This is a genomic window from Candidatus Bathyarchaeota archaeon, assembly GCA_025059045.1.
Classification (GTDB): Archaea; Thermoproteota; Bathyarchaeia; order Bathyarchaeales; family DTEX01; genus JANXEA01.
The window spans coordinates 1-57,671 of record JANXEA010000014.1 but is presented as its reverse complement, the minus strand read 5'-3'; the positions used below and the strand labels follow the sequence as shown (position 1 = coordinate 57,671).

Here is a 57,671-nt window from a genome sequence, read left to right as displayed (position 1 = left end):
CTTCCCCAAACATGAGCCGCATCCACTATCTCGAGTTCTTGATCTGTGACTAGGAGGTAAACTGGCTTTTCGGAACCGCCTTTGACGATTATGCCGTCGAACCCAGCGCATTTCAATTCTATGGGGAATTCACCGCCTAACGTTGAGCCGACGATGCCATTGCTCTGCGGAGACTTTCCGGATATGCATATCCTCGCCCCAAGAAAGAAGCCACTAAGGGGGCCTGTGAGTGCGAGGAGGATGTTTTCTGGACCCAGTGGGTCAATCTCCTCCCATCTCTCTCCGAGCTGATCCCAAAGGATCTTTGCGGCTAATCCTCTCCCGCCAATATATTGTCTTAGGATATCATCGCCAAAACTGGTCTCCTTGATGCTGTTGCTTGAAAGGTCAACTTCGAGAATTTTTCCAGCATAACCACGCATTTCGCTTGCACCTACATACCAAAAAAGCACTTAAGCGCCTATTAAGGTTTAGTAAGTGAGGTGCACATACGAAATGGAGATTAAGAGTGTAAGGAGCATCCTCCTCTCATGCCCTATCCCTGAAAACCTCAGATGGAAGCATCCGCTTGGTGGAACAGTCTCGAAAAGAACATGTGCCATTATATCTGTGGAGACAGATGAGGGTGTGGAGGGAATCGGAGAGGCCTCAGGCCCACCAAGCGTCATATCCGCCGTTGTCGATAAAGTGTTTAAGCCAATAATTGTAGGCGAAGATCCATGTCGAGTAGAGAGTTTATGGGAGAAAATGTATAGATTCTCTCAGTATTGCGGTAGGAGAGGTGTGGTTATCGGTGCTATAAGCGGGATCGAGATAGCGCTTTTAGACATTCTCGGCAAGTCAAAGCGTACCCCCGCTTATCAATTTTTAGGAGGTCTGGTTCGAGATAAAGTGAGGGTTTATGCAAGCGCCGGGATGTGGAAAAGTCCAGGAGAAGTTGCGAAAGAAGCTGCTGAGTATGTGAATCAGGGTTTTACAGCCATTAAGATTAGGGCTGGATTATCTCCTGAAGAAGATGTGGAATTAGTTAGGGCTGTAAGGGATGCTGTTGGATATGGGGTTGACTTGATGGTTGATGAGGGAAAGAGCTATAGCGAGCCATGGACCCTCAAGAAGGTGATAAGGCTAGCAAAAGAGATGGAAAGGTATGAAGTCTACTTCTTAGAGGAGCCCCTGCCCCCGGACGATCTGGATGGATATAGGAAATTATGCTCATCTGTTGATTTGCCAATAGCGACTGGAGAGAACGAGTTCACTAGATATGGATTTAAAGAGTTATTGGTTAATAACGCTGCGGATATCATTCAGCCAGATGTCACACATGCTGGTGGGCTTCTGGAATGCAAGAAGATCGCGGCTATGGCTTCGGTCTGGAATGTGCCGGTTATACCGCATTGCTTCAGCAGCTCAGTGTCATTAGCTGCAACCATCCATTTCTCGGCATCCACATCCAATTGCCCGATTGTTGAGTATGATTGCACATTTAACCCGCTGATGAGTAACCTTACATCGAGACCAATAACTGTTGAGGATGGATACATCAAGGTTCCTGATAAGCCGGGTCTAGGGATAGAGCTGGAAGACGCTTTCATAAAAACCTATGAGTATAAGGGTCAGGATTTATGGATGATTTAGGTGAATACATTGGGAAGGGAGAAGAAGATTTGAAAATCTTCATAGACACGGCTGAGATAGAGGAAATCAGGAAGGCTGTGGCTTGGGGGGTGATTGATGGGGCGACAACCAACCCCACACTCATCAAGAAAGCTGTTGAGAATAGGAAAGGAAAAATCGCGGTGGAAGAATATATCAAGGAAATCTTGAGAACTGTTCCAGGTCCAGTAAGTCTCGAGGTGACGGCGACAAGGGCTGAGGAAATGATCAACCAGGCAAGAATATTATATGAGAAATTCAGTCCATACGGACATGTAGTCATAAAGATACCCATTAATCCAGGTCTTCAAGATGAGGATCTTGATTTCGACGGGTTAATTGCTATAAGAGAGCTCAGCAAAATGAGTATACCTACAAATTGCACTTTGATCATGACTCCTGAACAGGCGATACTTGCAGCAAAGGCAGGCGCAACCTACGCAAGCCCATTTGCGGGGAGAATCGACGACTATATCCGCAAAAAAATGGGTCTGGATTTCAAGAAAGAAGATTATTTCGACCATGAGACAGTAAAAGCTTTTAGGATGAAAAAGGTGGGCGAGCGTCTCAAAATTTTTGGGTCCCCAGCAGAGGCCCTAGGAGACAAAGAGGTTAGAAGACTTATTGATGAGACCCAGGATAACGGTGTTCTAGGCAGCGTTGATCTAGTAGCAAAGATCGTCAAGATATATAGAAATTATGGCTACAAGACGCAAGTGATAGCGGCGAGCATGAGAAATGCGAGGCAAGTGAGAGAGATGGCTGAAATAGGAGTCGACGTTGTAACACTTCCATTCTATGTGATAAGAGATATGGTTAGGCATTACAAGACGTTTGAGGGAATGAGAGCCTTCATGGCTGATGTTGTCCCCCAGTACTTAGAAATTTTTAAGGACGATACTTGAGGAGATTACCGTCTCAAACGTGAAGGCTTTCCACCGTTCTTTTACTAACCAATTCTAGCCGCGATCTCCAGACCCTTCTCCTCTTTGAATTGCATCCGGTAGAAAGCACTGTATATCCCGCCCTTCTCCATAAGTTCCTTATGCGTCCCCCTTTCTACTACTCTGCCTTGATCTAAAACAATGATCTCATTGCAGAGCCTTATGGTTGAGAGTCTATGTGCTATTATTATGGCAAGCCTATTCTCAAGAAGCTTCTTTAGGGCGTTCTGAACCACAAGCTCAGTGTAGGGGTCTATACTTGATGTTGCTTCGTCGAGGATCAGCAGCTGAGGGTTCATTAGAAGCGTCCTTGCAAAGCTTATGAGTTGTCTCTGTCCGATCGAGATATTCGAGGAGCCTTCCTGTATGATATAGTCGTATCCGCCGGGAAGTTTCATTATAAACTCATGCGCTCCGACAGCTTTCGCTGCTTCAACGACCTCTTCATCCGAAGCCTCTGGATTTCCAAACCTTATATTGTCCTTTACGCTCATTGGAAATAGGAATGAGTCCTGAAGAACTATCTTCATCTTATCGCGGAGAGATGAAATCTTAATCTTCCTTAGGTCATAGCCATTGATTAATATTCTGCCTTCGAGCGGATCATAGAATCTCGCTAAGAGGTTAATTATTGTGCTCTTACCTGCGCCTGTGGGGCCGACTATCGCCAGCTTATAAGGTTTTTTAAGGCTGAAACTTACATTCTTGACGACTGGTATCCTCGGGTCATATCCAAATGTGACATTTTCGAATGTGACTTCTTCAATGCTGCTTATTTCTATGGCTTCCTCGGGCGGGGCTTCCCCAACTTCAACATTCGTGTCTATAAGATCGAACATCCTTTCTATAGCGGCCATCGCGGACTGGTATTGGTCGTATACGGAAACCAAATCGACTAGAGGCATGAAGTATGAGAACTGGTATTCAATGAATGCTACCAGTGTTCCTACGGTGATCTCTCCTCCTAAAACCATTAGCGATCCATACCAGAGGATCAAGGCTGTCCCAGCTATCCTCAGGTAGAGTATGATCGGCTGGTAAGCGGCTGAGATTCTTATGGTCCTTAAACTCGCCTTTACAGTCTTGTCTTGGACGGTAGAAAACTCTTCAAGGGCATTCTCCTCCTGAACGAACGATTTAATCACCTTCATGCCTGATAGGTTTTCTTGAATCCTTGATGTTAGGCCTCCTAGGGTTGAGAGCATGTCTCTATAGGCTGCCCTGGAGACTTTTCCGAGAAGCCAAGCCAACGTCACGGCAAACGGTAGAACGGCGACCGCAAGCAGGGCGAGCTTCACATTCAAAGAGAATATTATGATCAAAGCGCCTAATATGGAAGCCGTATCCTGGATTATGCTTGTCAGGCCCATTCTCAGGAAGATTCTGACAGTGTTGGCGTCATTCACAGGCCTCGAGAGAATTCTCCCAATCTCGCCCTCTGAGAAGTATCTTAGAGAGATTATCTGCAGCTTGTGGATCATTTCGTCTCTCATCCTAGCGACAACCTTTTCGCCTACTATTCTCATCTGAAAGAGCTGAATATATTGGAAGAAGAAGTTAGCTAGGGTAACAAGGATGAATAGGGGGACCCACCAGAGGAAACCAATAAGGTTTCCAGGCTGAATAATCTGGTCTATCGCAACCTTGTGCAGGTAAGGTGAAAGTAGCCCTGTGAGTGCTGTTAGAACTATGGTTATCGCGCCAACCGCTAAGTTTCTCCTGTAAGGTTTAGCGTAATCATACATTCGCAGGATCAGTACCCTGTCCGGAACAGTCCTTTTTCTTGTCTCCTCAGCTTTCGAGAAGACGCCGAACGGGCTAGACATGTACAGTTATCTCCCTCTCTAAGATTTCAGGAGGCGCCTTTTCAAGGAACTGAGTCTCATAAATCTTTTTGTAGATACCTCCCTTCGCCAATAGTTCTTCGTGAGTTCCAAACTCGACGATCTCACCGTCATCGAGAACCATTATCCTGTCGGCATTCTTTATCGTGGAAAGTCTCTGCGCAATTATGAAGCATGTCCTTCCCTTCATAGCCTCCTCTATGGCTTCCTGAATCTCCTGCTCGGTTTTAGCATCCACGAATGATAATGAATCGTCAAGTATGAGGATTTTAGGATCAGTTAATAACGCTCTGGCAATTGTTATTCTCTGTCTCTGACCGCCAGACAGGGTTACCCCTCTCTCTCCAACTATGGTATTGTATCCCTCTGGCAGCGACTCGATAAAGTCGTGGATCCTGGCCAGTTTTGCAGCTCTGATGATAGAGTCCATTGAGGCGTTTGGGTTCCCAAATGCGATGTTATCTCTAATGGTTCCAGTGAATATGAAGACGTCCTGTAGAACTAAGCCTATCTGCCTTCTCAGCGAGGACAATTTAAACTTCTTCACGTTGACCCCGTCAATAATTATACTTCCAGAGTCAACGTCATAAAATCTTGGAATTAGGTAGACTAGCGTAGTTTTTCCAGATCCAGTTGCACCTAGAATGGCTATTTTCTCTCCGGGCTTAACCTTGAAACTTATTTTCTTAAGTACAGGTCTATTCTTGTCATATCCGAAGGTTACATTCTCAAATACGACTTCGCCATACTTGATGGAGATATCTTGCGCGTTGAATTCGTCTTTAACATCCACCGGTAGATCCATAATTTCATAGATTCTTTCAAGGCCAGCTGAAGCGTTTATCCAGGTCCCGACAAGCTGACCTAGATCGCGAAGAGGAAAACTCAACCTCATCATATACCTTGAAAAAAGGGTAAGCTCGCCTATGGTCAACAGGCGCCCTGGAGAAGCTATCATGTTTCCTCCGTAAAGGTAGATCATGACTATTCCGAGTGTTAGTATCGCCTGCGGGGATGGGGCATAAATAGATTGGATTCTCCCTGCCGTGATGGCAGTGTTGACATAGACCTCCTCAACCTGCTTAAACCCTTCCTCCATCTCTTTTTCTCTTTGGAAAATCCGAACAACCCTCATTCCAATAATATTCTGCTGTATATACGCACCGAGTCTTCCCAAGATGAGCATCATTTTCCTGAAGAGCGGCATCGTCTTCATCCAGAGTTGACTTGTAAAGTAGAATACCAGGATCATGGGAACAATTGACATTATACTCATAATTGGACTTATAGAATACATAGTCCCAAAGACGATGATTACGGTGAATACAGCATTACCTAGGGTTCCAACCCAAGACCTTAGAAAGCCTTCAACTGGCTGGAGATCCATCGTGGCACGGGAAACCAGATCGCCCACAGCGACTGAGTCATAAAACCTGAATGACTTGTCCTGCAACGAATAATAGTAGTCGGATCTAAGGTCTCTGATAACTAGTTGCGCCGAGTAGCCATGGAGATATGTTATCAAGAAGTTTACGATGCCGAATGAGACTACGGCGATCAATATTTTAAGTATGAGGACAGGTAGTACACCTACATTCCCGCCTATAACTACCAAGTCAATAATCTGTGAAGTGTAGAGTGGTTCGAGTGTGAAAAGGTAAGATCTTAGAACGGAAAGGGCGGCTATGAGAATCAGAAAGTGAGTGTAAGGCTTCTGGTATTTGATAAGCCTTTTGAAAGTGTCTAATGATGCGGATAAGCTCTTCTCGGTCTTAATGGCGTTGACATACTCGACCACTGGTTTCGCAACGCTCATTACATGCACCAGTTAGATGGAACGGCGGAACCCTTTTTCGGCGAATTTAACCTCTCTAATGCCAACGTGTCAGATATAATCTTTTCGAAGGTTCTAGAACATACCCATATTCCTATTATTAACACCACCATCCTAAAATGCCTCCGCCTCTATGAGTATACAAAGCTTTTAATCAGTACATATAGAATAAAGATGAGTGTTTTGTGCTTCGTAGGTGCCAGATTTGGGGATTCAACGCATCGAGGTTTACAATGTTTCCCTAGATTACCGTGAACCTTTCAGAATTGCACCTGGAACCGCATACATGAGCAAAAACATAATCGTAAAGATTGTTACTGACTATCGCGTTGTTGGCTGGGGTGAGGCTTCGCCTTCAAGGAGACTTACCGGCGAGACCCCGGAGACCGTAATCCAGACCCTGGATCTCTTAGCTCCGAAGATGATAGGCGCATGCCCACTGAGGATTGAATGGACTCTAGATATGATGGATTCGACGGTTGCCAGGAACCCTGCGGCGAAGGCGGCGGTCGATATGGCATTGCATGATATTTTCGGTAAGACTGTTGGGAAGCCGCTTTTCATGCTCTTGGGAGGTTACAGAACCGAAGTCTTAACGGATATTACTCTGGGGATAAGGCAGCCTCAAGAGATGGCTAAGGACGCCATCAAAGCCGTTAGAAGCGGGTTCAATGTCTTAAAGGTTAAAGTTGGAGTTAACCCTACCGAGGATGTTGAGCGAATTAGACTTATCAGGGAGGCGGTGGGCGAAGATTTGCAGCTTAGAATTGATGCAAATGGGGGCTGGACTCCAAAACAGGCAGTAGAGGTTCTAAACAGAATTGAGAGGTTCAACATCCAGTTCGCAGAGCAGCCAGTTCCGCCTGAGGATCTAGAAGGCATGGTTGAAGTTAGGCGCAAATCCCCTATTCCAATAATGGCCGACGAGAGTGTATGCTCAGCTGAAGATGCATTACGGGTAATAGAACTCGAGGCGGCAGACATGATAAACATAAAACTGATGAAGTGCGGAGGTATAGCTAAAGCTAGGAAGATAGCGGCGATAACAGAGGCTGCTGACATACCATGCATGATTGGATGCACAGGAGAATCTGAGGTTGGGATAGCGGCTGCGACCCACCTGGCAGCCGCATTAAAGAACATTAGGTTTGCAGACCTTGATTCTGATTTACTATTGAGGGATAAGCTCGTTAAAAGAGGCGGAACGAAAATCACGCGTTCCAGACGGATACCATCAAGATATCATGGACCGGGAATAATGGGTGTTGATATAGGAATGCTCGGTGAACCAGTGAGGGTTTATATGTAAGTATTCGCTGGGTTTTAGGCTTGAAAAGTCTTCTTCAACGTCTAGTCGCATTTTTAATGCTATCTCTTATCTATCTGGAGAGTGAAGGAAGGGGACTAAAGATCTATAGCAATGTGTGCTTATTCTGAAAAACTTTTATATCGGCGCCAAGCTATTCGCATCAAATCGCCCATAGACGGGGTCCAAGCGGAGATGGAGAATGGCCAGATCATCTATACTAAGGGTTTTCAGCTACGTTGTTAGTGGCTGGAGGTTTCTCACGCTAGGTCTTGCCCTGATGCTTGCTTCTACATGTCTGGCCATGATGATCCCCTGGTATGTTCGAGATCTTCTTAATTCTGTCGTTGCGTATGATCCCAGTAAGCTTTTGCCCCTTTCATTGCTGGTTATTCTATTAACTTTCCTTGAGGGTGTGGCGGCTTTTTTTGTACGTTACATTTTCGAGCTTATAGCGCAGAGAACAATATATCGCCTAAGATTAGACCTATACAAGCATCTTCATGAGCTTTCGTACGGCTTCTATGATCGAGCTGAGATCGGCGAGATAATTGTGAGGGTAACAAATGATATGGACAACCTGAATCGTTTCATAAGCTTTGCAACTATGCCGCTTTTGGACGCGGTTTTCTCGTCGACAATAGCCGTTTACATACTGCTAAGCATAAATGTGGAGTTGACAATTGTCGCGATGTCTCTTATCCCCCTGCTGGCGTTGGTCGCAATTCTCTTCAATCGTAAGGTCTTCCCGATTCTTGAAGAGAACTGGATAGCCATGAGCCAATTCAACAGCACTGTCCAAGAATATACCTCTACAGTCAAAGTTTTGAAGGCCTTGGCGGTGGAGGACATTTTCGAGAAGACATTCAAAGCTAATCTAGACAAAATTTACGGTTTGAATATGCGTTTTCAAAAGTACGCTTCGGTCTCATGGCCGTCAATCGGTCTAATATCAGCCGCCATCCAGGTCTCAGTATTTCTATATGGCGGTTCAAGGGCTATTGCAGGGATCATGAGTATAGGAGACATCGCAGCATTCCTTCTCTACCTAGCCATGCTTAACAGACCTCTTGTTGGTCTAGGGTTCTTTGTTCTTGATTATCAGAGGGCATCTGTATCAGCTTCAAGGATATTTGACATAATGGATATGGAGCCTGAGGTTAAGGAGGAGCCTGATGCACTCGATCTTAGGGATGTGAGGGGCCATGTAAGATTTGAGGATGTTACATTCGGGTATGATGCAAGCAAACCCGTTTTGGTGGACGTTAATCTTGACGTAAAACCAGGTGAGAAGGTTGCGATAGTCGGACCTACAGGCTCTGGCAAGTCGACGCTGATAAAAATGATACCCAGATTTTATGATCCTCAAAAGGGGCGCATACTGATAGATGGTGTAGACGTCAGGAATGTTAAGGTCAAGTCTCTCAGAAGGAATATTGGCATAGTTCATCAGGATGTGTTGCTCTTCGCTGGCACAGTAAAGGATAATATAACATATGGGAAGCCAGGCGCCTCTATGAGCGAGGTTGTCGAAGCCGCTAAGGCAGCTGGCATACATGAATTCATAGAAAGTTTGCCTAAAGGCTATGAGACAGACGTGGCGGAGAGAGGCGTAACACTCTCCGGAGGGCAGAGACAGAGGCTCTCAATAGCAAGGACGCTTATATTGAATCCAAGGATCCTAATACTTGATGATCCAACTTCTAACCTTGACGCCGAGACCGAAGCTACGGTAGTTGAGGCGCTGAAAAAGCTCATAGAAGGGAGAACAACATTCATTGTGACCCAGAGGCTTTCAACACTCAAGCTAGCCGACAGGATAATTGTCATGGATAATGGCAAGGTAGTCGAAGATGGGACTCATGAAGATCTCATGCGGCTTGGAGGCGTATATGCGAGAATCTACAATGCACAGTTCGCACATCAGGAGAGACGGGAGGTTAAGTAGACATTGGGGTGGATGATAGGCAGGTATGCGCGTGAGGGCGGAGAGGGCAAACCTAAGAGTCCCCCCTCTAAGATAATGGCGAAGCTCCTTAGGCTTATCTGGAGGTATAAGATAAAAGTGATGCTCTTCACTGTTGTCGCCTCAGCCGTCCTGATTCTGAATGTGATAGGACCGTACTTTGGAAAGCGCATCGTCGACGACGGAATAATGGCGAGGAATATTGATGCCTTGATCTTCTATTCGATTCTCGTCGCAGTCATATCTCTCTGCGGCTGGGCCTTAGGTATTCTGAGAAGCTACAGTATCGCGTGGTTAACTCAAAGGCTACTTTACGATTTGCGGTCAATGCTGTTTGCCCATTCTGTGGAGCTAGATTATTCTTTCTTCTCAACGATGCCAGCTGGCCAGGTTATATCCAGATTCACAAGCGACGTGGAATCTGTCGGTCAGACCGCTACGACAGGCTTCATCGACGCCGTTTTTAACACGTTGACGATAATCGGTGCGCTGGTAGCCATGTTAAGCTTGAACATAAATCTTACACTGGTGACATTGTCGCTTATACCGCTTATCGTTGTCTCAGTCATTTTCTTGGCTCGAAGGAGCTATAGAGCATATCGGGAGGTTCGCGCTAAGGTCGGCGAGCTGACATCAAATATTGAACAAACGGTTGCTGGGATGAAGGTCTCTCAATCCTTCTCTGAGAGGGGAGGCGAGAACCTTAGACGTTTTGAGAGGGTCAGCTATGAGACGATGCGTGCAAATCTTAGGGCAACCCTGGTTATGGCTCTAACTCGCCCAGTACTAAGCCTGATAAGGGCTGCTACTATAGCCCTGCTCATATTTTACGGCGGCTACTTAGTCATCAACAACGAGACAACTATTGGGACGCTTATAGCCTTCTACAGCTACGTCGAGATGTTCTTCAACCCGATAATAACCTTGACAATTTACTATAACATGCTCCAATCAGCCCTAGCTGCTGCGGAGAGAATATTTGATTATCTTGAGGCGAAGCCGAAGGTTACAGAGGCTGAGGACGCGGTTGACCTAGAAATTAAGAATGGCGAAATAGGAATTGAGAACGTAACCTTCGGATATAATGGGACCAAGGTATTTGATGGGTTCAACCTCCATATCAAGCCTGGAGAGATACTTGCAGTTGTCGGGCCGACCGGAGCGGGAAAAACAACCCTCGCGAACCTTGTGCTTAGGTTATATGATCCGCAAAAGGGTCGCATACTCATAGATGGAGTTGATGTTAGGAAGATGAGACTGAAGTCGCTTAGACGCCAATTATCATTAGTCCCGCAGGAGCCTGTGCTATTCCGGGATACGGTTCTAGAGAATATTCGCTATGGGAAGCCAGATGCGACTGAGGATGAAATTATAGAGGTTATTCATAGTCTTGGTTTGGAACCACTCCTAAACTCCCTGCCTGAAGGGTTAAAGACAATCGTCACTGAAGGCGGTGCAAACCTTTCTGTGGGACAGAGACAACTTATAAATATAACGAGAACCCTTGTAAGACAGCCTAAGATAGTTATCTTAGACGAAGCGACAAGCAGCGTCGATCCCTATACAGAGAGCATATTACAGGAGGCATTAAAGAAGCTTCTTAAAGGGAGGACATGCATCATAATCGCGCATAGACTATCTACAACCTTTCTAGCCGACAGGGTCATAGTTATCGATAAGGGGAAGATAGTCGAGGAAGGAACTCATGAAGAACTCTTGTCTAAGGGTGGACTATACGCTAAACTCTACGAGATTCAGATAGGCCAACTTATGGGCGCAGAGGTAGTATCTGCAAGTGAGGCTTCGGATCAAAAGCGCCTTTAATGGATGGAGTGTCTCCAATAAGAACCTTGCTGTTCTCCACCAACTCTGCAAAAGTCTTATCTTATGATTCGGCATTCTGTAAATCTTGATCAAAAATGGTTTTGGTTGATCTTCGTGACCAGAAGAAAGTGAAGACTAGAGATGAGATGCTTAAACATCTGAAGAGTTTCAATCTTGAGCCGCGTTTCTCTGCTGGTGTATGGTACTTCTACCCGGGTGGGGGCCGTTTCCATGAGGCCTATATAGAGCGAGGCTCTATTCAAGATGTGCTGATGAAGGTTGCCTCACTTTATGATATGGGTGTCATCGACTCTAGCTTCGGTTTGGAGGCTCATTATCCAAACGAGGTCAATGAGGAGACCATTGACGAATATAAGGCCCTTAGAAGGGAGACAGGCATAAATCTCGTGACGGTTATACCGAACCTTTTCTATGAGAAGACCTTCGAGTTCGGCTCCCTCTCAAATATGAATCCGGCTGTAAGGAGGAAAGCCATTGACCGTACGATAAGAGCGCTCCAGATGAATAAGGAATTGAATACCGAGTTCTGCGTCGTCTGGCCAGGTATCGATGGATATGAAAACCCTATCGGAACAGAGTTCTATCTGATGTGGGAGAACTTCGAGAGAGGATTGGCGGAGGCAATGGATGCCGTACCAGGCGTCAGGGTGGCAATTGAACCTAAACCGTATGAGCCTAGAGGAAACAATATCTATAGGAATACTGCAAACGGCATTCTCATGGCGAGGAATGTTGAATCCCTATTAACTTCTGAGGAAAATAAAAAGATATTGGGAGAAGGACATAGCCTTGTATGCCTAAACCCGGAGGTCGGTCATATTCTTATGGGCCATGAGGAGCTTGCATACGCTCTTGCATCTATACTTAGAGAGGGAAGACTCGCTCACACCCACTGGAATAGCCAGCCGCTCGGAAACTATGATCAAGACCTGAATGTTGGCGTTCTGGGCTTGGATCAGATGTACGCGGCGCTCCTCGTCCTAAAGATGTACGGTTACAGAGGCAGATTTGGGATAGACATCAATCCTGAAAGGATGCCTGTTGAAAGAGCTCTTGTGCTAAATATCAACGCACTTCGAGCTGGCTGCGAGAGAATCAATAATTTAGACTTTGATAGGCTTGTTGAGGCAATGTACAATCCTGAGGAAAGTAGAGGCGTGGCGGAGGACGTTATGACTCGAGCCCTGGCGCCCTCATCCACCTATTTAATAGATTTCGGGAAACTGGGGATTTAGCGCTGGTAGTTACGAGATTAGACGACCTCGACTCAATGCAAACAGCATAACCTGTCCGCTGCAGATCCTTACTCAAACGTCCATTTATGACGCGAATTCTCGAAGAAGATTTTCGGAGACAATATCTTCATTGTTAGGGGTCTTGACGAAGGCTGGGACGTTCCTCTGCTTTGTCGCCTTATAAGAGACAAACAGCCATTCGCCTATGTCTAGTTCCGTTGTCCTGTCAAGCAGGTCATAACTGAGGCTGAACGCATCTGCGATAACCATCCTATCATAAAATCTCGGAAGCACGCTTACAAAGTAGCTATGCAGCTGCTGAAGTGCATTCACGTTCAAATGCGCAACCCGTTGGCTGCAGATCCAGCAGTTAGCCCTATATTTTCTTCCCTGGCGCAGAAGCCTCTCAACCGCCAAGTTAGACTGTTCCGTATAGTCATCCTTCCTCGTCCTGTCAGGTATGAATTCCTGTGCTTCATCAAGCACGGTAAGCACAGTTCTCCCAACACCCCTAGTCTTCTTTAACCAAAGAAGACGATCTACGAATCTGCTCACGATCTCTCTAGCATCTACAGGTTCCGGCGCATAAACGACGTTTATGCCTCTAAAATCTTCAATCGCTACTTTGGTAGCCAGCCATTCAGGGTTTTTGATGCCTCCACCGTTGCTGACGTCCTTATCCTCATCGATTTCTTCTTCAAGGGCCCTGAGTATGGCCTGTATATCTTTAACTGTTCCGGATAAATGATGAATGGTTGCTGAGAAATCCTCAAGTATTCTTTTTAGTTCGTCCTTAGCTTCAATGTCATCCGCGATTTCTTCCAGTCTCGTCTCCTCGCGATATCCCTTCTTCGAGGCAAAGATATTAAGTCTGTTGAGAGCGATCGTCCCTTGGATCGATTCCTTGCTCCTACCTCTCGCTATCGAGCCAATTAAGCCCAATATATGACCCAACGTTAAGGGTATATACTCCATCGGATATGAAAGCGATAGCTTCTGCACCCTTCCCTGCTGGACTAGTTTCCTGATTGCTTGTGCAATTATATGCCTGTCAATCTTCATTTCCAATGTCTCTGGGATCGCCTGTGAATCCAGAATCCTGTCCACGTCCTCGCCCAAGTCCTCTGTGGAGAAGAATCTTGGGGCTAGGTCTAGGAGATGTATTAGGTATTCCCCAGCAACATCGAAGATGACGACTGATAGATTGGTTATTGCGTCTAATGACTTTCTAAGCAGTATTGAGCTGAGATTTGATTTTCCACATCCGGTGAAGCCGAATATTCCAGTGTGATATCGCACCATTTCAGAGATCTTAACGGTTAGTGGCAGATCGAATCCTATCAGTGTTCCGACATCGACACCTCCCTCAACACACAAAAACTCCTTAACAGTCTCTTTTGAGAGGATATGCGCGTCGCTTCCTACGAGCGGTGTTAGGTTTGATCTTTCAAAGGTTATATCGCCGCCTTGAATGTTGAGCCTATAGTTTGTTGGGACTGCAATTATGTCGATCCATGTTTCTTCGCTTGCCTTCCAGCCCTGATTGATGGTCTCTAAAAACTCCTTCCTTATCACCTTTGGGACTGATACATCCATGCCTAACATTTGGTAGTGCATTGGTCTAACAGCGACAACTTCATAGATGATGAAGGTCTCGCCACTAATTGTTGGTCTTCTGAAGGCTATGAAGCTGGGCTCATGAAGCCTATCTAGAACAGAGAGGCTGAACGATGCTTCTGCAACAGCGACCTGACTTGTAACCGTCAACTCGCCTTCTCCTGTTCTCGACGTTCTAGTCGAGGTTCTGTGAGCCCTTAAACGCGCTTGGAATGCTCCATCCATGTCGTCGAAGATCTGTCTCAAATGTTCTCTCCCTCCGATAAGGTTCTTTCCCTCGCGCCCTCGGTCTCACGCCTTATGTCCCTAAATCTACGTGCTATTGTAAAGATCTTTTGTTTTCTCGAGAGAGTTCCGAGTTCAAGGTCTGCGACACCCCTTAATAGACCCCTCATCATCTTGACCTCGTTCTTCACGGCTTTGTCTGCAAGGTATAATAGTTGATTATGACCAACTGCCTCCAAGACCTCCGGATTATCGCATTTGGATAGAATCTGGAGAATAAATGAGTCGAGTGGATTCTCATCTTCCCCTTCCCAGTATGGTTGGATCAAGGTCTCACGGTCGCCTTCAGTGGCTGTGATCTCGGCAGTGAAGTCTTCATCCACTTCTGGAATGTAGAACCTGTCATACATGAATGCCGGAGACCTGACCGCCTCATCTGATTTGAACTGTCTAATCTGGAAGTAGCCTTTCACAAACTGTCTCTCCACGGCTATCCTCCTCCTCGCCGCCTTTAACACAATGTTCCCATCACCCTCGATCATTGTTGCGAAGCATGAGTCGTAGCTTATGGTCCGCCATGGGACGGAAAAGGTTTCAGGATTCGTGCTGCTAAGGATCGTTAGGAAGGCCCTGTCATGTCTTAGGTTTGGAAGCTTCTCTTCCATTGATATTGTGCCCCTAAACCTTGCATATGGGATTACAGCCCTAATATAGTCGGATGCAGATGTGTCCTTGGCTATTCCTATGACCAGAACCCTTCTCCTTATGGCTTCCTCCCTCAGCATATGGATGAGCAGCACATTTATCACATTTAAGTCTAGAACTGTCAGCCAGGATTTTCCTTCGTTAAGCATCAGTGGATGCTCATTTGAGCTAAAGATTCTCTCAACCACTGACCATGCAGCCTCCCTTGCTCTCAGCCAATAATTTCTGACATGGCTCTTAAGCTCCAGAACTGAGTTCTCATCTTCCAGGTTGAAATCCTCTGTGAACAGTCCATCCTCTGAGGATTTATGCAGCTTAAGCAGACCCCTAAGGACATATTTTCTACTCTTTTCAGGAACGCTCAATTCGGCGAGAAGATCTTTCGCCGTAAGCCTGCCAATTTGCATGAGTTTCTGGACCGCGGCGAATGGGTAGTAACCTCTTCTCTTCGGAACCCAGTTTTCGCCAGACCCTAAGACGAAGGCTAGACAGAGGTCCAAGTAGGTTAAGGGACCATGGCTTGTCTTCATACCAAGCAGGATAGATCTTTTTCTATCCAACCAATGCCTGAAGTCGCGGGCCAAGGGTCCGAAGGTTCCATGCAGAGGCCTATCCATGAAGAGTAGCCGCACATCATCATCCTCTATAGCCTTGAGGGCAAGTGACAGCTCAGCCATAGTCATCATTGCATATGGGATTCGCTCAGCCGTCCTTGCCAAGTCATATTCCGTTGAGCTTGACTCGTCGGTGACGTAGAATAGATCTTCTGTCCACAGCGGAACCGAGGCGGACGCCGCTAACCGCTCATCCCTTCTTACATGGTCGAGGCTGAAGTCAACTCTATCACCAATATTGAACTCGCATCTAAATCCTGTGGCGCAGACGTAGAAAAGAAGCATTTCCAGCAACTCATCATAGTCCATAGAGCCGTCGATACCAACCGCCACATACTCGCCCGGCTCAAAGAAGACGGGCTTAGGGTTCGAAGTAGCGAGCGGCTTAATACAGAGGGTTAGACCCGGACGGCTTCTAAGCTCACTTATGCGGCTAGTGAGCAGGGAGGCTAGGTCAGAGGTATGTCTCCTAAGCCTTTCAGCAAGGAAACCCATATAAAGATGCACCCGGCTCCTCCAGATTGAATGGTCTGTCCGCAGATCCACTTTACCGGAGCAGGTCACACCTTAGTGGATCAGCGGATAATATTTTCTCTGCATCCTAGTTATAAGCCCTCTGTGAATTTTGGGAGGGGGGTTAAACTGGACGCCAAACCCTTAGAAAGCTGAGGTTTCGTCAAGTGAAAGACACAGTCTTTGTTTTGGTACTGGAGATCAGTCACAGTAACCTCGTAAAGCGGCGACCGGACCTGTAATCCATAGAAGTCATACTTTGATTAGTTTGGCTAAACAAAAGCGCAATTTCTCTGCATTTATTTTGAAAATATATAGCACCGGTTTCATTCTGGTAAGGCAAGATTAATTAACCCTTAATGGTTATTCTAAAATTGGCTAGAATTATACTGGTGTAATCTTATGCGGATTGAGGACTTTCATCAAACGCTTGATGAATTTGAGGGGATGCTGCAAAAGATCGCCTCTGATGTTGCGGGCAGGGTCGCGGTGGAAGGGTCTTCCTTACCGGAATTTTGGGGAGAGATTGAAAAAAGTGTGCAGTCCCTTCAAAATGTCGCTTTGAGGCTGGGTGACTTCATGCTTACTTTAAAACCTGAAAGGGCATCGACGATCAAGAAGCAGATGAGCAATTTGCTTCAGGATATAAGAGATTTCGTGGATTCGGTTAAATCTGCTATTTCTTCTGAGGATGCTAAACTTGATCTTGAAGATTTGAGATCGGCGATTGCTGGTGCATCAGAGTTTCTGGAGCTGGCTAAGGAGATTAAGGAGCATCCTTCTGAGTGCATCTCCGCAATTCTTCAATTAAGGGAAGTTTACGATTCCAAGGAATTTCTGTCCGCGATTGCTATTCCTGAAGTTGCGCATGCTAGACTCATGGATCTAAGAAAATCCATAGAAAGATTAGAAGTTTCACTGAAAGCTCATGAGCGTGCCATTGGAGATCTGAGGTTCAGCTTAAACCAAGCTATCGGGGAGATATCGAAATTTAGGCCAGCGTCACCGGATGAGGTTCCAAAGTTCATACCAATGTCCGGGGAGCAGAAAGATAAATCGCAGAACTTTGAGCATTCCTTAGTCAGAGATAATGAAGAATCATAGACTCGTTTACGGTGTACATTGCTATGATGGTGGACATTACGCATAAGCCTGAAATTTTCAGAGAGGCTGCGGCGAAGGGGCAAATAAAGCTTAGGCCTGAAACTATTAACCTGATTAGAGAGGGAAAAATAGAGAAGGGAGACCCGCTCTATGTCGCAAGAATATCGGGGATTTTGGCGGCCAAGAAGACTAGCTCCCTAATTCCCCTCTGCCATCCAATTCCCTTAACAAACGTCGATGTGAAGGTTAGTATTGTGGATGACACCACTGTTGAGGTGGAGTCTACTGTGAAGACTAATGCTAAGACTGGAGTTGAGATGGAGGCGTTGGTCGCAACAGCAATAGCACTGCTGACCGTCTGGGATATGACAAAACAGTACGAAAAAGATATGATGGGACAGTACCCTTTAACATCAATCCAAGAAATACGGGTCACGCGAAAAATGAAGGAATAAGTCTTGAGCGCTGTCTCTGAGAAACACAAATTTGAGGCTCCCAAGACTGTAAACTTTTGTATACTAATCTGCAGTTCTTCGCGATATGAGAAACTAATGAGGGGAGAGCTCCCTGAAGATGAATCAGGGGATCTGATAATCCAGATTCTAAGAAGACACGGTCACAGGATAGTTTCACGTAAAGTTCTGCCAGATGATCGGGAGCAGATTCAGCGAGCGGTTCTTAAGGCCTTAAAATCTCGGAAAGTAGACGCAATAATCACTTGCGGTGGAACAGGAATCTCGCCTAGAGACGTAACGATCGAAGCAGTAAGACTTGTCCTAGATAAGGAGTTGGAAGGGTTCGGGGAGATATTTAGACGCTTAAGCTATGACGCCATCGGCTCAGCCGCGATTTTGAGCAGGGCGTTAGCAGGAGTCTCGTCGAAGAAGGTTATATTTTGTATTCCCGGCTCCCCACAAGCTGTTTCAATAGCGGTGGAGAATCTTATTGCGCCAGAAGTCGGGCACATTTTGGCTCATGCACGTGAAGAATGAGATCTCAACCTACCGCGTGGAAGCCTAGCATATTGGCTATCATTTCACTCAGAGCAAAAAGTTGTTTTGAGTAGTAACTCATCAACCAGCTATATAATTGATCATCTCTTCACTCAGACCCAGCCAATTGGCAATTTCTTTTCCCATTTTGGGATTATTCTTGAATATGATTCTGAGAAAAGGTAAAACCTCTTTTATAGCGCGGGCTGCAGATATATGGCATCTCCTGCGGATTTTCATTCCTATCTCGGCAAGCATTGTTCTGTCGACTTTGGAGGATGACATCTGGCTGATCCGGGTTGGAAACTTAAATGGAACCCAGCCAGATGCCTTCTTGCTCCATGCTACGGATACCCCGGCTGTCATGAAGTCGAGATAGTATCGCATAAGAGACCAGTTCTGGGTAGCCCTTATCCTATTCCGATAAATGTCCGCGAGTGCCATCATGTTCATTGCTGATGAAAGTTCCTTAGGGTCCTTTATATGGTAAGGTATATTCTCGTATACCCATTCAAAGAGCATATCTGGGTCGACATCAGCCATGTCAACGGCTCTTTTTGCCGTAATCACGTCCTTCGCATAGAGTATGTTTCTGAGCACATTAAAGATTACGTCTTTTCGGTCTCTCGGTGCAAGCCAAGATACGTCGTCATAAGTTAATGTTCTCCAGCCTTGGGCTAATGCTTGAAGATCATTGACGGCTGATCTGACATCTCCATCGGCCCGCTCAGCAATAAACCGAATTGCCGAGGCATCAGCCTCTATTCCCTCTAGGTTGCAGATTCTTTTTAGATGCTTTTCAATCTCGGTTCTGGCTGGCTTCTTAAATTCCACAAGTTCAGTCATATTCCTTAAGGTTGCAAATCTCTGGTCATAAGCATTGTTGGCAATCACTATGATTGGCGAAGATGTCTTATTGATGATCTGGGTTATCAAATGAAGCCCCCCTCGATCCTCAGTGCCTGAGATCCCATCGATTTCGTCGAAGAGTATGAGTCTCCTCTTGCCGAAGAGCGTCCCGAGCTGGGCTGCTCTTCCCACAAACCTTTCAACATCCTCAGCCGTTCTGTAATCGCTGGCGTTACTTTGTACAAGCTCCATGTTCAAGTCGTTTGCTAACGCCTCAACAGCGGCTGTCTTTCCAACTCCTGGAGGCCCGTATATGAATAGGGCTCTTTTTTTCGGAATATTTCTTTCCCAGGATTTTATCCATTCCAGCACCTTTCTTTTTGCATCCTCGTTCCCAATAACTTCGGTGAGCGTCTTAGGCTTATATTTCACAGTCCATGGCAGATGCAAGTTACAGTCCTCTCTTCACTTCATAGCCGACTTCCACAAGTTTAGCTAAAAGTGCAGCTAACTGAATCTCTTCATTAGATCCCTGTATGAGTCTATAGTCAATTTCGCCTACTATGTCTGCAAGCCTAACCTTCCATTTGTCCGGGACATTCAATCTATATATCTCGCTGTGAATCTGCGTTATAATGTCGCTGCCAGCCAAACCGTATTTAAGTATCATCTCCCTAAGCTTGTTTCTAGCCTCAATAAAATCTCCATTAAGGGCGGTTAGCATCATCTCCCTAACATCGTAAGGGTTGGCCCTGCCTACCACTGAATATACGGTTTCGGCGTCGATTGGCTTACCAACCGACGAGGCTGTTTGAAGAACATTAATCGTCCGTCTCAGGTCTCCACCTCCAATTTCGAGAACAGCTTCAATTCCATCATCGGAAATTTGGATGCCTTCCATTTCGCAGATGTATTTGATCCTTTTAGCTATGACTTCTGGAGACAGATATGTGAATCTGAAGGGCGCGCATCTGGACTGGATTGGCTCAATTATCTTTCCGCTATAGTTTGCGATCAAGATAAAACGCGCGGTCTCAGTATATCGCTCCATGGTTCTTCTCAACGCCTGCTGAGCGTCTGATGTCATGTTATCCGCTTCGTCCAAGATTAGTATCTTGAAGGTAACTTCGCCGATCGATTTGGTGCGGGCAAATGTTTTGACAGTCTCCCTGACCACATTAATGCCCCTGTCATCGCTCGCATTAAGCTCCATAATATGGTCGCGGTAAGTCTCTCCGTAAAGGTCATGCGCCAGGCATAAAGCTGCCGTGGTCTTTCCAGTTCCAGGAGGACCGGCAAATATGCAATGTGGAACATTCTTGGCCTTGACGAAACTCTTTAAACGGCTGACGATTTCCTCTTGGTTAACGATATCGTCCAGGGTCTTAGGCCTATACTTCTCTGTCCACATCTCATAGCTCAATCCTAACACCTACGCAGGGTGACGATTTCAGCTCAAATAACTAGGAAGCCGAACTAATAGATTAGAGTTGCTCCTTTATTAGTTGGGCTCGCAACCTTCGACCCGAATAAATAGGTATTTAAGTCTCAGTCAACTCTTTTTTAAAATTAAACTATAAGACAAGTTTGACCAAAAATAGAGGAAGGTAAATGGAAGGCGAGGCCCCTTGGGAAAAAAGAAAGTCATAAGCGAAGAGAACCTTGAGGAACTCGTTATGCCAGCTGAGACAGACGTCTTGGGCATAGCGACGAAGCTCTTAGGTTACGATCGGGTTCTAGTCAAGTGTCAAGATGGGTACGAACGTGTTTGTAGGATAAGAGGCAAGATGAAGAGAAGGGTTTGGATCAGGGTTGGGGATGTTGTTCTCGTTTCACCCTGGGACTTCCAGTCTGAGAGTCGAGGCGATCTTATATGGCGGTACACCAAGGGGCAAGCTGAGTACCTTAGGAAGATAGGACTGTTGAAACTCTAATTTTTTCCATGCTGGGAATGGAGGCGTCCGAGGCGTCTTATAGAGAAAGATTGAGGAAGAGACTTGAACGCAAAGAGAAGACCTATGAGACTTCCCAATTGATGAAGGAGAAAAGAAGCGAGGAGTACGAGGTTCTAGAAGAGGTTTTCGACAAGCCGACACTTATGACCATCTATGAGATGATGAACCATGGCATAATAGGTGAGATATACGGGGTTGTGAAAGCGGGTAAAGAGTCTAGGCTTTACTGGGGGAAGAGCCCAGAAGGAGAAGAATTGGCCATTAAAATATATTTGACTGTTTCCGGAGAGTTCAGGAAGGGAATGCTCCCATATATCCTAGGGGATCCCCGCTTCAAGAATGTAAAAAGAGATCCGAGATCCCTAGTATATGCATGGGCAAAGAAGGAATTCAAGAACCTAACAGACGCTTATGATGCTGGTGTAAACGTGCCTAAGCCATTCACCGTACAAAATAATGTCCTCGTGATGGAGTTTATCGGCGAGAACGGTGTCCCGGCCCCACTCCTTAAAGAGTCTAAACTGAAGAATCCGCAGGTCTTCTACAAAAAAGTCCTTTCGCAGGTAAGAAAACTATATTTAGACGCAAAACTTGTCCACGGAGACCTCAGCGAATACAACATTATGGTTTATGGAGGAAAACCAGTCCTTTTTGACATTTCGCAGGCGGTTAATCTTGAGCATCCCGGAGCAGAACAGTTTTTAATCAGAGATGTTGAGAATCTTAACCGTTACTTCGAAAGTATAGGCGTTGACGTTCTGAGCCTAGAAGAGGCATTAAGGAGGATTAAAGGTGGCTCAGCTCTTCGTAAAGATACCGCATGAAAGGATAGGCGTCCTAATAGGGCGTGGCGGCGAGGTGAAAGAGAAAATTGAGGAAAATCTTGGCGTAAGGTTGGAGATTGATGGTAAGTCAGGCGATGTAACAATAAGCCTAAAAGATTCTGTAACAGACCCTTCTAATCTCTTTAGGGCGAAGGATGTTGTTCTTGCGATAGGCAGAGGGTTCTCGCCGGAACGCGCTTACAGGCTGATTGAGGATGAAGAGACAGTCCTCACGGTTATCGACCTTAGAGAATTCTTCGGAAAGTCTGACTCAGACATTAGGAGAATAAAGGGCAGAATAATCGGTAAGGATGGGAAGACTCGGAAAATTCTTGAAGAGATGACGGAGACGATGATCTCGGTCTACGGTCATACAGTGTCGATTATAGGTGGTGTCGAGCAGACGGAGACGGCGAGACGCGCAATAGACCTATTGATTAAGGGAAGCCAACATTCGACAGTCTATAAGTTCCTGCAGAAAGAGAGGCATGAACTGAAGAAGAGGCGGCTACAATTATGGCAGGATAGTGAAGAAAAGGATTTGATATGTTGACAAGGCGTTTACAATAAAGGCCGCTTGAATCTTCTATACGGTCTCTGGCTTATTAAACCAATAAAAACTGTTTAAGCAAAAGTTCTAGAACCATGGAGGTTAGTAGTCCAAAAATAGACCCGGGTTAACCTGAGAGAGTTTTCCTTAGATTACTATACGAATTAGAAAAGACCTAGTGCTTTTACCGGATGAAGACTATAAAGTTCAGTCTTTCGTAGTAGACTTGTTGGAGGGGCAAACAGAAGAGTTAACTAAAGTAGTCAAAGCGGCTGAAAAATCAGGGCTTACTTTATACATGTTGACTTTGATTCTTGGAGAACATATTGGACGATGGAAAGCTCCTACCCACCGGGATTGAGAGTGAATTAAAAACTTGTATGCATGCAGAGAATTAAAGCGAGTAATTGTAAAGGAGAGAATTCTACTAATCAATTCCTTATCAAATTATCCTCATCAGGAGATCGATAAGGTCATCTACATTACTCGTTCCCTACTTGTCAAAATATTTCAGCGCCTGAAAATGCTTAAAGGAGATTATTAAAGGGAAAATTGATTAATATGAGACTGGAAGTTAAATCTAGTTGGGCCCAAGCGCCTATACGTCTGAAAGAATCTGTGAAGGAGGATTAGGTCTATAGCCGAGACTTTCCAGGAGATTAGTCCTGCAGACTTCTTCTACAGAAATAAAGAGATAGCGGGTTTTACCAATCCGGCCAGAGCAATTTTTACGGCGATCAGGGAGCTTGTAGAGAATTCTTTAGATGCGGCTAGGGAGGATGTGCTTCCCGACATCTATATACGTCTGTCGCCTGATGATGGGGCCGGAGAAAACAGTGATGTATATACTTTAAGGGTGATGGATAATGGGTCAGGAATCCCGGAGCATCAGGTGCCGCTGGCTCTTGGACAGTTCCTTTTCAGCTCAAAGTACAAGTTGAAGCAGACCCGTGGAACATTCGGTCTCGGCGGAACAATGGCGATACTCTACGGGCAGATCACGACGAATAAGCCCGTTACAGTCATATCGAGTACTGGGGCCTCAAGGATTTTCGAGTATAGGTTTATGATAGACATTGAGAGGAACCGCCCAATAATCTTGCATCGCAAAATCCATACGAATGGTAGAAGCCCAAGCGATCGTTGGCAAGGAACAGTCGTTGAATTTCATCTAGAAGGGAATTATTATCAAGCGGCCCCAAAGGTTCTAGAATATCTTAAACAGACAGCCATCGCAAACCCCTACGCTAACATCACATTTGTTGACCCCAAAGGGCGTCTCTACAAGTTTGACAGAACAGTGAACAAAATGCCTCCCCCGCCAAAGGAGACGCTGCCCCATCCCCACGGCGTCGATGTTGAAACACTTCAAAGGATGATTCGTTCGACGAAAGAGACGAATATGCTAGACTTTATGCAGGCGCATTTCCATCGTGTGGGAAGACAGACAGCGCAAAAATTTTTGAAGCATGCCGGAATAAAGGAAGATCTTAATCCGAAAAACCTCAGACCCGAAGAGATAGTTCGGCTTGTTCAAGAAATGAAGGGCTATGAGGAATTCTTGCCTCCCGACGCTAGCTGCCTCTCGCCGATAGGTGAGGATCTGCTCAGGGCTGGCGTTCTTAAGGAGTTGGAGCCTGAGTTTGTAGCTGTCCATCAGAGAAAACCATCAACCTATTCCGGGCATCCATTTATAGTTGAAGTTGCGGTTGCCTATGGAGGCAAAGTTCCAGCTAAAGATGACATTGTAATCTACAGGTTTGCGAATAAGATCCCTCTGGTATACGATGAGTCGGCCGATGTCTGCTATAGGGTAGTCAAATCGTTGAATTGGAGGAGGTATAATGTCCTGCCAGGTATGCCAGTAGCCGTTCTGATCCATTTATGCAGCACAAAGATTCCATATAAGACTGTTGGAAAAGAAATACTTGCAGATACGCCTGAAATAGCAAGAGAAATATTGAATGGCATTCGAGAAGTTGCCCGGCAGCTCTCATACTATCTTTCAAGGAAGGAGAGGGTTAAACGACAGATAAGAAGGGTTAACATATTTGCTAAGTATCTCCCAAAGATCGCTGACTTCTCAACCAAATTAGCAGGTTTCGACGCGACACCCAGCATCGAAAGACTCTACAGGCAGCAACATGTATTCAAAGACTTTGTCACCGCAAGCGAATATGCTGACAGTGATGTCTTCGACTCGAAACTTTATGAGACAATCCTCGTCCATGCGAGGAATAAGCATCCAACTAACTCTGTAAACCTAAGGGTTCTTGCATTCAAGGATGGGGGATGGCAAACGCTTCTTCCTGAGGTGACGCTTACCCCCGGATCGGAACTCTACGAAACATTTAGGGGTAGATTTGAACTCGTTAAAGTTCAGGCCAGATCCTCTAAGCCAGATAAGGAAGGAATAATAGACGTATTTCTCGACGGGATGAGCGAATAATGTTTTCCAGATTAAAGGGTGGCGTGATAGAAAATGTCGGGTCTTAGCAAAGAAGATGTTTTGGAAAGGAAAGATGAGATTCAAAAGAGTCTTGTGAAGCTAGGCGAGAGATTCTATCGCCAGATTAATGGTGGAGTATTTCCCTGGGTGGAGATGAGAAGCAGATCAACAGACAACATATTCTATAGTCCGGAACTTAGACAGTACGTGTTAGGCGACAAGAAGGTTCGGAGAAGCTCAAGGGTTATTTCGCATCTCCGCCCATTCACACAAATGGTTTGGGCGGCCTACTTTGTCAATGAACTTCTAAAGCAGAGGAAAACAAGCACATTAAGAGATGTCTACTACTCCGCACAGGCCTACGACATCTTCTTCAAGGACCAGGCGGAATCAGATGACATAATAACGGATCTTGAAACGGTGATTGAGCATTCCCGTGAAGCCTTCAACGTCTTCCCAGAGGAGCGATCAGCAGTATTCGGCGACTTAATAATCCAGTACACAGTTCCAGGATATGAGAATCGGCAATTGAATTTATCCTCACATCCTGACGGCATGATGATAGGCCCAGCGCTAACGGACGCACGCTTCATAAAGACCAGTGCGGACAAGGTTATCGTCATCGAGAAGGGCGCCATGTTCACACGTTTCGTAGAAGAGAGAGTATATGAGAAATTTAATGCCATCCTAATCTACACAGCTGGGCAAGCACCGAGATCTACAAGATATTTCATTCGAAGGCTTAACCAAGAACTCGGGCTGCCCGTATACATATTCACAGATGCCGATCCATGGGGAATGCACATAGCAATGGTGATAATCTCAGGATCAGCCAACGCAGCGCACTTAAGAGAGTTAACGACGCCTGATGCAAAATGGGCAGGTGTCTGGGCCTCTGACATAATGCGATACAAGCTGCCAAGCGAGGAGCTGAAGGAGATCGACCTAAAACGACTGCGGGAACTAAGATCTGACCCTAGATATAAAGAAAAACTTTGGCAGAGAGAAATTGAAACATTCTCGAAGATAAGGAAGAAATGTGAACTAGAAGCCTTCTCCCGCTATGGACTAACACATATCGTGGACAAATATCTTCCAGAAAGGTTGAAAGAGATTGGAGCCTAGAAAAACTTATACTTGAAAAAAGGCCTTACATAGTAGGCGCGGTGAGGGAAGTGAGCATAGAAAGAACGGTTATACTAACCATCATTGAGAAGATAATCGGTTTAGCACTAATGATTATTGGCGCATCATTAGCGTACAATACATACATAAACCAGAGCGCAGCTGGAAATGTAGCCCCCATCTTCATTGCTTTAGGGCTTATATTGGCGACTGCAGGCTTTGCAATATTGATATATAAAGCAAAATAGATGGCGCCGCCGGATTCGCCAGAAGGGACGCGTATTCCCTTCTTCGGACTCGAACCGTCGACCTTCGGGTTAACAGCCTCAGCCTCAAAGACGCATTTTTGAGTCCGCTGCTCTACCGGCTGAGCTCTCGTCCGCATGCAGATCCGCATGCGAACGGCGGCTCAACCGCATGACATTCGGTTCGGCGGCGCTGATTAATCTCACATTTCCCGGCATATTTAAGTTTTAAGTCCTAAAACCGTATTTATAAAAGTGGTGGCATTGTAATGAGTTTACTAGCTGATGTAGGTTATTTTTTCCTCTTCCAGTCTCTGCCTTACGCGGGTAGAGATCCTTCTCTGTTCATCCAGCCTTCTCATCTTCTCCTCTATTTCTATAGCTTTGCGAATCTCTCTGTCTAATCCCGAAAGATCCGCAGAAAAGTTGAGCAGCCTTTTTAACACGTTGAGTATGCTTTTCGCCGCTTTCGGATCTGGCAGATAGCCTGATGTTTCTGCTAAAAGACAGAGGCCTTCTATCCCCCTAAATTTTCCTAGCCCTATGAGTAAACCAGCTGTTCCAACTATTGGATTTCCAATAGAGGTTTCCTTGGCACCCGCATCTAAAGCCCTATTTAACAGTTCCAAATTTGTTGAAGAAACGAATACTTGTGGTGTCTCCACATCTTCCTTCCTATATCCGCCTATCGTTATTACGATTCTAGCCTGCTTATTGACCGCAAAGTTCAGGATCTCGTCAGCAACTTCATACTGTCCCTCAACCGTTTGTGCTTGACTGTCACCCGTAAGTAGAATGAGATCATTATCTCCGATCTCGTTGGTCAAACCATAAAATGTGAGCCTAGGAAGTCTGATGCTACCCCTCCCGTCAACGACTGCATAATATGGAAAGTGTGGGGAGTATAGCTCCGCAATCTTCTTGGCTTTTAACTGCCTCGCAAGGTACTCTACCACTATTTTGCCGACTAGTCCGAGCCCAGGCAGCCCTTCTATCAATACAGGATTTTTTAGGTTAACCTTCTCTTTCTCCAGAATTACTGTTCTCTTCACGGCTCATTCTCCTCATCATGCCCTTATATTTTGCGTATCTGTCGTCAGGAGAAAATTTCGCTGGATGAGCTGACTTTACAGCTCCTCCACAGGAGGGGCATCGATCTCTGTTGAGGGTATACCTTTTGCAGACAATACACCTCATCATCAGCCAGACCATGACAACTTATCCTCTTTCGAAGCTCCCCAGCCCACCCTCTCTTATTATGAACTCAATCGCTTTTCTAGCGGCCTCCTCAATAATGGCGTTGGCCTCCTTATGGTCGGCGGCCATAACCTCCATGCAATATCGCGGAGGAGATACAACATATATTTTGATTTCTGAACCTGGCGGCGTCTTGACTTCTTTAGCCTTTAGCAATGCTTCCTTCACCTTTAGGACTCCATCTGGCTTGGCGCAGCTAATCCTTAAGTTTCCCTTCACTTTAACAGTCGGCGCCTTGATCTTTTCCCTAGATATCTCCACAATTACTTCAGCAACCTCTTTCGTTAGACCGCATTTTATTAGGACTTCAGGACCCTCTTTTATAGCTCTCTCTAACCCCTCATAAATGTCGCCAAAGGCTTCTTGAAGCTGAAGTGCAATTTTCTCGCGTATCTCATCACTCATTCCTAGCCGTTGGGCTGCGGTTTTTAGGATGCTCTCAGCTCTCTTCTTGCGTTTCCATAATAGGATTGTTTCTCTCTTTTCTCGTCGGGTTACCCTCCTCAAAGAAAGGTCTATTTGGGCTCGCTCCACATCAACTCTCAGGACTTTTAAAACGTTTTTTTCTCCTTCACGCACAAAATCCCTTATGTTTCTGACCCAGCTTGAGGAAATTTCAGAGATGTGCAGAAACCCCTCTTTGTTATACTCATCTAGCGTGACATATGCTCCGTATGGAGTTATCCTATTAACAGTGACTATTACGAGTTCACCTACTTCAGGCCATTCAGAACTATTAGAATCTACCATATCAACCCTACTCCAAAACTTTTAAAATCTCGCCTTTTATCCTCGCTTTTCCGCCAGCTGGCTCGGCAAGAACAGCGTTGCAGATGTTGCATCTGACAACCGTTTTAGAATGGCTGTAAGTTACTTGCTCATTCCCGCAATCTGTACACTTGACTTGGATGAATGCGGATTTAGGTTTGGGAATTATCTTTTCCCACTCGCTCATATCACATCTTCTCGCTAGCTATTTGATTTCCATCTTTTTCAGACGTATCCCCTTCTTATGCCTCGTATATCCACATTGCTTGCACCGAAGCTTGAGAGCCTGCTTCTTTGTTGTCTTAGCCTTTCTTTTCAGCATGGGGTACTTCTGGCCTCCATAGCCTTTCCTTTCACGCTCATGCCGGCGTTCACCCTTAGCAAGCGCTCTTCTCTTCCCCTCTTTGTATAAGGTGACGGCTTGCGCAGTATGCGTCTTACATCTTGGACAGTATGTGACGATCTCCTTAGGAACATTCATCTTGTTCACTCAACATCCGGCTGACAGGATATAACACCTTAATCGAATAATATTTAAGCATTATGAGAAGATTTAGCAAGTCGTTTTACGCTATATATAACGCCTCCCGGCTCTCTTCTTCCCTCAACTGTAACTGGAGTCGCCTCTCTAGGCTGCGATCCAAATGAAAGTCTAGCCCCAAGATAGCCAGCAATCACTGCAGTAACAGGGTTTGAAGCGTACATTATTACGTCCACAATTGTCGGCACATAGTCCCCATAAACCTCTGCTAAGGGTATGCCATTTGAATAGAGATATCCGAGATTCAACCCTGCAATCATGCCCTCAGCGAAAAGGTAGATTGCCAGCGAGATGCATACTGCCTCATCAAATCTTCTAACTCTATAGAAGTATATGATTAGAAGTGATGAAAGGAATGATGGGAGAAAATAAAGGTCAGCGTTGGTGAATGCGGATACTAAATATATAATTAGTAATGAAAGAAATGCCCCTGTTATACCTGACTGCAAAATTCTCGCTAGATTCTCCCCCGAATATGCAGCTTCACTTTTTCTTCTTATCCGGATGCCGCAGCTTGGGCAGAACTCAGCTCCCTCCGGCAGAGGAAAACCGCAATTTTCACAATATCCCATGAATCTCACCTGGTTTGACCGCATAAGAAATATGCCGAGTTCTATAAAAACTTCACCTTAATTTTTCAGGAATAAAGATTTCTAGCCAACAATCCGAAAGATTAATTTGAAACAATTAAGCATATTAAATCGTCTCGTTTTTCCACGGCGAAGAACGGGATAATCATATAAAGATCGTACCTAAAAGGTGGTTTGAAGTTTGTCGGCAGTACAGGATTATATGATATACCAAGTAATCATGGATAGCAACGGGAAAGTGACAAAAAAGGAGATACTTGATAAACTCGGAAAAACGGAGGAGACTAGGAGAATCGTTGAGGAGAAGCTCTCAATGATGGAAAGGTTTGGCATCATATCGATTGAAGGGGGAGTTGTGACACTGAAAAAGAGATGAGATAATCGACTGGTTCAAACGTTCCTCATCTTGGTGTCATCTATTTTTTAACTAAATCGAATCCAATTCTATTTGTAGGCTATTATAAAGTGACATTTAAGGTTTATTTAGTTCAATCTAATTTTACTATTGACCTGCAAAAGGAAATGTGAGTGTACTATGCAAAGAAAGCCTACTCCGCCACGTCAACCAGAGGTCAACATTGGAACTATAGGTCATGTTGACCATGGTAAAACGACGCTTGTAGAGGCTTTAACAGGAGTTTGGGCATCTAGACATAGTGAGGAATTGAAGAGAGGGATAACCATTAAGCTAGGGTATGCTGACGCCGCCGTCTTCAGATGCCCAAAATGTGAAAGTCCTCGTAATTACTCTACAGATGAGCAGTGCCAGAGATGCGGATCGAAAGGGGAATTTGTTCGTGCCCTAAGCTTCGTCGACGCTCCTGGACATGAAGCCTTAATGGCGACTATGCTCTCGGGAGCAGCCGTCATGGACGGCGTAATACTCGTTATTGCTGCCGATGAACGTTGCCCACAACCACAGACTCGAGAGCATCTTGCCGCCATAGAGATAATCGGTATAAACAAGATAGTTATTGCTCAGAATAAAATTGATCTTGTAGACAGGCATAGAGCGCTAGAAAGTTACATGGAGATCAAAAAATTTGTTGAAGGAACAGTGGCTGAGGAGGCGCCGATCATACCGCTTTCAGCCCAAAACCGAATCAACGTTGATCTTCTCCTTTATGCTGTCGAGCATTACATCCCGACGCCAGTAAGAGAGGCTACTAAGCCTCCTAGAATGTATGTTGTAAGGTCTTTTGATATTAATAAGCCTGGAACATCTGTCGAGGATCTGGTTGGAGGCGTGATAGGTGGGACAATTATTCAAGGATCATTCAAGGTTGGAGATGAGATTGAGATAAGGCCTGGGATCAGCGGGCTACATGGTAAAGAAAGGTCATATGAACCCCTTTTTACAAGGATAACGAGCCTTCATACGGGCGGCCGAAACGTTGAGGAGGCGTATTGCGGTGGTTTGGTGGGCGTGGGCACACTTCTTGACCCTTCATTGACGAAGGCAGATGGTTTGGTTGGTAATGTTGTAGGAAGACCTGAAACACTTCCAGAGACGAGGTTTGATCTATCATTGGAGTTTCATCTTTTTGAAAGAGTTGTTGGCACAAAAGAGATGAGTGAGGTTAAAAATCTCAATAATGGAGAGGAGCTTCTGCTAGATGTTGGAACCGCTCCCACAATAGGCAGAGTGGAAAATGTTAGAGGCGACAAAGTTGAGATGAAACTGAGCCGACCGGTTTGCGCAGAGGATTCTGCAAGGGTGGCGATTAGTAGGAGAATAGCTGGCAGGTGGAGGCTTATCGGATTTGGGATAATTAGATAAAGCGTTGCCGGAGGCACCGCAATTGAATCATAGAGAACGTTTCCTGAGGTGTATGCATTTCAAAGAAGTGGACAGAGTGCCTGACTATGAGTTTGGATACTGGGAAGAAACCATTTATCGGTGGCATAAGGAAGGCTTGCCTACCCATTTGAGGACGAACAGGGATGTAGAGTTATATCTAAAGTTAGAGGGATGGGATTGCGGGGAATGGCTGCCAATACATAGTGGCTTCTGGCCTTCACTGCCCCAGAGAGTGATAAAGAGAGAAGGTGACAGAGAGACCGTCAGTGATGGAATGGGTGGAATTTTCATAAGATCCATTAACTCCTCAACTCCTCCTCATTACATTCGTTATCCGCTAAAGAATCGTAATGATTGGGAGAAGCTGAAACCATTCTTGGATCCGGAGACTCCTGGACGTTTCCCACTAAACTGGGATGAAATGGTCGAACATTATAGGGACCGCGATTACCCCCTAGCGATTAGAATTGGAAGCCTTTACGGCTGGCTTAGAGACTGGATGGGAGTCGAAGGGATTTCTATAGCCTTATACCGTGATCCAGACTGGGTTGCAGAGATGATGGATACCTTGGTCAACCTCTGGATCTCAATAATTAGAAAAGCCCTAAAGTCAGTTAGGGTTGACTGTGCCACATGGTGGGAGGACATGTGCTATAGTAGAGGGCCCTTCATCTCTGTTCGCCATTTTGAGGAGTTTATGGTTCCAAGATATAAGAAGGTTACAAGCGTCCTAAAGGAGTATGGCGTGGACATAAACATTCTCGACTGCGACGGGGACATAACGTTGCTAGTTCCAGGCTGGCTTGAAGCGGGGATAAACTGCATGTTTCCAGTCGAGGTTCGATTTACGGACATTTACAAGCTTAGAGAAAGATTTGGCCATAAGATAATGTTCATGGGCGCCGTTGACAAATTCGCCTTAATAAGTGGTGAAAAGGCGATAAACAAGGAACTGGAACGGCTTACCCCACTACTTAAAGATGGAGGATACATTCCTATGGTGGACCATAGATGCCCGCCTGAAGTCTCATTCTCCACATACCTTTATTATCTCAGAAAGAAACGTGAATGGATTGGAAGATTAGATGTTTAGGTGAATCCATGAGCTCCTCGGATATTGTGAAGGTTAAAGCTCCTTGCAGCTCAGCAAATCTCGGATCAGGTTTCGATGTTTTTGGGTTAGCGTTAGATGCGTTTCACGATGTTCTGACTGTAGAACGTGCGGAGAAGGGCGTTTCTATTGAAGTAAAAGGGCAAGATTCTCAAATGATCCCATCAGATCCTATGAAGAATACGGCTGGCGTTGTGGCAAGGGAGATGCTAAAAGGTAGGGAGGACGGTGTTAAGATTATACTTGAGAAGGGTGTGCCTCCCAAGAAAGGTCTGGGAAGTAGTGGGGCTTCGGCAGCAGCCGCAGCCGTGGCCATAAATTATCTTTTTGATATGAAACTTGCACCGGAAGACCTTGTAAAATTAGCCTCCAAAGGCGAAATGGTTTCGGCCGGATCAAGCCACGCTGACAATGTGGCAGCGTCTATTCTGGGCGGTTTCACAATGGTTTATATGTGGAATGATGAACTCAAGGTAGTCCGCTTAGAGCCTCCGCCCAACCTAGAAGTAGTATTGGCCATGCCTAGAATTGAGGCTCCAGAGATGAAAACCGCAATAGCCAGATCCATCCTGCCAAAAACAGTGCCATTGGAGAATGTCGTATCAAATGTTAGAAACGCATGCCTTGTAGTCGCAGGTTTTCACTTTGGCGATATTCATATGATTGGAAAGGGAATGAATGACACGATTGTTGAGCCAGCAAGGATGAATCTGATCCCAAACTATAAAGCGGTTAGAAGGGCTGCGGTAGAAGCTGGCGCCGCGGGTGTCGCCATTAGCGGGGCCGGTCCAACCGTCATAGCCATCATGGACAAAACGAAAGTTTTGGCGAAAGAAGTCGCGAAGGCTATGGAAGATGCGTTCCTAGAAGCCGGAATAGAATGCGAAACGGTTTCATGCAAGGCTTCACTGGAGGGAACAACGAGAATCTCGTGACTGTTAATAGTAGTTTATTAGATTGACTAAGTTACTTGTTTATCGGAGTCATATTTATGGAAGGCGAGAAGAGCCCTATTATTGCGGTGACAATGGGGGACCCTGCTGGTATAGGTCCGGAAATATGTATCAAGGCGCTCTTAAAGCCGAAAATTTATGATACATGCTGTCCGATTATCATCGGCGATGAGAGGGTTCTGAAAAGCGTCGCCGAGAGAATAGAGGTGAAAGTGAATTTTCATGTCATTGAATCCCCCATTAAAGCATCATATAAGCCAGGCTCAATTAATTTGATTGATCTGGAAAATGTTGATGTTAGAATTTTGGAGGTGGGTAAGCCGACGATTATAGGTGGGAGAGCCTCGATCCAGTACATTGAAAGGGCTGTTGAGTACGCTTTAAGAGGGGAGGTTGCCGCGGTCACTACAGGTCCAATCAATAAGAAGGCGATTCAGATGGCCGGCTGTCCTTATATCGGTCACACTGAGATGCTTGCTGGTCTATGCGGTGTCAAAGATCCATTATTGATGTTTTGGGTTAAGGGGGTAAAGATCTTCTTCTTAACGAGACATATGCCGCTGATCAAAGCTGTTCAGTCAGTTAAGAGGGAAAGAATCGTTGAGACGGTGAGAAGAATCGTCAGGGAGATGCGTAAAATTGGCATAGAGAATCCAACCATCGCCGTTGCAGCTCTGAATCCGCATGCAAGCGATGATGGTCTTATGGGATGGGAAGAGACGCAAGAGATTGCTCCTGCAGTGGAGGATCTGAGAAGAGAGGGGTTTAGTGTTATCGGACCCGTCCCTGCTGACTCCGTCTTCTTCAAAGCGTTTAGTGGAGATTATGATGTTGTACTCTCTCTTTATCACGATCAGGGGCATATTGCCGCAAAGACGGTTGACTTCTTTGGAACGGTCTCTGTGACGCTTGGATTACCCTTCATTAGGACCTCCGTGGATCATGGCACTGCATATGACATCGCCTGGAAGGGTATCGCAGATTCTAGAAGTCTGGAGGAGGCCGTAAGGTTGGCTGCTAGTCTTGTTATAGGTGCGCCGCATAAATGATTGGATGCAATGGTGAAGATAAAGGTCTTCCCAAGGTTATTTTTGATTCCAATTTCCTATTCGTTCCATTTCAGTTTCACATAGACATCTTTGATGAGATTGAAGCATTGCTTGGAAGATTTGAACCTCTAATATTGAGGCCAGCATTAATGGAGATTGAGAAGCTGGCGAGGAAGGGGTCGACGAAAAAGCAGAAAGCAGCGCTGGCCGCTCTTGATGTGGCAAGGAGATGCAGAATCATCGATGTTGAGTGCGAGCAAGTAAAAAGTATAGATGACCTTATCGTTTTGGCTGCCCAAAGGTTGGTGTGTATAGTTGCTACCAACGATGCTGGTTTGAGAAGAAAGCTTCGAGAAATTGGGGTTCCGACAATTTTTGTGAGAAAGAGGCAGCATTTAGAGATTGATGGATACGCCTTAAAATAATGATTGGATTTTTTCTTTATCGCTAAGATTCTCGCTCATAATGTACGCGTCTTCCCCGTCTGAGTAGTACCCTCTTATCACACGTTCGATTTCGAACCCCATCTTCTTGTAGAGATTCACGGCGCTCGTGTTTGTGACTCTCACTTCCAGGTAACATGACTTTGCCTTGTAATACTGGATCATGGCTCGGAGAGCTTCTTTTATCAAGGCTTGACCGATGCCTCTCCTACGGTAAGCGGGCAAGACAGCTATGGAGATTATGTGCCCTTTTTTTGTTAAGCTCAACGGCCTCAATGTTATATTGGAAACGTTGCTTTCTATCCTGCACATTACATAGCCTATTATCTTTCCATCCCCTTCTGCGACGATGAAGGTTTCTGGAAACCTTTCATAGAGGTCCATGAAGAAGCTTTCCGAATAATTCTCGGGTAGGCACACCCTGTTTATATGGATGACTTCATCTAGGTCTTCAGGTCTGAACCTTCTTAATGAGAAGTTAGCCTGCATTCTCGGCACAACTCGCCTATGTTATGAAGAATTTTGGGTATTGGGAGAGAAATAAGTCTTCCTTTTTTACTCGGAAATTTTAGCTTCGGGTATAGTCATGTTTCCGAATGGAATCAGAGAAACTTTGCTATTGCCTCCACCGAATTCTAAGGCCTTTCGAAGCCCCTCATTAGCAGTTCTAGCCAATTCGATATTTAGCGACTCGGGGATACAGTAATTAGGAAGAATGGAAACAATTATCGCATTCTTCATCGCACCAAGAACCATTGCCATATGATGAACCATTAGCCCGGCGACGTTCGGTTTCTTTCTCAGTTTCTTTTCGAGAGTTTTTACGTCGCTAAAACCCTTGATCGCCTCTCGGAACTCTTTGCTGCCGAGGCCCATGGAGCATTCGGCCACGAGAACTATTGTTTTCCCCATCTTCGTAGCTTTAACCGCGTTGTCTAAGCATAGGGATGACTCCTGAAGGGTGGCATCTAGAGGGAAACCCCCTGGGCTTATGAAGGTTACCTCTGCAAGGGTGTCTATTGGGGATTTACATGTCTCTTCAACAAAATTGACGGCTTCCATGAAAGATTTATGGGCGTCGCCTGAGAAAACCCCAATTAATTCCGATCTCCTATTTACGACTATATTCATAGCAAAGTCGGCTCCAATTTTACCTGACGCCTCGACAGCATCATCAAAGACAGGGTTGCCTATGCAGACTCCGTTCCCGACTTCTGAGTCAAGGCTTAACATAAGATTTTGATGGATGCTATCTAAGCTTAGGATTCCCAGCGTGGCTGAGGTCATCGGGCCGCCATAGCCGAAAAATGCATGAGGTTTAACAGATCCTATGACGATTTTCAGATCGGCTTCCACAATTCTTTTCTCAACATTTACTGGCGTTCCCCTAGATGTCTTTCCAATATTGATGTACTCGCCTGCCCCGGGGGTATGTAATAGGACCTTCGTTGTTGAAAGTATTTCGTCACTAAGAATTCTGGTGCCGCCTTCCGGGGGGTGGACGCGGAATAGATCGCAAGATACTACGATGCTGACATTTTCGTTTCCAAGCCCAGCTGAGTTAAGTGCTTTCAGGACGGGAGAAACAATTAGACTGTTTAGACTGGTCCCCATATCCTCCAGCAGTATAGATGCGCTGGCACTGGATTTTGCGATCTCAACTAAGGGCTGCGAATCTATTGGATTAGTCAAGCTTCTCTCTATTTCACTTTGAACATCTCCTACGACGGTTCTCTCCTGAGGCTCGATAACGTTAAGAAGATTCTTTGTCTCTACCCTAACGCATACTTCTGTCTTTCCATATGGCAGCCAAACCTCAACCAAAGCGAAATAAAACCTCCGCGCACCTTCAGAATCTTTCTATGATGGATTTAAAGGTAGCTGGCTTCCACTCTCATTTGCTTTTGAAGAACTTTACGAGCTTATCGGCAATGGCGACCGATGCGGCTCGCTGCGCCTCCACTGTCTGAGCACCGATATGAGGTGTGCAGACGACGTTAGGCAGCCTGATCAGTTCGAAGTTTTCAGGCGGCTCCTTCTCGTAAACATCAAGGCCTGCCCCTGCAAGTTTTCCAGATTTAAGAGCATCTAAGAGAGCTTTTTCATTAACAACTCCTCCTCTTGAGGTATTTATTAGGATCGCTCCGTTCTTCATTAGGCTGAATGCTTCGTAGCCGATCAGGTTTCTGGTTTCATGTGTTAAAGGGACGTGGACTGTTATTATGTCGCTTAAGGTTAAAAGGTCACGTAGTGAAACATGCTCTGCCCCTAGGGTCACAAGCAATTCATGTTGTGGGGGCGTTCTCTTTGTTACGAGAATCTTCATCCCGAACTCTTTGCAGATCTTCGCTACTCTCATCCCAATGTTGCCGAACCCTATTATACCAAGAGTCTTACCTCTGAGCTGTATGCCCTCAAACTGGCTTTTTACCCATTTTCCCTCTTTCATAAGTCGATCGGCAAGAGCGATTTTCCGTGAAACCGCTAATATCAGTCCAACGGTTAATTCTGCGACGGAGTCTGATGTGGCTTCAGGTGTATTCAGAACTGTTATCCCCCTCTCTCTAGCCGCTTCAACATCGATGTTATCTAGTCCTACACCAGCCCGTCCAATAACCCTAAGCCTGCCTCCGAGGTTGATGAGATCTCTTGTAATCTTTGTCCTGCCTCTGACGATTACGGCGTGATATTCCCCTATTATTTTCGAAAGATCCTCTTTAGTGATGGAGGGTCTGAAATCGACATGAAAACCTTCACGGACCATTATGCCAATACCATCTTCATCGATCGGGTCGCATATAAGGATCTTTACCTTTTCCATGCTATCACTTCTTAGCATATTTTTCTATGCCAGAATGTTTATAGAATTTGCTCAAGTAGAAATGCTTGGAGAAAGTATTCCGCATAACGTGGGCGGAAGTGGCGCTTTTTAGGATCCCTAAATTTGGGGATGGACAAAAAATCTTATTAAAAGCGATGGACGAAAGATTTGGCAAGATTCATCCTCCATAGGACGGAGTTTCAGCGTGGCGTGCCAGCCCTTGAATTCCGTAGTTGTTGTAAGGAACATAAGGAAGATCTATGATGTTGGCGAGACTAAAGTCATCGCTCTTGATGGTGTAAGCTTAGAGGTTGAGCGAGGCGAATACGTGGCGGTTCTTGGTCCTAGCGGTTCAGGAAAATCTACGCTTCTTAACCTTCTAGGTGGACTGGACAGGCCTTCTTCGGGTTCAATACTCATTGATGGTGAAGACTTGGGAAAACTTAAGGAGAGTAGGCTATCGCGTTTGAGGGCTGAGAAAATAGGCTTCATCTTCCAATTCTTCAATTTGATCCCAACTTTCAGTGTTATAGAGAATGTTATGGTTCCCGCGGAAATATTAGGTTTGGAAAAGAGTGAGTCTATGAGGAGGGCTGAGTGTCTGCTGGAGAAAGTTGGGCTTCGGAAGAGGGCGAGGCATTTTCCACACCAGCTCTCGGGAGGAGAGCAGCAGAGGGTTGCAATTGCAAGGGCGCTTGTCAACAATCCGGTGCTTCTGCTATGTGATGAGCCTACAGGAAATCTTGATACAAAGACTGGGGCTGAAATAGTCAATCTACTGAGTGAGGTGAACAAGGAGCAGAACACTACGTTAATCGTTGTGACCCATGATAAGAGAATAGCCAGTTCCGCTGATCGGATTGTCGAGCTAGTTGACGGTCGAATTGTGAGGGAAGCCTGATGCAACCCTATCTCAGATATTCTGTGAGGGGATTGACGAAGCGCCCCTGGAGATCATTCTTTACAATATTCATGCTTATGGTCGCTCTTATGCTCATGACTGGAACCTCGATAGCAAGCAATAACATCCCAGCACTGGTTGAGTCCTCTCTTGAAGAGGCGCGAATGGCTGATTTTACTGTAGACACTATCCCACTATCAACGTCCATTCTCCACTCGATTATAGGAAGGAAAGACTATGTTGACGAGTATGAGATGAGGTTAGTCATGAGAACCACAGCTTTCAATGTCAAGGGGTGGCCTGAAAGCACCGACATACTACTAATAGGAGTGAATTCTCCGCTGAAACTGAACAGGGTAAGCGTGGTGAGCGGTAGGCTCTTTGAGGAGGATGAGGAAGCCCTGGTGGTTGAGCATGACCTGGGCGAGAATGTACTGGGGAGAAATTTGTTAGTTAAGACTTTGGCAGGTAATGTTACACTAAAAGTTGTAGGAACATGTAGGGCCGTTTGGATGCCTCGATGGTATGCCAGCTCAATAGCATACGCATTGGTTCATATCAAAGTATTACAGCGGATCATGAGCCTAGACGGCTGTGCGAATCAGGTTCTCGTGAAGATCAAAGGCGGATATAACACAGTTGATTGCATGAATGATCTTCGTATGGGACTTCAAGCTTATGGAGCCGTCTCAACGTCTATCCAGGGACAAGTCATCCCATTTATTGAAACGAGAACATACTACAATTACCTTGTCTCTCTATTCTCCCTGATAGGGGTTTCTCTTCTTGCGGTTAGTTTGGCATTAATGTATTGTTCATTGAATCTCATGGTGACCCAGGAATATAGAGATCTTGGAACGCTGAGAGCTCTTGGAGCGAACCGAAGAGATATTGTAACAGCCTATATGCTCAGAGGGCTTCTTCTAGGAGCTTTGGGAAGTATTTCAGGCGTCTTTCTCGGGGTGATTGCTGCTCGAACGCTCCTATCAGGCTTTGCGTCTGTAAGCCAAATTTTCGAGGGCGCAAGTTATTTTGTCGGTTTCCTTCCAGAGATAATCGGGCAGAACGCGGAAATGCTTGTAGCCTACATAGTGTTGGGGACATCCCTCTCTCTACTTCTAGTGATGCCCCCAGCGGCGATTGCATCAAATATCCCCCCATCACAGGCTATGAAGAGTTTTTCAGGTCTTCTAGCGATGAGCGGACGGTCTAATCCTAGAACCTCGAGAGGCCCGCTATTTATGAGATATGCCTTAAGAAGCTTAGCGAGAAGAAAGGGCCGTGAGGCTGCGATAGTAATAGTCATAGCGGTTAGTGTCGCAGTAAATTCAACGTTGCTGGCCGCCTCTGAAGCTCAGCAGAACCTTCTAAACGAAACTATAGCCGCACTCAACTTTGACTATATAATATGCCTTAACAGGAGATTCAATGCAACTTTGCTGGGGACGGACCTTGAGCCATTCCTGAACGAAGCCGAGTTCATCGAGTTCGCTTACTACACTAACATGAGGGCTGCAGGGTATACTTTGTTCGCCATCGGGATGCCCGTCGGCGCCACATACTTCAACTATCCACTCGTGGAGGGTGGGCGCTTTACTGGAGAAATGTGTGAAGTCATACTTACTGAGAGTCTCGCGAAAATAATTGGCGCAAGAGTTAATGGCAACTTAACGTTTTCCACAGACATTAGAAGCGCGAATCTGACCGTGATTGGTATTAGAAGAGATCCAATTTTTAATGTGCTGGTTCTCCCGTTGCCGACGGCTCAGATGCTGGATAGTGCAGAAGGATCTGTCAACGCGTTTGTTATTAAGGCGAAGGCAGGAGTTGACTCTTCTCGTTTGATACAGAACATAAGAAGGAGTGTTAGAGGCTACCTTTGGCATATTGATAGGGCGGGGATAATCAACATTCTTTCCGACTTGCTTACAGAGGCTTTCCAATCGACTGCAACTGTTATGATCACCTTCACTTGGATAACGTCGGTGCTTCTAATCTTCAGCATTGCAGGACAAAATATAAATGAGGAGCGAATGGTTATAGCTATTTTGAGAGCTCTCGGTCTAAGCAGGGGAAAGTGCATCATTCTAATAGCATTCAAACTTTTGGTTCTAGGCGTCGTCTCGGCGGTGCTCTGCGGTGTATTAACCCCCTTAATCCTTAAGGTTTTCTCAGATCTTTTAGCATCTACACTGCAATTGAGAATTCCATTATATCTCTCGCCTGGAATCCTCGTGAATTCGGCTATCTTCATCCTAGTGACAACTTTGCCGAGTGGCTTAATCCTAGGAGTCTACGCCGCAAGCCTCAACATTGTCTCGACGCTTAGATATGAGTAGTAGTTTCTCGTGGTAATCGAGGTTTCAGGCGGCTCATCACTTTTATATGCAAATGTTTTTAAGTAACTCAATGTCTTCAATAGAAGCCTCTTAGGTGATATTTACGCCTGAGGAGGATGACGGCGGAGATCAAGGGTTAAGGCCCCTATATATTCGTTCAATTTTAAATTCGCTTGGAACTGGCGCTATACAGCCTTTTCTTGGACCCTACGCCGTTATGCTAGGGGCTTCAAGCTCCGACATGGGCTGGTATCAATCGCTCACAAACCTCTCCACTCATGTCATGCAGGTTTTCTGGGGAGAGATGAGCGACAGGCTTCGAAGACGTATCCCCTTCATTTTCTTCGGAACCCTGATGACTACAGTCGCATGGATCCCAATGATCTTCGCGAATTCCGTCCAACAATTGATAATATTGATCGCAATTCAATATTTACTGGGATCCGCAGCCACGCCAGCCTGGACAGCTCTTATAGGCGATCTTGTCCCTCCAGCTAGGCTGGGAAGAGCCGCAGCGTCGATTAGTCTCTGGTCATCAATCGGCGGTCTAATAGCAACATTGTTCTCAGGAATAATAATGGTGCATGTTGGCGGCTCCATACAGAATGAGTTCCTCATTCCATTCTTGATAGCAATTATATGTGGCTTCGCATCATCAATCGCGATGCTACAGGTCAAAGAAAAGGAGGATAACATTAGGACCCGCATTCATAATCGAGGCTTATTCGAGGACATGCTTAACATAATCATTCAGGCTGAGAGGAACAGAGACTTCTTCAAATACTGCATGGTGAACGTGGTATTCGCCTTCTTCATGTCTATCGCTTGGCCATTATTCTCCATAACGCTCATCAGAGTTTTGAATGCTACCATGCTGGAGGTTTCTTTGCTCTCAGTTGTACAGGGGATTGCAATCATAATCTTCCAGAAATGGGCTGGAAAATTGACTGACACACTGGGCAGGAGACCTTTACTAGTAGCCTTTCGAACAGGGTTATTTCTAGTCCCATTGGCATATGCCTTCGCTCCGAACGTCTACTGCCTCATAATATTCAACTTTTACCTTGGACTAATAACTTCTCTTGGGCAAGCATCGGCAACCGCCTACATACTCGATATTTCGCCTGAGGAATATCGAGGAGGCTTCGTCGCATTCTTCAACCTCCTTTACGGAATAGCATGCTTCACGGGATCGCTTCTTGGAGGTTATCTTTCGGATGTCGCAGTGAGCATATATGGTTTAGTAGTAGGTTTGCAGATAGTCTACATAATATCCTCTTGTGGACGTTTCTTCGGCGGGCTGCTATTTTTGTCGTTAAATGAATCTTTAAGAAAGTGATGAAATCCCGTTATACTGTATGAGTTAGGCAGGGATACCTTTCGCCGTCCAGTAATATCTCTAAAAACTCTTATATGGTAATGAAGTTTACCTGGTAATGGAGGATGGTTTATGAGGAGTTCTCGAGTATACATGTTAATTATTTGCGTGCTACTTCTATTCTCTAGCTTAAAACTTGTTTCAGCGCAAGACTACGGGTTACCTAATATTCTCTCAGAATTAACTTCAAATCCAACCGTCACAATAGTGTTTATAGTCCATATTGCCATTGGCTTTGGCCTCGGATATTTCACGATGAAAGCATTAAAGTATATACTCGCAATACTTGCTCTATTAATAGTGGGTCTCCTTCTTAACATTTGGCAATTTGGAAGTCTGCGAGGGTTCTTCGAGAGGTTGGGAATGGACTGGACCAAGATCATCTCAATAACCCAGTCAGTCTTTACCGTACTAGGAGTACTCTCGGTTCTCCCGATAGGGATAGGCTTCTGCTTAGGAATTATCGCAGGGGTTCTGAAGAAATAACTAAACATGGATGTTTCGGCATGTGAGAGCCCCGGGCGGGATTTGAACCCGCGATCCACGGCTCTCTTGCATTCTGTTACGAGGCCGTTGCTCTAACCCACTAAGCCACCGGGGCCCATAATGTATTCTCAAATGATTAAGATTTATGTCTCACAAGGATCAATTTGTTAACGTCAATATTTAATGATTCTCTCTGGCGTGTTGGGCTCTTAGTTCATATTCCTTTAAATGGGTCTTTTTGCAATTCTTGTTTCGTTAATGGATTATCTTGCTTGGAGGATGTGTTATGGGGTCTCTTGTAGACATAGGCGAGAAGAATGCTATAAGAATCGTTCTTGAATGTTTGGAGTGGATGCCAGATATGCCTATTCCTTTCGGGGATGATGTCTCCGCGTTTCGGCTTGAGGGTAAGATTTTGGCGGTTTTGAAGACGGATATGCTTGTTGGGAAGACGGATGTCCCCCCAGGCATGAGCCTATGCCAGGCGGCGAGAAAGGCCGTTGTCATGAACATCAGCGACTTCGCGGCGAAGGGCGTTAAACCTAGGATCCTAGTGGCAGCGTTGGGGTTGCCGGGCAGTCTTTCGGAGCGGGATATTCGGGAAATCGGTAGGGGGTTGGATATGGGTGCCCGTGAATACGGCGCGTATGTCGTGGGCGGAGATACAAACGAAGCGTCTGACCTAATAATAAGTTGTGCGCTCATGGGAGTTTGCCATGAGGATAAGCTGGTTACACGTAGCGGAGCAAGAGCTGGGGATATTCTCGCTGTTACCGGATATTTTGGAAACGCGGCTGCTGGTTTGAGAATTCTACTTAACGGTTTACATGTGAATGAGAATCTAGAGAAGCCGCTTCTAGATGCGGTTCTCATGCCTAGGGCTAGGCTTAAGGAGGGGCTTGCGTTAGCTGAGGCCGGGGTGCTGACGGCCTCTATTGATTCAAGCGACGGTCTGGTTTGGAGCCTTTTTGAGTTGTCAGAGGCTAGCAAAGTTGGGTTCGTAATTGAGGATGTTCCTGTGGCTCTTGAGGCAAGAGAATTCGCTGAGACCTGCGGGCTTAACCCATTGGAGCTCGCGCTTTACGGCGGAGAGGAGTACGAGCTTGTGCTCACTATAAAACCCGAAGCATGGGAGACCGCTGAGATGATCGCAAGAGATCTTGGCACTTCTCTAATGAGGATAGGAAGGGTAATAGAGAAACCTGAGATCTTGTTAAAGTGTGGTGAAAGAATGGAATCTCTTGAGAGAAGGGGGTGGGAGCACTTCAGATCTTCCCATAATGCATGTGTTAGATGACAGTGTACTGCCTCATTATTGGAAGACGATTAAAAAGTCTTTGAGAATGATTAAATTTAGGGTGCTCCACGCTTCTGGTGAAGCTTTTCCTTCTATTCGTAGTATATTAGTTCTTCAGTCTCAAGCCTATTATGCAGTTTCTCAACGGCTCTGTAGACGTCCTCCTCCTTCTTGGCTCCTGTACAAACTAGTTTTCCGCTGGCAAAAAGCAGTATCACAACTTTCGGCTCGTCCATGCGGTAGATCAGGCCGGGGAACTGTTCAGGCTCATACATCGTCTTCCCAAGCGTGAACGCGGCCTTCTCAAGATCGATCATTCCGCTCAAATTGGCGGAGGCTACGATATTCTGTATCTTCAGATCAGGCTTTCCAATAATGACTATACCGCTTCTCTTTAGTTCACGAATAACCTTTAGGACCGCTCCACGCGCCTCTCTTTCAGACTTCGCCCCGGTACAGACCATCTTTCCAGAATTGAAGATTAACGTGGCGGTTTTAGGTCTTTTCAGTCTGAATACGAGTCCCGGAAACTGCTCAGGCCGATACTCAACGCCTGGATAACTCTTAACCACCGCTTTCAGGTCAATCTTCTGGTTAAGGGTTGCGGATGCGACAACGTTCTCAATCTTAACTTTTGCTTGAACTTTCGGCATTAAATCAATCCTCTACAGTTAAAATTGAAGTTTTCCTATGCATTATATTTTCTTTATAAAGGATTCATAGGTAACATTTATATTTAATGGTTCAGAAAGGCTACTCAACTCTTTTTATACTTGGTTATCGTCTTCCGATTCTTCCTTCATCCTCTTTGATAATGTCATGTTCTCTAGGATTAAGAGGAGGATTATGAGGATGATGTTTATGATCATTCCGAGAGGTGTTCCAAGATAGATCTTCACATAGCCCAGATATGGAATCGAGAATATCACCTTACCCACAATCTGGTCCTCGGAGACGACCCATGGATCCATGTAGGGGTTGTTGTCGCCTTGTGTTCTGAAATACCATTTCCCCCCAACCATGTATTTTTGGACGGCTCTATGGACTACTAGTTCCTCTGGGCTCCCTGGCTTCTTAAAGACTATTATGTCGCCAGTCGGCTTAGGTGCTGCGACAATATCCTCTGCATTTACTCCCTTAACAATTAGGAGATCGCCAACCTTTAATGTTGGTTCCATGCTTCCGGAAATCGGTGTTTGGAGGGGATATGGGGTGTTCAATGCATATGTGAGGATCGCTTGGAATGCGTATACGGCAAATATGATTAGGATAAAGTATATGATTGTTCTGAAGAGGCTCTTGCCCCATAGATTCTTTAACTCCCTCATCAGTGCACTTTCGTTGGCTTCCTCCAATCTTCTGAGATTCTCCTCTAGCCGTTTAGGTTAGCGTATACTAGGTGCAAGTTAAACATAAAAGTTTCACTTAAAAGTCTTCCTTGCAAAAGTTATGTAACCTGTGTGGCCGGTCATCAGCGTCTCCGGCCTAGTCTTACCAGGCTCCGCTTGGATCCTTCTAATGAAGCATTCTACCGTCTCAACCGCTGCGAATTCCTCGGCCCTAAGTGCTTCAACGGTTTTCACAGTCTGGTCTATGGTGGGGCTGAATGAGATGAATGACCCGCTTCCCTTTAGAGCATTATAGGCATGCGGGACTACTAGCCAAGGGGTCGCTAGGTCAAGGATAACCGCGTCTACTCCCCGCTCATCGATTCCCTGAGTGACATCTTGAAGTTTCAGTTCAACATACTCTCTGACTCCAGCTCTCTCAAGATTTTTTGACGCAATTTCGAGGAATTCCTGTCTAATCTCGTAGCTGAACACCCTTCCAGTGGGCTTAACGTAGTGTGCTAGAGCCGTGGTTAGGGCTCCAGTTCCGGCTCCCGCCTCGACAACAATGCTTCCCGGCTGGATGTTGCCGTAGAGAATGACCATCGCGATGTCTTTCGGGTACATTATCTGCGTCTTTCTCGAGGCCTTAAAGATGTAATCGCGTACGCTTGGCTTGAGAGCGGCGAACTCAACGTTAAGGCTACTCTTTATTCGAGTGCCATACTCTACGCCTATCAGCTGATCGACATGTATAATGCCCTTATGGGTATGAAGGTCTTTTTCTCTCCCAACCTTGATCAGATAACTTCTCCTGTTGTCTAGGAATAGGAGGACATTGTCTCCCTCACGAATAAGCTCAGCCAAGTAATTGCACTATCCACCAGTCAACTAAGAATCAGAGGTTGAAAATACCTTGTTAAATTTTTTGGTCTATAGGTTCAGCCTAGGACCTGTCTTCTTATGATGCTGACTATTTAATGAGGCCTGCATTGAGTCTCATAAAATTGTTGGCTTCATCTCTCTCATTCACTATAGGTTGCTTAAATGCTAGACTTTCGCTAAATATACGTTCATACGGGTCTCATCGACTGTTGCTTGGTATCCGCTCCTTGTGATCTCCTGCATTGATAGTCTGAGCCAGTTGCCGAATGATCCTGGAGCGGCATAGTCGGGGTCCAAAGAGCTGGTCCGGCTATACCCGTTGATGCGGGCTATCTGGAGAAGAATATATTTTGAGGCCCAGTAATCTAGGGCAACGGGGTCGATGCTGGCCGCGATCACATTTGCCTTCGTCGCGTCTGAGTATCTTGTGCGTGGACCATTTCCAGGGATCGCGTTCACCCATATCGCGTCGAGAATATTTAGGGTTGGGAATCTTGTTTCAACCATCTGGGTTCCCATTCCACCTGTCCCAACGGTATTGTGGGCTCTTTGTCCAAACTGTGATGTTAGCTTATCCGACACGACTCCCATGTAATGTTTGACGCATGCTGTCACCCCGTATATGCTGTGGGACTTCAGAACGGGCATGTTAATCACCTTTAACCGTTCGCTGTCATAGGCTCTCTTGTTCGGATCCCATATTCCAAGCTTGAAGCTTACATATGTGCCGAACTTCGTTCTGAACTTGGGGTATGAAACCATTATCCCGGTCTCAGGGTCTCGTGTTGTGTTGACGATATAGCCATCTTCCATGTCTCCTTCAAAGTACTCCTTTACGAGCTTCGTGGTGATAGTGTCCCAGAGGTAGGTTGAGACTTTATGCGAGCCAGCAAAGTAGTTGACTACTTCTTGTACCGATTGCGAAGTGTTCTCGGCATTGTTCAATGCATAGTTGAAGCTTCCTCCCCCACCCGGCGCTGAACCATACTGAGCTTGACCATTATCGGCAACTATTATCTCGCCTATGAAGCCGTCGGGGTGCTCTATTATGGATTTGATTAAAGCCCTCAAGAGATCTGTGTTCGTCCCACCACGTTCGTCCCATTGGCTGTTGACTTTAATGATTATTACGTCGTCTTTGCTGATTAGCCCAGAAGGGCCCTTCGTCAATCCTTCCTCCTCTGATTTATAGAAGAGTAGCCCGTGAGAACCCATGATCTGGATAAGCTTTGTTACTCCCTCATAGTTTCCGTTTGTACCTTGGACAACGTATATGTCGGATGCTGGCAGAGATGTAGCCCTATTTTCTCTTAGAATCAGGTTCACTTCTCTCTGTCTTCCTGGTCTGCCAAACATTTCATATAGCCCCCAACCCGTTGCCAATATGGTAATCAGTAGTATGGAGATAATTGCTAGGACCCTTCTATTAAGGATGTGTGAAAACTTTTTTGATATGAGAGGTAGGAGTGGGAAAACATAGACTGAGAGCCATAGGTAAGCGTTTGCAGCAGCTATTCTTTGGCAGGGGTATACCGCCCGGGACGGCTTTGTGCCAGTTCTAAGGATGAACCATATGAGGCTTAGTAATCCGAATATGAATAGGTTTTCTTTGATCTTTCGGAATAGTTTAGCGAATTTCGAGAGGAATGTTTGGGATGTATTGGGGCGAAGCTCCCTGTAAAGATCTATTATGGTGTTATAGATTTCTTTTAGAAAGATCTTTCCCTCCCAAATTATTTAATCCTATACGTCTTTCCTCTTTTGGGGCATATGACTCTACCTTTTAGGTCTCTTACAAACTTCTGGAAAAGCTCTGGGCGGGTTCCATGGATTGGAAAGATTCTTTTCGGTTTTATCATCTTAAGGGTTTCTCTGAGATGTAAGGGTACAATGTGACCTGAAACATGAACATGGTATTGTGGTAGACCATAGTGGTCAAGCCAGTTTAAGAGCCTGTTAAAGTCAAGTTCCATCTCCTCGTTGAAGGGCTCGGATGCGGAGAGAATATAGCTACTTCCGGGCGCCGGTTTTATCTCGGTCAGTTCTCCTAGATCATAGAATGATGAGGCCAGAATTATTTTGTCTTGCCTTTTAGAGATGAATTTAGCGTCAACAGTCTCTCCGAGGTTCATGATTTCTTCTTCCCACTGCAAAAATTTTCTCTTACCCCTCCTTAATATGAGGAGGTCCTTGATCTTCGGTATGTCAAGGTGGGGATCCTTCTGTAGCGAATTCAGGAGATAAGCCTGCCTAGGGGTTACCACCAGCTCTCTGCCGTTCTGGGCAGCGGCCATGTAGAATGATCTTAACCTGTCCATGTCGGAGCATGCAAAGTTAGCTAGGACAAGCCCCCTTGTAGACTTGACGATCTCTGAAATCTTCTCCATAACCTCACGCTCTGATGAGATTTCAACATTCGTCATGTTGGTGTTCTCGCAGATGAGTATGTCCGGCTTATCCGTTACAGATTGGTTTACGAAATCATCTGTCAGGTCAGGTCTGGGACCGTGCCTTCTTAAGTCCCCTGTGTATACAATGGTTCCTGAGGAATTATGAATAATGAAGCCATAGGAGCCGGGTACGGAGTGGTCCACGTGTACTGGTCTAACCTCCATTGAGCCCAGCCCTATCTTGTCACCTGTTCTGAAGGTGTGAAACTCCAAGCCTGAAAGGTTGAATTCAAGATCTGAAAAGCTAGCTTTACCGTATGCCTCAAGAATTTTCAGGGTAGTTTCTCCAGAGTAGATTGGAATGCTCCTTTTAAGGAAGGAGATGTATGCGGAGTGATCCATGTGAGAGTGTGAGATGAAGACGGCGTCTATACTTCGTTCTGAATCTTCAAACTCGTATGCGCCGGAAATTTTCGGGAGGATTCCGAATGCGATGAGTTCCGCCCCGCTCTTTGGTGATAGGAACGGGGGTGAATAGTACTGGTTTCTCAATGTGAAAGACATTCCGAAGTCTAAAAGAATTTGAGTGTCCCCATCGCTTATTAAGATCTTATTTCCTCCAACCTCGTTGACTCCGCCATAGAACGTTATTGTCGCATTTCCCATCCGTTTACACGCCACACAACCTTTTTAAATTCTATTCGATCCCCCTTAAAGATTTTATATGGTTATTAACCATCCTGGATTTTACGCGAATCTATAGTATCCTGCAGTTTATCTTTACATACCTTTGTGATCGCGTAGATTATATGCGGGGATGTGAAGAAGCTGAAGACTTTGACATATCCGGGTGAGATCGCTCTCCTAATGTTTTCCCTGTCTCCCCCAGCCCCTAAATATCCGTCAAGAAACTCTCCTGTTAGTCTGCGGATAGGATCCGCTGAGAGTAGTGGCGCATAATGTCCTATGTAAAAGAGCATTTCGGCAATGTCCCAGGCTTGGTCTCCTCCTATCTCTCCCTGCTCTAAATCAACAAAAAATATCTTGCCATCCGGTGTGAGGAGGATGTTCTCTGGCTTGCAGTCTCCTAGGGCTACGTTGGCGTTGTGAACCCTCGCGATCTCTCCCCCAACTCTTCTCATCAGAGCTCCTGTTTCAGGAATTTTCGAGCGGTGCATGTCCGCCATCCTGATGGCCGTGAGTAGAGATTCGCCCTCAACGTACTCCTGAAAGATCAGTCTCTCCTTCGGGCTCATGAATATGATCTCTGGAACGTTGAATCCCTCTCTGGAGAGAAACCTGTTTATCGCGTATTCCTTCTCGAGCCGCTTCTTTCCCAGAACTGAGAAGCTCCTTGTTCCGAAGGTCCATAATGCGATTGGGAACCATTTCCAGCCATACCAGTCTTTGAAGACCTTAACAGCGTAGCTTCTTTCACCGCTTTCAGTCTTGACGGTGAGCTTGTATACCGTGTTTAGGATCCCGCCAATCCTCTCAATTTTAAGATGCGAATCCCCCCACCCTGGAAAGTTCTTCTTCGCAAACTCCTCTAATGTCACTTTCTCTGAGAGCGAGACGTGCCCTGAAGGTGTCGGGATGAATACATACTTTTCGGGGTCCAATAGGTCAGATAAATCGCCTTCCTCCTCTCTGCCTGGCTGTAAGAAATGCTTTGCGAGGAGCATGTAATCGCTAATTAGGGAGCGCATGAGCTTCGGGAACACTTCTAGGCCGTGCCGTAGAAGACTGTTTCTAATCGCGACGAAAATGTTTGAGATCATCGCTCTTCCCTCCCCTCTCGGTCCGGTCAGAGCGCCCGTTATTTTGATATAACCGTCGGAGAATGTTACCAGGCCTTCCTTGGCGGCTTCGTCGAGTGCGGCTATAAATCCCAGCATCACCCTTTCCTTGCTCGTCTCAGAACCTTCTCCGCTAACAATATTCAGAAACTTGCATATGATGGGAGGGTATAGAGACGCTTTTCTCGCCAACGCTTGGAATAGGAAGTATTCAGGTTTGATTAGCATCTCACGGGACATTTCCGGATACTCTGAGACAAGGTTGCGGAGAGCCTCCTTGACTATCTTCTTTTTCGCTTCTACTTCGCATCGCCACAGATACTCCCCATTGATTAGCGGCTCATATGGGGTCAGGAGGCTCTCAACGGCGAATCCTCCGATCAGATCTTTTTCTACATCTTTCTCGAAGGTCTTCCTATCAATTAAGAGGAGGGAGGCAGAGGGGCTCCCGTTTAGTCCCAGATGCTTAATAGTATGTCTTAGAAATGGTTTTGAGGATTCTATTATGACGAGTGTGTCAGTAACCTTTCTCTTCTTCTCTTCTGTACTGACTGGCGGAATACATATTAACGCCGCGAAAACGTTGTAAGGGCTAGCCTCCTGCCTGCAGATTTCTATGACCCGCCTCTTCAGTTCCACCCCGAAGATTTCGCCGTGCACTATTTCATCCTCAATGTTTACATGGAAGGTAGCGTCTGTTATAATCAAGTCTAGATGAAGATACCCAATAGTCAATCTAACAATTCTCTTCTTATGTATCTTTCTTCTTCGAAAACATTATGTGAGGGGAGATTGTTTTCATCTGTTTTAAGTAAGCCCAGGCTGGTGGTTTTTGCAGAGATGATGGGTCAATGACACATTTATTTTAAATGGCTGATCCGTTCTTTCTTGTGGATGATGGCTCATAGGTTTGTTGGAAGGGCTATTGAGACAGGTTATTGGATGCCGGGTGACAATTATCTAGAGTTGATTCTCGGGGCTATACGAGATTTTGTAGAGGATGGCGACATTCTCGTGGTCTCGGAGAAGGCTTTATCCGTCGCCAAGGGTAGAATAGTGGACGAGAGCCTTGTAAGTCCCAGTTTCTTAGCTAGGTTTATCGCTCATTTCTGGATGAGGGTTGTGTGGGGCTGCTTTCTGGGCGCTGTCTGCAGGCTGAAGCCGATAAATGTGCGCCGTTTAAGAGAATACCCGGTTAGGGAGGGATCCGCCCATAAGCAGGTTGCACTTTGGTATGCTGGCTTTCTTGACTCTTTGCTTTGGGGTTCGGAGGGCGGGATAGACGCAAGCAATCTGCCCTACTCATATGTTAGTCTGCCGCTTGAATATCCTGAGGAGACGGCTCAAGAGATTCACAGTTTCTTGCGGCGTACTCTATCAAAGCATGTTGCCGTGATGATTGTTGACACGGATAAGACGTATTCTTTTGGGCGCTTCCATTTTACGCATCGAAGAAAACCGATGAAAGGCATCAGAACCTTCTTCGGCGTGTTCGCCTACATTATTGGAAGAGCACTGAACCTTAAGAGTAGGTCAACGCCGCTTGCTGTGGCAGGCCTTCTGATGGATGCTGAGTTGGCGCTCGAATTGGCCGAGGCGGCTCATAGGCTTCGCGGCTCTGGGTTAGGTCGGACGGTCTGGGATATGGCTGAGTCTCTCGGCGTAGATCTTACGGGTGTGACCTGGGAGATGCTGAAAAGTTTCAGGCACAAGCCTATAGTGGTTTTTCGCCATTGTAAGGAAAAGTAGTCTTTTCCGTTTCAAGTCGTTGAGTATATGTTGTAAGAGCCTCATCAATATTCTCCGAGTGAGCCTTCCCTCCTCGCCGCGTCATAACCTATCTTGAAGACGTTGATAGCGATCGGCGTTGCTACAACCGTGAATATTATGAGGTTGACGAGGTTGTTGAAGACTGATGGCGAAGTTAAGTCTTGGCCACTTTGTAGGCAGAGCCTGAGTCCGTCGAGGGAATATGTTAGTGGGAAAACTCTCCCGATCCATTCGAGGTACCATGGAAGAAGCCTAAGCGGATAAAAAACGCCGGAGACGAGCTGCGTCATCCAGGAGAAGGCCCAAGTTATAGGGTTGCCCTGCTTAGTCTTCATTATTATGCCTGAGCTTAGTATGCCGATTGCCATGTGGCTGGCTATTAGGAGGGTTGATAGGATTAGTGTTGAGAGGATGGTTGATGGTGTCAGATGGAATTCAGCGCCGAGAAATGCGCCCAATAATAGTGAGATGAAAAGGAATATTGATGAGACTATGAAGTAGAAGCATGTCTCACCTAGTAGGAAGCTCTTGAAGTCTGTCGCGGATGAGAGGACCGTCTCTAACGTGCCGTTCATCTGCTCCTCTCTCACACTCATATTTATGCTTTGGACTGCGAAGAAGACGTACTGTTGGAAACTTATGCCGATCAATGCGAAGGTGAAGTAGCCGCCCCTTGTATATCCGGCCTCGATTATCTGCTGCGGAGATGTGATCAGCGAGAAGAGGTAGTATGTTGCTACGAAGAGGATTATCCCAGATATGTCGAGTGTCAACCAGAACTTGTATGTCCACCATATCTTGAAGTCTCTAGCGATGAATGAGGCTATGAGGCTTAGTAGCGGGGTCTTCTTTCTAGGGACAGGTTCCGAAAACAGCCTTATGATCTTCTCGGTCTCCATTAATTTATCACCTAACAGCTAATAGGTTGCAACTGTACCCTCACGCCTTATTCTGTCGCATCCCCACTTGAACACCCTCATTCCGATTGGTAGGAATATGAGCGTATAGGCGGCTAGGATGGCAACATCGTAAAGAACGGGCGCGGAAGTTAGGTCAGCGCCTGTCAACAGAACCCATCTCGCCGCGTCTAATGCGTATGTGTAGGGCATGGCCCATGCCATCATGTTTAGTATTGGGTATGGCTCAAGATACTTAAGCGGGAAGAGGACGCCGCCCAGGAACTCTGTTAGGCTTGCGATTAGGAATGTGAGTGGGTCACCCTTCTTGTAGACGAGTATTAATCCAGCCGCCATTATGCCTATCCCCGCATAGCTAACTATCATCATGAGTAGGATGAGAACGAAAGATATGAGTGTCCATGGGTTGATTATGAGTGGTACTCTGAGTAGTAGGAGGCCTATAAGTAGAACCCCCAGCATAAAGTAGCTGCTCACAATGAAGCCCCGTAATGACTGCCCAATAATGTAGGATCTCATGTTGATCTGTGAGGAGACTATGGGCTCAAGTGTTCCCTCGCTCACCTCATGCTGGAGAGAGTGGCTTATCCTGCTTGTACACATCCAGAGGTAGTTGGCTGTCGCGACGCCGACGATGGCGAATGAGAGCCAGCTGACAGGGCCGTATCCGGCCTCAACGATCCTTGCGGCGTCAACTTGGAGGCCCATGAAAGAGTACATAACGATGGAGGCGACTGTGCTGAGCGTCTCGGTGACAACCCACGTCCGATATGAGAGGAAGATCTTGAAGTTAGCCCAGAATACAGCCCATATGTGGATGGCCTCTGAGCGGCTCCGCCGAGTCTCACCCCTAAACAAATCGATTAGATCTTCAATCTTCATTCTCTCTGCCCCGCGAGCTTGATGAAGATGTCTTCAAATGTTGGTTCGGCCTGACGTATGGCCGAAGCTTTTATGCCGAGTGCACGAAGCCTATCGGCAATTTCCGGTATCGCGTCATACTCGTCCTCAACCTGGAGCCTGATCACTGTTGTATGTGCGTTACCACGTGTCTCCAGCACCTTCTTGACGACTGGGATCTTGCCGATCTCATCCCTTGCTCTGGCAATGTCTGAGTCTCCCCTTAACTCAACCTCAACCGCTTTCACATCCCTGAGCATCTCCCTCAACTCCTCAGGCGATGAATCGGCGATTATCCTTCCGCTCCTCATTATCGCAACCCTCTCGCATAGCTGCTCAACCTCGAACATGTTATGGCTTGTGAAGACGATGGTCTTCCCAAGATCCTCATTCAATGCTCTGAGGAGTTTCCTAGTCTCAACGGCGCTTATCGTGTCAAGGCCGATCGTCGGCTCATCCATGAAGAGGATCGGAGGATTATGCAGTAATGCCCTTGCAAGCATGACGCGGACCTTCATCCCAGTCGAATACTCTTTAACGAGCTTCTTCCTGTCCTCTGAGAGGCCGAAGAATTCGAGGAGCGCGTCGATCCTCCTCTCCGCGACGTCGCGTGGCACATTCTGCAGGTAAGCATAAAATCTCAGATTGTCTTCGGCGTTAAGCCTCCAATAGAGACTGCGGCCGCCCGTTTCACCATGGAACCATCCGAAGCTGCATCTAGCCTGATAAGACTCCCTAAGTATGTCGTAACCGTTAACCTTCGCCGTCCCGCTGTCAGGCAGGATTATGGTGCATAAAATCTTTATTAGAGTTGTCTTTCCAGCACCATTCGGTCCTAGAAGTCCAAAGAACTCTCCTCTGCGGATCTTCAAATCTACATGGTCAACTGCCCTGACCTCTCTCCTCCTACCACCCTCCTTCGTAACGAAAGTCTTAACCAAGTCAAACGTCTCAATCGCGTACTCCAAAGATTGCGAAACCCCAATTTTTCTGCTGAGACGAGAAAAAACCTCAGCGCCAGTGAAAAATTTTTCGCTAGGCCTGCCTGTCTATCATGCCGTCTTAATATGATGTGGGGATTCTGTTTACTGCTCGGAAAAGATTATGAGCTTAAGTTCTAGAATGTCTTAGCGACTGCCCCCCAAAAAACATGGAGGCATGTTCCTACTCCTATATGCTTATAATTTGTGAATCCTTCTTTCGGCTCGCACCCTAATGGCGAAAAACTTCGGAGACTATCCTGAGATTTCCAGCTATCTGGCTGCTTATAAGCGGCTCAATAGGATGATGTTTAATAGAAATGTTATTATTAACCTCTCTATTAGGTGTTGCCTCCTCTCTAATAGAATATCTTTTATCCTCGCATGAATTAATATGATGCTGTTTTTGTCTTGATCTACGGCTGGACGGGATATGAAAGAAGATTCGGCAGTGAGAGATCCTGGGGGAGAGGAGAGCCGCCGTAAACCTATACTGAGCATTGGACGTGAAGCGAAGAACCGTAAGGAAGGCCGGAAGCTCCTGGCCGCGCGGCTCAGCTTAGCTAACAAGATCTCTGAGATTGCCGCTAGGAGGGGCACGCTTTATGATTATGTTAATGATGTCCTCGAGCAGGCTGTTAGGGCGGATAATCTGGGCTTGAGTTTAAAGGAACTCTTAGATGACCGTTGGCTGATGAAGGAGGCGAAAGATGCTGGCTTAACCGTTTTTCCACAGTCTATTCTTTACAAGCTGGTCGAACGAGCTTATGGAGAGGTTGGAGAGGAATGGATGGAGAAACTATGGTACGAGACCGGGCAATGGTATGGGAGATACTTCGAAGATCTTTCAGCATTCCAGTCAGCGGTGAAGAAGTTCTTCTGGGATGTTTCGGAATTTAAGATAGCGGAGAATGAGCAGAGCATGCATCTGACATGCCTCAGCTCAAGGTTTTCTGATGCTTATACACGTCTATTTAGCAGGTTCATAGATGGGGTTCTAAACGCGTTAGGCTATACTGTGACAGAGTCCGATGTCACAAAAGGGATCATAAATATGAAATTTAGAAGAGGGCGGGTTAAACAATGATGGCTGAGAATATGAGGGATAAGAAGCTAGTGAGAATTCCCAGCAACTTGGTCGATAAACTTAAAGAAATGGCGCAGAGGCGAGGAAGGCCTTTCCATTTATATTTGGTGAGTATTCTCCAGAATGTTATGGAATTGCATGAGAAGGGTTTACCATTTGAAGAGGCGGTTAAGGATGTAGAGGCCATGAGAGTTCTGAAAGAGGCAGGAGCAGTTCTTGTACCTGAAGACTTTCTTGAATATGCCTTAGCAAGCGCGGGGAAGGAGGGCCTAGGTGTGGCTGACAAGATATGGTATCATGCCGGTCGCTGGTGCGGCTTATATATTAAATGCCAGTTCAGCGATCCGTTACTCGCACTTCTGCATACGTTGAGGGCTGTGGCTGGTGGGCTTTGCGACGTGCAGATACGTCGGGGATCCGGCACATATGAAATTAGATGCGTATCCACTACGCTATCAAAAGATAGGATGACGCTTATCTCGTGTTTCATCGAAGGCGCAGTTAAACCCCTTGGATACGAGATTATAGGCAGAGAGTGTATGGAAGGGATTCTACGTTTGAGTATTTCCAAAATGTAGAAGTTTTCTAGAACCCATTTTCAAATTAGGCTATATATCATAGCATGTTATGAAGGCATTATTTGCGTGGATATGTATACATTGAATCATGGATTGTTAACACAAGATATAAATACTGGCAAAGACCAACCTTTGAACGCAAGAAAAAATAAAGAAGGAAGAGAGAGATGAACAGGATGTCTAAGATAAATGCCATAATTCTGACGGCGTTGGTGACGCTGCTGCCACTGCTCATAGCGGTGCCAGTCTCGGCGACCATAACTGGTAGACCAACAATCTATGTAGACGCTGTTACAGGTGACCCGTTATACGTGCAAGCGGGAACATATGTGAACATCAGCCTAGGAGGCATGACCATATCAGGTGCGCAGGTTTGGCTTTGGCTCTCGCCTCATGGAGGAGCTGAGATTAGTACTGCGCTTGGAGACAGATGGTATGCGGGTCCATTCTACATGGGGCACGTCACGAATACGACGCACACATTCAGTTATACTTGGGCACCAGCTGATCTTCCTTTACCATTCAGGAATGAGAGCGCGACATACAGATTCATCGTCGGAAATAATTGGATCAATGGTACTATACCCTTCATGGTCGAGGGAGGCGATAAAGACTACTGGATAAAGGTTGTTGACGTCACACCAGCCGCCTATATTCCCTCAAGTGAGGTGGGCGTCTCGACCAACAGGATACGCTTCACGCCTAATTACTTTATGACGCCAACCTCAGGCGCTCCGAACACCACGGTAACAGTCAGCGGATACGCGGTTCCCACAACAATAGTTTACAATATAACGCAAGGTGAGCCTCCAACTCTAGTCGCGGGCCTTGTTCGACCGGCGAGACTGACGATAGATGGATGGAACTGGACTGGCTTCTCAGTACCCTTCCCCATCCTAGACCTGAGG

At 45.9% G+C, this 57,671-nt stretch carries 55 protein-coding genes and 2 tRNA genes (1 of these 57 running past the window's edge); 30 read left to right on the top strand and 27 right to left on the bottom strand.

Going from position 1 to position 57,671, the window contains the following annotated elements; translation table 11 throughout:
* Positions 1 to 422: the 5' portion of an aldehyde ferredoxin oxidoreductase gene (locus NZ952_05695; protein ID MCS7120677.1), read on the bottom strand. It extends 1,456 nt beyond the left edge of the window; the window shows 422 of its 1,878 coding nt (coding positions 1–422); its start codon is at positions 420 to 422; its stop codon lies beyond the left edge, outside the window.
* Positions 423 to 495: 73 nt separating this feature from the next.
* Here NZ952_05695 and NZ952_05690 point away from each other — a divergent pair, with 73 nt between their 5' ends.
* Together NZ952_05690 and NZ952_05685 are read left to right on the top strand one after the other, a co-directional pair.
* Positions 496 to 1,635, top strand: coding sequence for a mandelate racemase/muconate lactonizing enzyme family protein (locus NZ952_05690; protein ID MCS7120676.1), 1,140 nt, complete (start codon positions 496 to 498; stop codon positions 1,633 to 1,635).
* A complete protein-coding gene (locus NZ952_05685; protein MCS7120675.1) occupies positions 1,623 to 2,558 on the top strand; it encodes a transaldolase in 936 nt (311 codons plus the stop codon). The genes NZ952_05690 and NZ952_05685 overlap by 13 nt, the downstream gene beginning before the upstream one ends.
* Positions 2,559 to 2,602: 44 nt before the next feature.
* On the opposite strand, the gene NZ952_05680 is transcribed toward NZ952_05685, so the two are convergent.
* Together NZ952_05680 and NZ952_05675 are read right to left on the bottom strand one after the other, a co-directional pair.
* Positions 2,603 to 4,423 (bottom strand): ABC transporter ATP-binding protein/permease, encoded by a 1,821-nt coding sequence (locus tag NZ952_05680; protein ID MCS7120674.1) that lies wholly within the window; start codon positions 4,421 to 4,423, stop codon positions 2,603 to 2,605.
* Positions 4,416 to 6,257, bottom strand: coding sequence for an ABC transporter ATP-binding protein/permease (locus tag NZ952_05675; GenBank protein MCS7120673.1), 1,842 nt, complete (start codon positions 6,255 to 6,257; stop codon positions 4,416 to 4,418). Before NZ952_05675 ends, NZ952_05680 begins: the two co-directional genes overlap by 8 nt.
* A 223-nt stretch (positions 6,258 to 6,480) precedes the next feature.
* Between NZ952_05675 and NZ952_05670 the strand changes: the two genes are divergently transcribed.
* From NZ952_05670 to NZ952_05655, 4 genes are all read left to right on the top strand, one after another.
* Positions 6,481 to 7,584 carry a dipeptide epimerase gene (locus tag NZ952_05670; protein MCS7120672.1) on the top strand — a complete coding sequence of 368 codons (1,104 nt, stop codon included), beginning with the start codon at positions 6,481 to 6,483 and terminating at the stop codon, positions 7,582 to 7,584.
* A 199-nt stretch (positions 7,585 to 7,783) separates the two neighbouring features.
* Positions 7,784 to 9,529: an ABC transporter ATP-binding protein/permease gene (locus NZ952_05665; GenBank protein ID MCS7120671.1), complete on the top strand. Its 1,746-nt coding sequence runs from the start codon at positions 7,784 to 7,786 to the stop codon at positions 9,527 to 9,529.
* 12 nt (positions 9,530 to 9,541) lie between these two features.
* Positions 9,542 to 11,371 carry an ABC transporter ATP-binding protein/permease gene (locus NZ952_05660; protein MCS7120670.1) on the top strand — a complete coding sequence of 610 codons (1,830 nt, stop codon included), beginning with the start codon at positions 9,542 to 9,544 and terminating at the stop codon, positions 11,369 to 11,371.
* Between the two features lie 95 nt (positions 11,372 to 11,466).
* On the top strand, positions 11,467 to 12,627 hold the full coding sequence (locus NZ952_05655) for a TIM barrel protein (GenBank protein MCS7120669.1): 1,161 nt from the start codon (positions 11,467 to 11,469) through the stop codon (positions 12,625 to 12,627).
* 84 nt (positions 12,628 to 12,711) lie between these two features.
* Here NZ952_05655 and NZ952_05650 read toward each other — a convergent pair whose 3' ends face one another.
* Positions 12,712 to 14,490: a DUF87 domain-containing protein gene (locus NZ952_05650; protein ID MCS7120668.1), complete on the bottom strand. Its 1,779-nt coding sequence runs from the start codon at positions 14,488 to 14,490 to the stop codon at positions 12,712 to 12,714.
* The gene (locus NZ952_05645) at positions 14,487 to 16,295 is read right to left on the bottom strand and encodes a DNA double-strand break repair nuclease NurA (GenBank protein ID MCS7120667.1); all 1,809 of its coding nucleotides are present in this window, start codon (positions 16,293 to 16,295) and stop codon (positions 14,487 to 14,489) included. Before NZ952_05645 ends, NZ952_05650 begins: the two co-directional genes overlap by 4 nt.
* Before the next feature lie 408 nt (positions 16,296 to 16,703).
* Between NZ952_05645 and NZ952_05640 the strand changes: the two genes are divergently transcribed.
* Genes NZ952_05640 through NZ952_05630 form a run of 3 tightly spaced genes read left to right on the top strand, consistent with a single transcriptional unit; the run spans position 16,704 to position 18,397 of the window.
* Positions 16,704 to 17,405 (top strand): hypothetical protein, encoded by a 702-nt coding sequence (locus tag NZ952_05640; protein ID MCS7120666.1) that lies wholly within the window; start codon positions 16,704 to 16,706, stop codon positions 17,403 to 17,405.
* A gap of 26 nt (positions 17,406 to 17,431) precedes the next feature.
* Complete coding sequence (gene moaC / locus NZ952_05635) at positions 17,432 to 17,860, top strand: cyclic pyranopterin monophosphate synthase MoaC (protein ID MCS7120665.1); 429 nt, start codon at positions 17,432 to 17,434, stop codon at positions 17,858 to 17,860.
* Between the two features lie 3 nt (positions 17,861 to 17,863).
* Entirely contained in the window at positions 17,864 to 18,397 is a 534-nt protein-coding gene (locus NZ952_05630; GenBank protein ID MCS7120664.1) for a molybdenum cofactor biosynthesis protein MoaB, read from the top strand.
* Positions 18,398 to 18,478: 81 nt separating this feature from the next.
* On the opposite strand, the gene NZ952_05625 is transcribed toward NZ952_05630, so the two are convergent.
* Complete coding sequence (locus tag NZ952_05625) at positions 18,479 to 19,696, bottom strand: replication factor C large subunit (protein ID MCS7120663.1); 1,218 nt, start codon at positions 19,694 to 19,696, stop codon at positions 18,479 to 18,481.
* Between the two features lies 1 nt (position 19,697).
* Complete coding sequence (locus NZ952_05620) at positions 19,698 to 20,657, bottom strand: replication factor C small subunit (protein ID MCS7120662.1); 960 nt, start codon at positions 20,655 to 20,657, stop codon at positions 19,698 to 19,700.
* 217 nt (positions 20,658 to 20,874) lie between these two features.
* Between NZ952_05620 and eif1A the strand changes: the two genes are divergently transcribed.
* The 6 genes from eif1A (at position 20,875) to NZ952_05590 (ending at position 26,397) form a co-directional block, all read left to right on the top strand.
* Positions 20,875 to 21,180 (top strand): translation initiation factor eIF-1A, encoded by a 306-nt coding sequence (eif1A, locus tag NZ952_05615; GenBank protein MCS7120661.1) that lies wholly within the window; start codon positions 20,875 to 20,877, stop codon positions 21,178 to 21,180.
* Between the two features lie 50 nt (positions 21,181 to 21,230).
* Positions 21,231 to 22,025: a serine protein kinase RIO gene (locus tag NZ952_05610; GenBank protein ID MCS7120660.1), complete on the top strand. Its 795-nt coding sequence runs from the start codon at positions 21,231 to 21,233 to the stop codon at positions 22,023 to 22,025.
* Positions 21,994 to 22,578 carry a KH domain-containing protein gene (locus tag NZ952_05605; GenBank protein ID MCS7120659.1) on the top strand — a complete coding sequence of 195 codons (585 nt, stop codon included), beginning with the start codon at positions 21,994 to 21,996 and terminating at the stop codon, positions 22,576 to 22,578. Before NZ952_05610 ends, NZ952_05605 begins: the two co-directional genes overlap by 32 nt.
* A gap of 634 nt (positions 22,579 to 23,212) precedes the next feature.
* Positions 23,213 to 25,024 (top strand): DNA topoisomerase VI subunit B, encoded by a 1,812-nt coding sequence (locus NZ952_05600; GenBank protein MCS7120658.1) that lies wholly within the window; start codon positions 23,213 to 23,215, stop codon positions 25,022 to 25,024.
* 33 nt (positions 25,025 to 25,057) lie between these two features.
* Positions 25,058 to 26,149, top strand: coding sequence for a DNA topoisomerase IV subunit A (locus NZ952_05595; GenBank protein MCS7120657.1), 1,092 nt, complete (start codon positions 25,058 to 25,060; stop codon positions 26,147 to 26,149).
* A gap of 50 nt (positions 26,150 to 26,199) precedes the next feature.
* Entirely contained in the window at positions 26,200 to 26,397 is a 198-nt protein-coding gene (locus NZ952_05590; GenBank protein ID MCS7120656.1) for a hypothetical protein, read from the top strand.
* Position 26,398: 1 nt separating this feature from the next.
* On the opposite strand, the gene NZ952_05585 is transcribed toward NZ952_05590, so the two are convergent.
* From NZ952_05585 to NZ952_05555, 7 genes are all read right to left on the bottom strand, one after another.
* Positions 26,399 to 26,558 (bottom strand) — tRNA-Asn (locus NZ952_05585).
* A 114-nt stretch (positions 26,559 to 26,672) separates the two neighbouring features.
* The gene (locus NZ952_05580) at positions 26,673 to 27,446 is read right to left on the bottom strand and encodes a PAC2 family protein (GenBank protein MCS7120655.1); all 774 of its coding nucleotides are present in this window, start codon (positions 27,444 to 27,446) and stop codon (positions 26,673 to 26,675) included.
* The gene (locus NZ952_05575) at positions 27,409 to 27,606 is read right to left on the bottom strand and encodes an RNA-protein complex protein Nop10 (GenBank protein MCS7120654.1); all 198 of its coding nucleotides are present in this window, start codon (positions 27,604 to 27,606) and stop codon (positions 27,409 to 27,411) included. Before NZ952_05575 ends, NZ952_05580 begins: the two co-directional genes overlap by 38 nt.
* Before the next feature lie 6 nt (positions 27,607 to 27,612).
* The gene (locus NZ952_05570) at positions 27,613 to 28,401 is read right to left on the bottom strand and encodes a translation initiation factor IF-2 subunit alpha (protein ID MCS7120653.1); all 789 of its coding nucleotides are present in this window, start codon (positions 28,399 to 28,401) and stop codon (positions 27,613 to 27,615) included.
* 7 nt (positions 28,402 to 28,408) lie between these two features.
* Entirely contained in the window at positions 28,409 to 28,606 is a 198-nt protein-coding gene (locus tag NZ952_05565) for a 30S ribosomal protein S27e (GenBank protein ID MCS7120652.1), read from the bottom strand.
* An 18-nt stretch (positions 28,607 to 28,624) separates the two neighbouring features.
* Positions 28,625 to 28,900 carry a 50S ribosomal protein L44e gene (locus NZ952_05560; protein MCS7120651.1) on the bottom strand — a complete coding sequence of 92 codons (276 nt, stop codon included), beginning with the start codon at positions 28,898 to 28,900 and terminating at the stop codon, positions 28,625 to 28,627.
* 53 nt (positions 28,901 to 28,953) lie between these two features.
* Entirely contained in the window at positions 28,954 to 29,532 is a 579-nt protein-coding gene (locus tag NZ952_05555) for a zinc ribbon domain-containing protein (protein MCS7120650.1), read from the bottom strand.
* A 199-nt stretch (positions 29,533 to 29,731) separates the two neighbouring features.
* Between NZ952_05555 and NZ952_05550 the strand changes: the two genes are divergently transcribed.
* The 6 genes from NZ952_05550 to NZ952_05525 all read left to right on the top strand — a co-directional run bounded on the left by NZ952_05550 (position 29,732) and on the right by NZ952_05525 (position 34,889).
* Positions 29,732 to 29,926, top strand: coding sequence for a hypothetical protein (locus NZ952_05550; protein MCS7120649.1), 195 nt, complete (start codon positions 29,732 to 29,734; stop codon positions 29,924 to 29,926).
* A 159-nt stretch (positions 29,927 to 30,085) separates the two neighbouring features.
* Positions 30,086 to 31,330, top strand: coding sequence for a translation initiation factor IF-2 subunit gamma (locus tag NZ952_05545; protein ID MCS7120648.1), 1,245 nt, complete (start codon positions 30,086 to 30,088; stop codon positions 31,328 to 31,330).
* A gap of 22 nt (positions 31,331 to 31,352) precedes the next feature.
* On the top strand, positions 31,353 to 32,444 hold the full coding sequence (locus NZ952_05540) for a hypothetical protein (GenBank protein MCS7120647.1): 1,092 nt from the start codon (positions 31,353 to 31,355) through the stop codon (positions 32,442 to 32,444).
* A gap of 8 nt (positions 32,445 to 32,452) precedes the next feature.
* On the top strand, positions 32,453 to 33,397 hold the full coding sequence (locus NZ952_05535; GenBank protein ID MCS7120646.1) for a homoserine kinase: 945 nt from the start codon (positions 32,453 to 32,455) through the stop codon (positions 33,395 to 33,397).
* A gap of 56 nt (positions 33,398 to 33,453) precedes the next feature.
* Positions 33,454 to 34,464, top strand: coding sequence for a 4-hydroxythreonine-4-phosphate dehydrogenase PdxA (gene pdxA, locus NZ952_05530; GenBank protein ID MCS7120645.1), 1,011 nt, complete (start codon positions 33,454 to 33,456; stop codon positions 34,462 to 34,464).
* Positions 34,461 to 34,889, top strand: a complete 429-nt coding sequence (locus NZ952_05525) for a nucleotide-binding protein (protein ID MCS7120644.1) — start codon at positions 34,461 to 34,463, stop codon at positions 34,887 to 34,889. Before pdxA ends, NZ952_05525 begins: the two co-directional genes overlap by 4 nt.
* Here NZ952_05525 and rimI read toward each other — a convergent pair.
* The 3 genes from rimI to NZ952_05510 all read right to left on the bottom strand — a co-directional run bounded on the left by rimI (position 34,881) and on the right by NZ952_05510 (position 37,728).
* Positions 34,881 to 35,396, bottom strand: a complete 516-nt coding sequence (gene rimI, locus NZ952_05520) for a ribosomal protein S18-alanine N-acetyltransferase (GenBank protein MCS7120643.1) — start codon at positions 35,394 to 35,396, stop codon at positions 34,881 to 34,883. The two genes, NZ952_05525 and rimI, sit on opposite strands and share 9 nt — an antisense overlap.
* Positions 35,397 to 35,462: 66 nt before the next feature.
* On the bottom strand, positions 35,463 to 36,731 hold the full coding sequence (gene larA, locus NZ952_05515; GenBank protein MCS7120642.1) for a nickel-dependent lactate racemase: 1,269 nt from the start codon (positions 36,729 to 36,731) through the stop codon (positions 35,463 to 35,465).
* A 70-nt stretch (positions 36,732 to 36,801) separates the two neighbouring features.
* Complete coding sequence (locus NZ952_05510) at positions 36,802 to 37,728, bottom strand: hydroxyacid dehydrogenase (GenBank protein ID MCS7120641.1); 927 nt, start codon at positions 37,726 to 37,728, stop codon at positions 36,802 to 36,804.
* A gap of 220 nt (positions 37,729 to 37,948) precedes the next feature.
* Here NZ952_05510 and NZ952_05505 point away from each other — a divergent pair, with 220 nt between their 5' ends.
* From NZ952_05505 to NZ952_05490, 4 genes are all read left to right on the top strand, one after another.
* Positions 37,949 to 38,629: an ABC transporter ATP-binding protein gene (locus NZ952_05505; protein MCS7120640.1), complete on the top strand. Its 681-nt coding sequence runs from the start codon at positions 37,949 to 37,951 to the stop codon at positions 38,627 to 38,629.
* Positions 38,629 to 40,968: an FtsX-like permease family protein gene (locus NZ952_05500; protein MCS7120639.1), complete on the top strand. Its 2,340-nt coding sequence runs from the start codon at positions 38,629 to 38,631 to the stop codon at positions 40,966 to 40,968. The genes NZ952_05505 and NZ952_05500 overlap by 1 nt, the downstream gene beginning before the upstream one ends.
* A gap of 94 nt (positions 40,969 to 41,062) precedes the next feature.
* A complete protein-coding gene (locus tag NZ952_05495; protein MCS7120638.1) occupies positions 41,063 to 42,307 on the top strand; it encodes an MFS transporter in 1,245 nt (414 codons plus the stop codon).
* A gap of 111 nt (positions 42,308 to 42,418) precedes the next feature.
* Positions 42,419 to 42,832 (top strand): hypothetical protein, encoded by a 414-nt coding sequence (locus tag NZ952_05490; GenBank protein MCS7120637.1) that lies wholly within the window; start codon positions 42,419 to 42,421, stop codon positions 42,830 to 42,832.
* A gap of 27 nt (positions 42,833 to 42,859) precedes the next feature.
* Here the strand turns inward: NZ952_05490 and NZ952_05485 are convergent.
* Positions 42,860 to 42,947: transfer RNA gene (locus NZ952_05485), tRNA-Thr, on the bottom strand.
* A 171-nt stretch (positions 42,948 to 43,118) separates the two neighbouring features.
* On the opposite strand from NZ952_05485, the gene thiL reads away from it, so the two are divergent.
* The gene (thiL, locus tag NZ952_05480) at positions 43,119 to 44,129 is read left to right on the top strand and encodes a thiamine-phosphate kinase (GenBank protein MCS7120636.1); all 1,011 of its coding nucleotides are present in this window, start codon (positions 43,119 to 43,121) and stop codon (positions 44,127 to 44,129) included.
* A gap of 92 nt (positions 44,130 to 44,221) precedes the next feature.
* Here thiL and NZ952_05475 read toward each other — a convergent pair whose 3' ends face one another.
* The 6 genes from NZ952_05475 to NZ952_05450 form a co-directional block, all read right to left on the bottom strand.
* Complete coding sequence (locus NZ952_05475) at positions 44,222 to 44,782, bottom strand: TATA-box-binding protein (GenBank protein MCS7120635.1); 561 nt, start codon at positions 44,780 to 44,782, stop codon at positions 44,222 to 44,224.
* 114 nt (positions 44,783 to 44,896) lie between these two features.
* Positions 44,897 to 45,484: a signal peptidase I gene (locus NZ952_05470; protein ID MCS7120634.1), complete on the bottom strand. Its 588-nt coding sequence runs from the start codon at positions 45,482 to 45,484 to the stop codon at positions 44,897 to 44,899.
* Positions 45,485 to 45,550: 66 nt separating this feature from the next.
* The gene (locus tag NZ952_05465) at positions 45,551 to 46,324 is read right to left on the bottom strand and encodes a tRNA (adenine-N1)-methyltransferase (GenBank protein MCS7120633.1); all 774 of its coding nucleotides are present in this window, start codon (positions 46,322 to 46,324) and stop codon (positions 45,551 to 45,553) included.
* Between the two features lie 183 nt (positions 46,325 to 46,507).
* Complete coding sequence (locus tag NZ952_05460) at positions 46,508 to 47,698, bottom strand: DUF362 domain-containing protein (GenBank protein MCS7120632.1); 1,191 nt, start codon at positions 47,696 to 47,698, stop codon at positions 46,508 to 46,510.
* Positions 47,699 to 48,075: 377 nt separating this feature from the next.
* Positions 48,076 to 49,398 carry an MBL fold metallo-hydrolase gene (locus tag NZ952_05455; protein ID MCS7120631.1) on the bottom strand — a complete coding sequence of 441 codons (1,323 nt, stop codon included), beginning with the start codon at positions 49,396 to 49,398 and terminating at the stop codon, positions 48,076 to 48,078.
* A 65-nt stretch (positions 49,399 to 49,463) separates the two neighbouring features.
* Entirely contained in the window at positions 49,464 to 51,266 is a 1,803-nt protein-coding gene (locus NZ952_05450) for a hypothetical protein (protein ID MCS7120630.1), read from the bottom strand.
* A gap of 159 nt (positions 51,267 to 51,425) precedes the next feature.
* Between NZ952_05450 and NZ952_05445 the strand changes: the two genes are divergently transcribed.
* Positions 51,426 to 52,280, top strand: coding sequence for a coenzyme F420-0:L-glutamate ligase (locus NZ952_05445; GenBank protein ID MCS7120629.1), 855 nt, complete (start codon positions 51,426 to 51,428; stop codon positions 52,278 to 52,280).
* Positions 52,281 to 52,324: 44 nt separating this feature from the next.
* Here the strand turns inward: NZ952_05445 and NZ952_05440 are convergent, their stop codons facing one another.
* From NZ952_05440 to NZ952_05430, 3 genes are read right to left on the bottom strand one after another with little or no spacing between them, the layout of a single operon-like run.
* A complete protein-coding gene (locus NZ952_05440; protein ID MCS7120628.1) occupies positions 52,325 to 53,200 on the bottom strand; it encodes an ABC transporter permease in 876 nt (291 codons plus the stop codon).
* A gap of 18 nt (positions 53,201 to 53,218) precedes the next feature.
* Positions 53,219 to 54,100, bottom strand: a complete 882-nt coding sequence (locus tag NZ952_05435; protein ID MCS7120627.1) for an ABC transporter permease — start codon at positions 54,098 to 54,100, stop codon at positions 53,219 to 53,221.
* Positions 54,097 to 55,086, bottom strand: coding sequence for an ABC transporter ATP-binding protein (locus NZ952_05430; GenBank protein ID MCS7120626.1), 990 nt, complete (start codon positions 55,084 to 55,086; stop codon positions 54,097 to 54,099). The genes NZ952_05435 and NZ952_05430 overlap by 4 nt, the downstream gene beginning before the upstream one ends.
* A gap of 445 nt (positions 55,087 to 55,531) precedes the next feature.
* On the opposite strand from NZ952_05430, the gene NZ952_05425 reads away from it, so the two are divergent.
* The 3 genes from NZ952_05425 to NZ952_05415 all read left to right on the top strand — a co-directional run.
* Entirely contained in the window at positions 55,532 to 56,185 is a 654-nt protein-coding gene (locus NZ952_05425) for a hypothetical protein (GenBank protein ID MCS7120625.1), read from the top strand.
* Complete coding sequence (locus NZ952_05420) at positions 56,182 to 56,763, top strand: hypothetical protein (GenBank protein MCS7120624.1); 582 nt, start codon at positions 56,182 to 56,184, stop codon at positions 56,761 to 56,763. The genes NZ952_05425 and NZ952_05420 overlap by 4 nt, the downstream gene beginning before the upstream one ends.
* Positions 56,764 to 56,939: 176 nt before the next feature.
* On the top strand, positions 56,940 to 57,671 hold a 732-nt coding region (locus tag NZ952_05415; protein MCS7120623.1), incomplete at its 3' end, for a hypothetical protein.

Coding starts and splice junctions, on each gene's coding strand:
- thiL (MCS7120636.1), top strand. CDS start 43,119: ATGGGGTCTCTTGTAGACATAGGCGAGAAGAATGCTATAAGAATCGTT.
- NZ952_05675 (MCS7120673.1), bottom strand. CDS start 6,257: ATGAGCGTTGCGAAACCAGTGGTCGAGTATGTCAACGCCATTAAGACC.
- NZ952_05475 (MCS7120635.1), bottom strand. CDS start 44,782: ATGCCGAAAGTTCAAGCAAAAGTTAAGATTGAGAACGTTGTCGCATCC.
- NZ952_05570 (MCS7120653.1), bottom strand. CDS start 28,401: ATGGTAGATTCTAATAGTTCTGAATGGCCTGAAGTAGGTGAACTCGTA.
- NZ952_05655 (MCS7120669.1), top strand. CDS start 11,467: ATGGTTTTGGTTGATCTTCGTGACCAGAAGAAAGTGAAGACTAGAGAT.
- NZ952_05535 (MCS7120646.1), top strand. CDS start 32,453: ATGAGCTCCTCGGATATTGTGAAGGTTAAAGCTCCTTGCAGCTCAGCA.
- NZ952_05660 (MCS7120670.1), top strand. CDS start 9,542: ATGATAGGCAGGTATGCGCGTGAGGGCGGAGAGGGCAAACCTAAGAGT.
- NZ952_05640 (MCS7120666.1), top strand. CDS start 16,704: ATGCGGATTGAGGACTTTCATCAAACGCTTGATGAATTTGAGGGGATG.
- NZ952_05690 (MCS7120676.1), top strand. CDS start 496: ATGGAGATTAAGAGTGTAAGGAGCATCCTCCTCTCATGCCCTATCCCT.
- NZ952_05565 (MCS7120652.1), bottom strand. CDS start 28,606: ATGAGCGAGTGGGAAAAGATAATTCCCAAACCTAAATCCGCATTCATC.
- NZ952_05420 (MCS7120624.1), top strand. CDS start 56,182: ATGATGGCTGAGAATATGAGGGATAAGAAGCTAGTGAGAATTCCCAGC.
- rimI (MCS7120643.1), bottom strand. CDS start 35,396: ATGCAGGCTAACTTCTCATTAAGAAGGTTCAGACCTGAAGACCTAGAT.
- NZ952_05665 (MCS7120671.1), top strand. CDS start 7,784: ATGGCCAGATCATCTATACTAAGGGTTTTCAGCTACGTTGTTAGTGGC.
- NZ952_05685 (MCS7120675.1), top strand. CDS start 1,623: ATGGATGATTTAGGTGAATACATTGGGAAGGGAGAAGAAGATTTGAAA.
- NZ952_05435 (MCS7120627.1), bottom strand. CDS start 54,100: ATGAAGATTGAAGATCTAATCGATTTGTTTAGGGGTGAGACTCGGCGG.
- NZ952_05425 (MCS7120625.1), top strand. CDS start 55,532: ATGAAAGAAGATTCGGCAGTGAGAGATCCTGGGGGAGAGGAGAGCCGC.
- NZ952_05620 (MCS7120662.1), bottom strand. CDS start 20,657: ATGTGGACAGAGAAGTATAGGCCTAAGACCCTGGACGATATCGTTAAC.
- NZ952_05510 (MCS7120641.1), bottom strand. CDS start 37,728: ATGGAAAAGGTAAAGATCCTTATATGCGACCCGATCGATGAAGATGGT.
- NZ952_05555 (MCS7120650.1), bottom strand. CDS start 29,532: ATGGGATATTGTGAAAATTGCGGTTTTCCTCTGCCGGAGGGAGCTGAG.
- NZ952_05440 (MCS7120628.1), bottom strand. CDS start 53,200: ATGGAGACCGAGAAGATCATAAGGCTGTTTTCGGAACCTGTCCCTAGA.
- NZ952_05490 (MCS7120637.1), top strand. CDS start 42,419: ATGAGGAGTTCTCGAGTATACATGTTAATTATTTGCGTGCTACTTCTA.
- NZ952_05680 (MCS7120674.1), bottom strand. CDS start 4,423: ATGTCTAGCCCGTTCGGCGTCTTCTCGAAAGCTGAGGAGACAAGAAAA.
- NZ952_05525 (MCS7120644.1), top strand. CDS start 34,461: ATGATTGGATGCAATGGTGAAGATAAAGGTCTTCCCAAGGTTATTTTT.
- NZ952_05500 (MCS7120639.1), top strand. CDS start 38,629: ATGCAACCCTATCTCAGATATTCTGTGAGGGGATTGACGAAGCGCCCC.
- NZ952_05545 (MCS7120648.1), top strand. CDS start 30,086: ATGCAAAGAAAGCCTACTCCGCCACGTCAACCAGAGGTCAACATTGGA.
- NZ952_05560 (MCS7120651.1), bottom strand. CDS start 28,900: ATGAATGTTCCTAAGGAGATCGTCACATACTGTCCAAGATGTAAGACG.
- NZ952_05455 (MCS7120631.1), bottom strand. CDS start 49,398: ATGGGAAATGCGACAATAACGTTCTATGGCGGAGTCAACGAGGTTGGA.
- NZ952_05445 (MCS7120629.1), top strand. CDS start 51,426: ATGATGGCTCATAGGTTTGTTGGAAGGGCTATTGAGACAGGTTATTGG.
- pdxA (MCS7120645.1), top strand. CDS start 33,454: ATGGAAGGCGAGAAGAGCCCTATTATTGCGGTGACAATGGGGGACCCT.
- NZ952_05575 (MCS7120654.1), bottom strand. CDS start 27,606: ATGGTCTGGCTGATGATGAGGTGTATTGTCTGCAAAAGGTATACCCTC.
- NZ952_05460 (MCS7120632.1), bottom strand. CDS start 47,698: ATGTTTGGCAGACCAGGAAGACAGAGAGAAGTGAACCTGATTCTAAGA.
- NZ952_05595 (MCS7120657.1), top strand. CDS start 25,058: ATGTCGGGTCTTAGCAAAGAAGATGTTTTGGAAAGGAAAGATGAGATT.
- moaC (MCS7120665.1), top strand. CDS start 17,432: ATGGTGGACATTACGCATAAGCCTGAAATTTTCAGAGAGGCTGCGGCG.